Here is a 57,671-nt window from a genome sequence, read left to right on the forward strand (position 1 = left end):
ACTGAAGGGTGCTTGAATTTATGAATATTGGCTGCTGCAGCAGCTTTTTCTTATTCGACTAGTGTAAAACAATACAATTTTTTTACGGCGATGAAAATTGTTAACAACGTCTAAATTTTTTAAAGTGTTACATCCAAGGTGGATGAACAGAGAGATTTAAAATATGCAAAAATAGTGATCAAAGTTATTATGATCACTATTTTTGGTTCCAAATTTCCTATGTCTTCTATTTAATTTAAAATTAAATACCAGAGAAATGATCAATATGGGTTTCTTGAATTATGAATTATATGTTTCTCTGTTTAGATAAACAATATCTTTATGTGAAAATCCAGCTGAAAACATCTCCATTGCCTTATCCCGTAGGAATGGGGCTTTTTCATTATTTGCCTTTTTCAATGCTTCCGTTAGTTCCTCTTTTGTTAGTTCTGTACAGTATGCAGGAGTTCCTGGCTGTTGTCTCCACGAATCACATAGAGAACCACTATCTACTGCGTCGAAGCCTAGTTCGTTTACTACGTCCATGATTATTTGTTTTTGTGATAGTTCATTACCAGCAATCGCCATGGCGATGCGACCACTAGTACCTTCGGGGGTTCCTTTATTTTCTAAAGTATAAGCTAATTGATTGTTGAAAGCTTTAATGATAGGTCTACCTAATTGATTTGAAACCCAAACACTTTCAACCATCCCGTTCTCAATGTCTTCAATTTTATTGTCTCTAAAAGGATAATAATTTGAAGTGTCTACAGCGATTACTTCATCTCCAGCTTTTTCTACAATGTTACGAATGCTTGGCATTACATGAAAAGGGATAGATATTATAAGAACATCAATATTTGTTATTACATCTTCTACACTCACAGGTGTTCCAGCAATTTCTTTTCCTCCTAAACGTTTAATTCCTCGAGCATCTGCAATTTTGACATCATGTCCATTCTTAACTAATTTTTTAGAAATAATTGTCCCTATTGGTCCTGCACCTATAATTCCAAATCTCATTATTGTTCCTCCTAAATATAATTTTGTTCGATTATAATTCAATTTCAGCTATGGAATTTTCCAATTGCCTCAACACGAAATTGTCAACATTCCTTTTTTTGCAAGCATTGAGGTAAGTGAGATGTAATTGAGTGTTTTGGGTATAAATAATATAATAAATTCATTACTCTTACTTTTAAAGTAGGCAATAAAAAATGATATAGTACACTTTTTTGTACTTTATAGAAGAAAAGGAATGTAAGTATGGCTAGAATATGCAAGGATGGATTTGAAAAAGAGTTTATTAAGGAGCAAAGAGACGTTTATGGTATTGCGTATACCCAAAATATGCTATCAGGACGCTGGAAGTATCTTATTCTTTGGTTTTTAAAAACAAAAGAACGTCGTTATAGCGAAATTAAAACTTTTTTATGGGACATTTCACAAGGTTCTCTTACAAAACAGTTGAGAGAATTAGAAACAGATGGATTAATTAAACGAGAGGTTTTTCCTGAGGTACCTCCACGTGTTGAATATTCATTAACAATTAAAGGGCTTGAATTTATCCCAATACTTGATATGATGGAGAATTTCGGCAAAAAATTCGGGGAGAAACCTGAGTGAAATAATAAAATGATATTTTTTATTAATTGGGCCGATATTGTGAAGTGTTGTACTTAATTAAAAAATAGTCAAAAGGAATGGATCGCAACAGAACTTTGTAAACTCTACCTCGATAAGATGAAAGAAAGTTGCATAACAAATAAACTACCCCCTAATCACCGCGATTCAGTTATTTCGTCTCTATATCAACAGATTCAGAATAGAAAAATATGGATTCCATATGACGAAGTAGAAAAGTATGCATTCAGTAAAATCACAAAGATAGTAAAATCCTTTAAGCAGCAATTCCCTGAATTGTGTAAGGAAATTGAAACTGATTACGCTAAAGAAATAGAATGAATTTTTTAAGGTGTCCGATAATAACGTGAAACTAAATAACCTTTTTTACTTACCGATGCAAGAGGTGAAGAAATCGCTGTCTTGCTTGGCGTGGTTTTTTTTCTAAAAGGCATAATACTAAAGAAAATTATAATTGTTTTATAAACCGCACAATCATTAATTGTGTGAAAAAGGATACGTATCATGCCGATTAATTCTTTTGAAAACTCTCCGATGAGCTGGAAGCCATCGATTGATAAAACTAAAAAGCCTATTTATCAAACACTTGCTGGGCAATTGGAACAGGATATACTAAACGGAGTTTTATTACCTGGAACAAAACTTCCTCCACAGAGAGAACTGGCTGATTATTTGGATTTAAATTTGAGTACCATTTCAAAAGCTTTTAAAGTGTGTGAGTTAAAGGGCCTGCTAAGTGCATCTGTTGGAAGTGGAACATTCGTATCGTATGATGCGTTATCGAATGCGTATTTACTTGAAGATACAATGCCGAAGCATTTAATTGAAATGGGAGCAACACTACCAGATAATGCTTCTTACGAGCCATTGCTACTCCAACTAAAAAGTATGCTGCATGAGACAGATTATGAAAAATGGTTTGGTTATGGTCGGGCAGGCGAAAGCCTTTGGCAAAAGGATGCAGCTATAAAGCTAATCCGAAGAGGTGGGTTTGAAACAACCGTGGATCACATTTTATTTGCGAATGGGGGTCAAAATGCGATTGCTGCTACATTGGCAAGTCTTTGTAAGCCTGGAGATCGCATTGGTGTTGACCATCATACCTACCCTGGCTTAAAAACTGTTGCAGCAATGCTTAGTGTGCAAATAGTACCGATAAAATCAGAGAACTATGAAATGAGTCCGACGTCCTTTGAATATGCGTGTAAAAATGACAATATTAAAGGTATTTACTTAATCCCAGATTATCATAATCCGACAGCTTCCTTTATGTCTGTTGAGAATCGAAAAATGATTGCAGCAATTGCGAAAAAGTATAAACAGTTCGTTATTGAAGATGCATCGTATCATCTTCTCAACAAAAAACCACTTCCAGCAATCGCATCATTTGCACCAGAACAGGTCATCTATATTGCAAGTTTATCGAAGTCATTAGCACCAGGGTTACGACTAGCCTATGTAGCAGTGCCAAGTCAATTTAAGGAGCCAATTTCAAAGGCACTTTATAATTTAAATATAACAGTTTCTCCGCTATTAGCAGAACTCACAGCACGTACGATTGTATCGAATCAATTTGAAGTGTTAATTGAGGGTCATCGGGAACAAACCATTCGCAGAAACCAAATCGTAAATCGATATTTAGCAGATTATACCTGTTTAGGTGTAGAAACAGGCATCTTTCGTTGGTTGTTATTACCAGGCAAGATTACAGGTGCTGAATTTGAAACGTTAGCCGCACAACAGGGAGTGCAAGTGTATGCAGCTGAACGTTTTGTCGTTGGAAATAGATGCCCAGAAAGGGCTGTAAGGGTTTCTGTCTGTGCACCAAAAACGCTGGAAGAGCTTGAGCAAGGATTGATGATCCTTAAACGTTTGCTAAACGATCAGACCTAATATTGTTTGCCATACAATTATAGTATTGTATGGTTTTTTTGTGCGTGTTATGATGATTCAAATCTAGTTGGGAGTTTATTAGAAATAGAATTAGGTTTCTAGAAAGGTAGGTTAGTTTATGTTACAAAAAGATAGTGTAAAAGCGTTAGACGTCCAAACAGCTTCGTTACAAAGCTATATTCGTTCTTCAGAAAAACAAAAAACGTTATACAAGCGAACATTATCCGTTGTAAGTATTTCACAAGTTTTTGGTGGTGCAGGGTTAGCAGCAGGAGTTACTGTGGGGGCACTTCTTGCACAGCAAATGCTCGGTACTGATGCGTTTGCTGGAATTCCTTCAGCTTTATTAACTTTAGGGTCAGCAGGAGCTGCATTATTTGTTGGGAGACTTTCGCAGGCGTTTGGTCGTCGTACAGGTCTATCAGCTGGTTTTATGATTGGTGGACTTGGAGCAATAGGAGTCATAATGGCAGCAATAATAAATAGTGTATTCCTGTTATTTACTTCCCTACTTGTTTATGGTGCAGGGTCAGCAACAAATTTACAAGCTCGTTATGCAGGTACGGACTTAGCGAACAGTAAACAACGGGCGACTGCTATTAGTATTACGATGGTTTTTACAACATTTGGTGCAGTTGCAGGTCCAAATTTAGTGAATGTGATGGGGAATTTCGCTCGTTCTATTAGTGTTCCATCACTTGCTGGTCCTTTCATTTTAGCAGCAGCAGCATATATCTTAGCAGGTGTTGTCCTTTTCATAATGCTCCGTCCAGATCCGTTAGTTATAGCAAGAACGATAGAAGCGACCAACCAAGAAGTTAGTGATAAAGGACAATTGGCAACAACTGAACATACAGAAAACAAAAGAGGAATAATCGTTGGAGCAACGATTATGGTTCTAACTCAAATTGTAATGGTAGCTATTATGACAATGACACCAGTTCATATGAGACATCATGGACATGGCTTGGGTGCAGTAGGTCTTGTTATTGGTTTTCATATAGGTGCCATGTATCTCCCTTCATTGGTTACAGGTGTTCTTGTTGATAAGTTGGGGCGTACTGCGATGGCTATTGCTTCTGGAACTACGTTGCTACTGGCAGGTTTAATAGCAGCATTTGCACCAGGAGATTCTATGGTTCTTCTAATAATTGCTCTTTCCCTACTTGGATTAGGATGGAATTTTGGTTTGATAAGTGGGACTGCACTTATTGTTGATTCAACTGAATCTTCCACACGGGCTAGAACTCAAGGTACAGTGGATGTTTTGATTGCATTATCAGGAGCTGCTGGGGGAGCTTTGTCTGGTATGATTGTAGCAGGTTCAAGTTATCTAACATTATCATTAACTGGAGGGATTTTATCCTTATTATTAATTCCAGTGGTGATATGGTCTCGTGGAGGTAAAAAATAAGCCAGATTGTTCTACGAAAACAGTTTGCTTGGGGGAAATACTTTTGAAACTAAATGGGGTCGATACTTCAAGAAGAAGGTCGACTTTTTTTCTTTTTCCATAAGAAAGATTGTGAAAAGTTGTAACTAAACTATCGTGGCAGGTTAGTATATGCACGAATTTCATTAATTTTTAGAGAATTGTGTTAATATTATGTTTAAAATTAGTGGGAGAATGGGGGAAACGAACATTATGTTTGATGAATTGGAAGGAGAGAAAGTTCGAATTGTTCCAATGGAAAAGAATCATATACAGGGTTTAACTGAAATTGGAATTGATAAAATTATTTGGAGTCACTTACCAAAAGCTATTTATACATATAATGAAATGAAGTCTTTTGTAGAAGAAGCGTTATACAAGAAAGAAACGGGAATAGAATTTCCAATCGTTGTTTTACGTTGTGATAATGATAAAATTATTGGTACCACACGATTCCTCGATATTTCAAATCCAAATAAAAGTCTGGAAATCGGGTGGACTTGGTATTCTCCATCTGTATGGGGAACACATATTAACACAGAATGTAAATACTTGTTATTAAAATATTGCTTTGAAACATTGAAACTTATACGAGTGCAATTTAAAACCGATGAACGAAATGTTAGGTCGCAAAAAGCGATAGAAAAAATAGGTGGAAAAAAAGAAGGAATTTTAAGAAATCATATGATTCGTAAGGATGGAACCTTCCGTAATTCTGTATTTTACAGTGTAATTGAAAGTGATTGGGTGTCTGTCAAGAAAAATTTAGAAAATATATTAGAAATTCCTCAATAACAGATGTAATTTGAGAGAGAAACCTATTGTTTGTGAACCAATGTAATTAAACTAAAGGTACGTTAGTCGCATAACATATTAATTTACATTATGATGCTTAAAAGTCTTTTTTGTCTTAGTTAATCAGTATACTGATACGATCATCTCAAACAAGGGTAAGGAGATTCAAATGAAAAAACAGCGTAACATTATTTTATACATTGGTACTTCAATTGATGGCTATATTGCAAATAATGATGGTACATTAGAATGGTTAGAATCCACAGAAGTAGAAGGAGATTCTGGCTTTAATTCACTCCTTGAAAGAATTGACACTGTTGTTATGGGAAAAGGAACTTATGATGTCATTCGTGGATTTGATATGGACTATCCTTATAGTGCTTATAAAAATTATGTATTTTCTAAATCTGTTAGTGGATCAGATGAATACGCTTCATTTATTGATGAAGAAGTCAAAACTTTCATTAAAAATATAAAACAAAATCCTGGTAAAGATATATGGTTAATTGGTGGAGGAATTTTAGCTCGTCAATTTCTTAAAGAAAATTTAATTGATGAAATCCAACTAGCCATTGCACCGATTATTTTAGGGAAAGGAATCTCCCTTTATACCGGAAATGATATTACTCTAAAATACACATTAACGAAAGTAGAAAAATTAGGCCACCTTGCTATGCTTCATTATATAAAAAAATAATTTTCATCATCTTTCCCTTTTTTAGTAAGGGGAAATTTTCCTTTTCACAAATGCTATACATTACGGGACGAGTGTTTTAAACAAATTCCGATTGAATGGTGTCGGGAAAATGAGGTAGACTTTATTGAATAGAAAGACAGGAGGTGGTTGCTAAATAAATGGTAAACACCTTTTCTTATTGAACTAAATGGCAGGATTATTGAAGAAGATATCCTTTTAAAATAAAATTTAAAATACATAATTTCTATAATATAGGGGATGGGAGAAATGATAAAGGGGCTTTATGAAGCACATTTACCTGTGAAAAATTTAGAAGTTTCAATTGGATTTTACCAAAAATTAGGTTTGGAATTAGCTTGGCGTGATAAAGACACTGCATTCTTTTGGATAGAAGAAAGAAAAAGTTGGTTGGGGTTGTGGGAAGGAAAGGAGTACCAAACTCCTTACCATCCTTCTTTAAGGCATATTGCTTTTCGAGTCACATATCAGGATTTAAAAGAGTCATTAAAATGGCTTGAATCCATCCAAGTTGAACCTGTTCCTTTTGAAAGGAGAACATCGATTAAGCCTTTTGTGAGACCAAATCAAGAAAATGCTTCGGTTTACTTTGCTGACCCAGATGGAAATAGTTTAGAATTAATGTGCTACGTTGACGTTCCAAATGAATTAAAACATATTACGAAAAAGTTGTCATTTGAGGACTGGGAGCATTTAGTTAATAATAAATTATAATAATCAAGCCCTCTTTTCTTGAGATTGGGAAGAAATGTACTTTAAAAAGACAACATGTAGAGTCCTCCAAAACAACTTATTAGATAAATACCAAAAAGCCTATTTTCCAAGTGAAGATTGGCTTTTTCTATAATTATCTATGCGTCTATCCTTTGGTCTGATTTCTCCCTCATGCGATTTAGATCATCTCTTGGTGGACAACCAAACATGCGGGAATATTCACGACTGAATTGTGATTGGCTTTCGTAGCCTACCTGAAATGCGACATCAGCGATATCTGTTGAATCGGCTAAAAGCATGCGCCTAGCTTCTTGAAGTCTCAATTGTTTTTGGAACTGAATAGGGCTCATAGCTGTAACCTCTTTAAAGTGCCGATGAAGAGAAGCAGCACTCATATTCGCTATTTCTGCAAGCTCCTCGATTTTAAAAGAGCGGTCATAGTTTTTGATGATATGTTCAATAACATCTCTTATTCGCTGGCCGTTGCTACCCTTAATCGCCATTTGTTCCAGAGACTCACCATGAGGACCTTGTAGAATCCAATAGAGAATTTCCTTCGTGAATAAAGGAGCTAGTACCGGTATATGTTTGGGATTTTCTAGCAACCAGGCTAATCTAAATACAGCATCCAACAGAGACGCCTCTACTTTGCTAACAAACATAGCACGTTTGGCATTTTTTTTCTGTCCTACTCGAATATCTGAATCACTTAAAACCTCTAAAATTTGATTCGGTGTAAATTCAAGTTTGAGAGCTAAATACGGAATGTCTGAAGAGGCTTTAATAACATGCCCGGTAACCGGCAAGTCAACGGATGCAACAATGTATTTAGTGGGACCGTACCTAAAGCGTTCCTCTGCTAACAATACTTCCTTCTCCCCTTGGACGATAATGCAAAAGGATGTTTCGTTCACTCTTGCAATTGGTTCGGTAACAATCGACTCACGGATTAAAAATAACGAGGGGATAGCAGTAGGATGAACCCCGTCCTGCTTTGAATAACGTTCAATGAGTTTGGCAAGTTCATGCTGCTGTTTGTAGATTTCTGCTGACATATGGGATTCTCCTGCATCAATGATGGTTACATTCTATCTTATATTTGTCGATTATGTAAATGCCTTTGATAGGATTAGGCAAAAACTTGATAGGAATGAGATAACCATTGCACTTTAAATTGTTGCATAATATATATAGTCCGATGTATTGAATTTAAGCACCAATATAAAAGTTCATTTTTCAAGGAAAGCAAACGAGAAGACCATTTTAGAAATATAAAATTAATTAATTTAATTAGAAAGTTTGTGAGGGTGATTAACATGGAATATGTAAAACTTGGTAACACAGGCTTAGATGTATCTCGGCTATGTCTGGGGTGTATGGGTTTTGGGGACGCTAGCAAATGGATTCATCAATGGGTACTTAATGAAGAGGACTCTCGCCTCGTTATAAAAAAAGCACTCGAATTGGGAATTAACTTTTTTGATACAGCAAATGTGTACTCTCTGGGGACAAGTGAGGAATACCTTGGGCGAGCTCTTAAAGAATATGCGAATCGTGATGAAGTTGTAATAGCAACTAAAGTACACGGGCAAATGCATGCGGGTCCAAACGGATCTGGGCTTTCCCGAAAAGCAATTATGAGTGAAATCGATAAAAGTCTTAAGAGGTTGGAAACTGATTATGTAGACCTTTATATCATCCACCGCTGGGATTACAATACTCCTATTGAAGAAATGATGGAAGCATTGCATGATATTGTGAAGGCTGGAAAGGCAAGATACATTGGCGCTTCTGCCATGTATGCTTGGCAATTCCAAAAGGCATTACACGTAGCGGACAAAAATGGATGGACAAAGTTTGTATCAATGCAGAATCATTTAAACCTCATTTACCGTGAAGAGGAGCGAGAAATGCTGCCACTTTGTAAGGAAGAAGGAATTGGTGTAACACCGTATAGCCCACTTGCATCGGGGAGATTGACGCGTGATTGGTCGGAAACAACGTATCGTTCAGAAACGGATCAAATTCAAAAATCTAAATATGATGCGACCGCTGCTGCTGATCGATTGGTTGTAGAACGAGTTGCAGCCATCGCAGAAAAATATGGTGTTCCACGTATCCATATCGCACTTGCCTGGTTGTTACAGAAAGAACCAGTATCATCTCCCATTATTGGAGCTACAAAAATTTCTCATCTCGAAGATGCCTTAGGTGCTCTAAGCATTAAGTTAACAAATGAGGACATTGAATATCTAGAAGAGCCATATGTACCACACCCAATCGTTGGACATAATTAATGGAAGATTATTCAGTTATGAAGAAGTTAGTAGTAAAGCTATAGAAAAGGTAAAGTGAATGTTCCTCCTAAAGTTCGATAAAGGGCGATTCTTCCACATGAAGGTCGCCCATTTTTATTAATCCCAAGGAATGATTGTGATTGCATATAAACTAAAGGGTGAATTATGTGAAACAAAGGGTTGCTTCGGCAGCCCTGTTTTTATTGAAATAAGGGAGGGGAGTTGAAGGTGGATATAATCCAAGACACTCTTATGAGCCTGTTTTTTATATGAAAAAACAGGCTCTATTATATTTGGAGAATTGATGAGGTCAGTTTTAAATCTAAATTAAATTAACATTTTCTTTATCTATGTTTATTCTATTTTTTATGAAATCCATTAATTGCTTTACGTATTCTTCTGGTTGTGTCGTTTGATTTTTCATCCAATGCATCGCAGCTCCATAAAGTGCCCAGCTTAACATCACCGCAAAGGCCTCTACTTCAGTTTTATTTTGGTTAGGCCATTGCTTTTGTGCCTACTCTGAAAAAAAGTCTTGAAGTTCCTTTTTAAAAATCGTTTCTATTTGGGGTGTAAATGTCTCGTAACTTCGTCGACATTGGTTACTTATAGATTTTTGGAACTTAATAATGGATAAAAAAATAGCCTCAATGGTTCCTTCATTAATTACCTCATGTGTACTTACCTCTTGAATGACTTCTCTCATAACACTTTCACTTAACACCTTTTCAAGCAAGTCATATTTGTCAATGAAATGAGAATAAAAGGTTGCACGATTAACAGTAGCAGCAGTTGTAATATCTTTAATGGTGATGTTTTTAAATTCTTTTTTCATTGATAACTCGATAAATGCATTCATGATGAGCTTACGGGTGCGGAGTATGCGGGGGTCGATTTGTTTTTCCATAAAAATTCCTCCTATTTTTTAGACATTTTTATCAATATGTTGGGTAAACGATATATCTAATATTTTGTCGGTTGTTTAAAGTTTTTCAGCTTGTTATATTAACTCTACAACAAATGTTGGTTAAACAAAAGATGTTGGAGTAAAGAAAATGAAAATAACCATTTTGGGAGTAAATGGTCAAATGGGTCAGATTCTTGTAAACAAGCACTTCCATAAAACAGCAGAGCAATTGATGCCACAGAGAGCGGCAGGACAAATTTTAGCAGTTGGTAGTGCAGAAGAACTAGCAGAAAAGATATTGTATCAGCATGAGCTATTCGGACATTCACGCTTTATGGGACAATTTGATATGGGTGGTCAGCCATTAGGCAGAGTAGAAAAAGCAATTGATCTACTGGCAAACAAAGTAGCACCAATCGTACGCAGAGCTTTATCCTAAATTAAATAACGAAAGATTCCTTTAAGGATAAGGCTATGATTCTATTCTTAGCCATTCTATCTTTTGTTGTATTATTTCTTTATTTATTTTAAAAATTTCATTTATAACTAACTAGGTGATCTGGGGAATAAAAAAGTTTTGGAGGAAAAGAAAATGAAAATATTAGTTACAGGTGCAACAGGAAAATTAGGGTCAAAGGTTGTTGAGACGTTATTAAAAACCGTACCGGCAGAGCAGGTAGCCGTTAGTGTTCGCAATCCGGAAAAAGCAGAAGGATTGAAAGCAGGCGGAGTCGAAGTCCGTCAAGGTGATTTTGATAAACCGGAAACACTGGTTGCTGCTTTTTCAGGAATCGACAGGTTGTTAATTGTATCCTCGTCTGAAGTGCGGCTTGGAGGCGATGAAATAAGAATGAGGCAACACGCCAATGCAGTTGCTGCCGCCGAGCGCGCCAAAATTAAATTTATCGCTTTTACCAGTGCACCTAATGCAGAGAAAAGCAACTTTTTCCTTGCTCCAGTTTATAAAGCTACGGAAGAGGCTATTGTCAAAACAGGTATGCCATATTCATTTTTGAGGAATAACTGGTATCTTGAAAATGAAATCGGAAGTATACAAGCAGCAATGGCGGGTGCTCCCTGGATAACGGCTACCGGAGAGGGAAAAGTAGGTTGGGCGCTCAGGCAGGATTTTGCGGAGGCAACTGCCAACGTGCTGACTGGAAACGGACATGAGAACACGATTTACGAACTTTCCGGGAAACTTATGACACATAAAGAATTAGTCTCTATCATTGAAACTATATTAGGGAAGGAGATTCCTTTTCAACAGGTTAATGATGACACTTATGCCGAGATTATGAAAGGTGCAGGAGTTCCGGAAGCCTTCCTTCCTATGCTTAGTAACACACAAAAGGGCATTCGTGAAGGTGGATTAGAGGTTGAAAGTGACGATCTGGAAAAACTGCTGGGACGTCCTGCCGTACCGATGAAAGAGGCTTTGACCCAAATTATTAGCCAAATATCTTAACAGGCAATTAAGTTATCAAAACATAGAAATAGTATGCTTATTATTTTTCCATGTAGCTTAGAGATTATGATAATCGTAGAGTTAATTCAAAACAATAGGTTTTTATAGAAAATTTTAAATGGAGATTCCATCAAGGAGGAAGAAATAATGACAAATGAAAAATTAAACATCGGAATTATCTTAGGAAGCACTCGTCAAGGTCGAGTTAGTCCACAGGTTGGAGAATGGGTAAAAGGAATTGCTGACAAACGAGCTGATGCAAATTATGAAATTGTAGATATTGCCGATTTCCAATTGCCGTTTTTAGGAACAACCGATGGAACAGAACCTGGAATAGCGGCTTGGAATGAAAAGCTTTTCAACCTGGATGGATTCGTATTTATTGTTCAGGAATACAATCACAGTATCACTGGAGCATTGAAAAATGCACTTGACCTTGCTCGTGAAGCCTGGAATAATAAAGCCGCAGGTATCGTTAGCTATGGGGGAGCTGGTGGAGCTCGTGCAGCTGAACATTTACGAGGAATCTGTGGAGAATTACTAATTGCGGATGTGAAGGCTCACCCAACATTATCTTTATTTTCAGATTTTGAAAACTTTACAACATTTAAACCAGCTGAATTACATCTTAATAATGTCAATTTAATGCTTGAGCAAGTTAACGCTTGGAGCGGTGCATTAAAAACCTTGAGAAAATAGTGAAAATTAATAGTGGAATGTAATAATCAGAATATCAGACACTAATAAATAAAGTGTCTGATATTCTTTTTTTTCGTTCATTGGTTCCATCGTTACCATTACTGTTGCCTTAATTTGAGGCAGCAAATTCCCAAAAGCAAAGGTATGAATCATTAGAAAAAATTCTAGCAGCAAATAATTCTTTATTAAAGGTTACTTGCTTTTAGCACGATATTTACATAACTTCTTCAAGGGAGGTTAGTGAAAAAAAGAACAACAAAAACCATCCTATGAAGAATGATTTTTATCTTTATCATAATTTCGTGCTGTACTAGAGTGTGTTAATATGCGGTCTATTACTCTTTTAGTAAGTGGCATAAAGTAATTAAGTATTAGCCCCCCTAAACAAACGGTTAATAAAGTTCCAATGCCAATGGGTCCATTGAATATTATTGCCATCATCAAGAATACCAGGTAAATGAATGTTCGCGATATTAGTATATTTGTTTTAGTCAATTCTTGTAGGATTAAGGTTAAACGGTCAATAGGAATTGGGGCAAAATTTGTGTGTAGATATATTGCAGTTCCTAATCCTATAACAAGTAAGCCAATTCCAAAACAAACCACTTTGCTGTACCATAGTTCAGGTGTTATCAAATTGTGCAATAAAAAAAGCCACATATCAATTCCAATACCCGTTATAAATGCTGTTAACAACCCCAAAACTTCTGGTCGTTGTCTTTTTAATAATGAATTACAAACTATTAATATTAAAGCTATTATTATTTCCCAACTTCCCACTGTAAGCCCAACATTTACGGACAGTCCTACTAAAAGTGCGTCGAAAGGTGAAGTTCCAAGCTCTGATTGTATAGTAAAAGAAATACCAAGGGTTAAAAATAATATCCCTAAAACATAAAGTGGATATTTTGTTATACTCGATCTTTGCATCACTTAGTAGTTATTTCTTTTAGCATTAAAATATGTGGGATTCCATCTTCCATAAATATATTAGATGAAGTCCGGTAGCCAAGTTTTTGATAAAAACCCTCTGCTTGTGTTTGTCCGTGCAATTTAACCTGGGATACTCCCTGTTCTTCTGCAATTTCTTCTAACGTTTTTATAATGATTTTTCCAAGCCCAAATTTACGGTAAGGTTCAAGGATGCAGATTCTCTCCAATTTACCTACTCCATGAATAAACCTGATCCTTCCCGTACCGACTGTTTGTTCATTGTAATGGACTAATATGTGTTGGCAAAGTCCATTCAGTGTATCAAATTGATCAAATTCATCTTCTAGTGGTACACCTTGTTCCTTCACAAATACTTGTTTCCGAATAGCAAATGCTGCCTTTAATTCTTCATCCATCGTTATTCTTTTTGCATACATTTATTTCAGTCCTTTTAAATTAATGTGATCTTAATAATTTTGTTGCAAATGCAATGAAATTAGGTTAAATTTAATTTATATCACTTTTATAGTAAATGCAACAAAAAAAGTGGCTTAAGGAGATAATCATGAAAGAAATTTTACGAGAAATTGGAATGATAGCAAGGGCATTAGATTCTATAAGCAATATAGAATTTAAAGAATATGACCTTACAAAAGGGCAGTATTTGTATCTGGTACGAATATGTGAAAACCCAGGAATTATTCAAGAAAAGTTAGCTGAGATGATAAAAGTAGACCGAACAACAGCAGCTCGTGCTATCAAAAAGCTTGAAATGAACGGATTTATTGAAAAGAAAGACGATCAACATAACAAAAAAATAAAAAAGCTCTTTCCAACAGAGAAAGGGAAAAATGTTTATCCTTTTATAAAAAGAGAAAATGAGTATTCCAATAACGTTGCATTAGAGGGATTTTCCGAAAAAGAAGTAGAAACCATTTTTACTCTTCTCCAAAGAGTTAGAAAAAATATAGAAATAGACTGGGAATTTGTAAAAAAGGGAAACAAGAGAAATTATTAATTGCATAAAGGAGCGATTTATTTAAATGACTATAAATATAAAACAGTGTAACCTTGAGGATCTACGCAAACTTCAAGAGATTAGTTATGAAACATTTAATGAGACATTTAAGGATCAGAATTCACCCGAAGCTATGAACGCTTATTTGGAAAGGGCATTTAACTTAAAACAATTAGAAAAAGAATTATCCAATATATCTTCGGTATTCTTTTTTGTTTATTTTAACAATGAAGTCGCTGGATATTTAAAAGTAAATACCAATGATGCTCAGTCTGAAGAAATGGGTGAGGAATCACTTGAAATCGAGAGGATTTATATAAAGAACAAATTTCAAAAATATGGGCTTGGTAAATATCTGCTAAATAAAGCGATGGAAATTGCCATGGAACGTAATAAAAAGAAAGTCTGGCTAGGCGTATGGGAAAAAAATGAAAATGCAATTGGCTTTTATAAGAAAATGGGGTTTGTTCAAACTGGAGCTCACTCTTTTTATATGGGAGATGAAGAACAAATAGATTTTATAATGACAAAAACGCTAAACTAAACCTATTTTAAAAGGCGGGTTATAATGTATATTCCAAAATATTTTAAGGTCACAAATGTTGATGAAATTTGGGATTTTGTTCAAAAAAACTCTTTTGGCACGATTGTTACAACAGAACAAGGGAAACCGATTGCCACGCATTTGCCTTTGGGGTTAACTAAAAAAGGTGATGATTACTATATTACTGGGCATATGGCTTTTGGAAATCCTCAGTGGAGAACATTTGAAACCTGTGAAGATGTGCTTGTGTTGTTTCAGGGACCGAACGCTTACATTTCTTCTTCTTGGTATTCACACGAAAATGTTCCGACTTGGAATTATCAAGCTATCCATATGTATGGAAAAGCAAGTATTTTAGAGAAAGATGAGTTAATAGAAGAATTAACAGGCATGTTGGAAAAATATGAACATAATCGTGAAAATCCAGTTTTATGGGATAAACTTTCTCCTGAACTATTAGAAAATCAACTAAAAGGTATTGTTGGTTTTAAGATAAAAGTGGAAGAAATCCAAGCTGCATATAAATTAAGTCAGAACCGAAATGAAACGGATTATATTAGCATAATTGATAAATTACAAAATGAAGGAAATCTAAATTCCAAACAAATAGCAGAACTGATGGAAAAGAGATTAAAAAATCGCAAATAAATTTATATAACAAAGTTAGGTATAAAAACACGACAGGGGAATTCCTGTCGTGTTTATCATTTAACTTAGTTTTTAAGAGTATTTTCCCAATCAGCAGCAAATTTTTCGATTCCTTGATTAGTAAGTGGATGTTTAGAAATTTGCTCAATGACTGAAAATGGAATCGTTGCAATATGTGCACCTGCCATTGCTACACGAGTTACATGATCCGGATGACGAACAGATGCTGCAATAATTTGTGTGTCGAAATTATGAATGCGGAACAATTCAGCTATTTTTGATACTAATTGGACACCGTCTTCGGAAATATCATCTAAGCGGCCTAAAAATGGAGATACATACGTTGCACCAGCACGAGCTGCTAATAGTGCTTGGTTTACTGTAAAGATAAGTGTGACATTTGTTTTAACACCTTTATCAGCAAGATAACGGCAAGCCTCTAAGCCAGCTAAAGTCATAGGAAGCTTGATTGTAATTTTCTCATCTCCACCGTTAATTTTAATAAGCTCTTCAGCTTGGGCAATCATTTCATCAGCTGTAATGGCTTCTGGAGTTACTTCAGCGGAAACAGACTCTACTTGTGTAACTGCTTGGCAGATTTCTTCAATGCGGTCTTCGAATTTTACGCCTTCCTTAGCAACTAGGGAAGGATTGGTTGTAACACCAGATAAAACACCAATTTTATATGCCTTTTTAATATCAACAAGATTTGCAGTATCAATAAATAATTTCATCGTATATTTCCTCCATTTTAAGATTACAGTAGACTTTTTGCAGTTCGAACAACATTTTCTGTCGTAAATCCAAATAGCTCCATGACTGCAGTGCCCGTTCCTGAAGCACCGAATGTTTCAATACATAATACTTTCCCTTCTGATCCTACGTAGCGTTCCCATCCAAGAGAGATACCCATTTCTAGTGCCACACGCTTCGTAATAGAAGCAGGGAAGACAAGCTCTTTGTATTCTTTCGGTTGACGATCGAAAAGTTCCCAGCTTGGCATTGCGACAACGCGAACCGACACATTTTCCTTTTCAAGTTCAGCTTTCGCGTTAATGGCTAATGACACTTCTGAACCAGTAGAGATCAAAATAACCTCTGGTTGGTCATTTGTTTGCGTTAATACGTAAGCTCCTTTAGAAAGGTTGTCTAAATTGGCTTGTGTTGCTTGGAACACAGGCAGGTTTTGACGGCTTAGTACCAAGGCAACCGGACCGTCTATTTGTTGTAGTGCATAAGCCCAAGCACTTGCCGTTTCGTTTGCATCTGATGGGCGAATCACGGTTAGCCCTGGGATCGCACGAAGAGAAGCTAGCTGCTCAATTGGCTCATGAGTTGGACCATCTTCACCAACCGCAATCGAATCATGAGTAAATACATAAGTGACTGGAAGCTTTTGCAAGGCTGCCAGACGAATTGACGGTCTGAGATAATCATTGAAAACAAAGAATGTGCTTACAAAAGGCTTTACACCGCCATGAAGAGCCAAACCATTGCCAGCCGCTCCCATTGCGTGTTCCCGAACACCAAAGTAGATATTTCGTCCGCTAAATGATTCTACTGCGAATGCTGCGTTTTCCTTTATATCTGTCATTGTGGAGTGAGAAAGATCCGCACTTCCCCCAAAAATAGAAGGAACTGATTTTACAAAATGGTTAATGGCTTCTCCGCTGGCTACACGAGTTGAAATTGTTTTACCTGTATCAAATGTCAGGATGTCTTCCGTATTGAATAAAACTTCTCCCGTGATGGCATGTTGCAGTTCCTTAGCTAATTCAGGATATGTCTCTTGATAAGACTGGAATAATGCATTCCATTGTTGTTCTTGGCTAATTCCTCTTTGTTTTAGCTCTTCAAAATGGGCTTTAACTTCTTCTGGTACAAAGAAATCCTCTTCATAGTGCCAGCCATATGCCTGTTTTGTTGCACGAGCTTCTTCTGCTCCAAGGGGATTTCCATGTGCCTTGTTTGTTCCTGCAACTTTGGGACTTCCATAACCGATAGTGGTTCTAATTTCGATCAAAGTTGGTTGGTTTGTATTTTGTTTAGCTAATGTAATAGCTTTTGAGATTTCTGCTACATCATTGCCATCTTCTACTCGTAAATATTGCCAATGAGCAGATTCTGTTCTTTTTTGAATGTTCTCTGAAAATGAAAGGTTTAATTCACCGTCCAAAGAAATATCATTTGAGTCATATAATGCAATTAATTTTCCTAGTTTCATATGACCGGCCATAGACATGGCCTCATAAGAGATGCCTTCCATTAAGTCTCCATCGCCAACTAGCGCATATGTATAATGGTCAATTACAGGGTATCCGTCCTGATTGAACTTTGCAGCTAGATGCGCTTCAGCCATCGCCATACCTACTGCATTTGCAATTCCTTGCCCTAAAGGCCCAGTTGTCGCTTCAACACCTTCTGTGTGACCAAATTCGGGATGACCAGGTGTTTTGCTATTAAGCTTTCTAAAACTTTTTAAATCTTCTAAAGAAACATTGTACCCAGCTAAATGAAGCAAACTATACAACAAACTAGATCCGTGTCCGGCAGAAAGAATAAATCGATCTCGATTAAACCATTTTGCATTTGCAGAATTATGATTTAGATGATGTGCCCAGAGTGCATATGCCATTGGAGCAGCACCCATAGGAAGACCTGGATGACCGGAATTAGCATTGTTGATCGCGTCAATTGATAAGGTACGAATCGTATTTACAGCTAGTGTTTCAATACTGTGATTCATCTTTTGTTCCTCCTCTTTATTCATGTAATTTTAAAATTAGTACAAAATGTCAGTTATTAGGTTTCTTGCCTAGAAGAATTTCTTGTTTTTGCATCTTAAATCTAGTTTTTTCGTGTTTGAGAATATTTTATCTCTATAAACAAGAAAAAACAAGAATAATTTCGTTGAATTTTTTTAAAATTAGTGAATTCCAGAAAAAATAATATAATATATAAGAAAAAACATGCAAAAACACGGAGGCTGATCATTGTTATGCTTAGAAAAGAACGGCAAAGCAAAATTTTACAAATACTTGAAAAAGAAGGGAAAGTCGTTGCTAAAGAATTAAGCATGAAATGGGATGTTTCCGAGGACACAATTAGACGAGATTTAAGGGAAATGGATTCATTTGGTCTTCTCCAAAGAGTACACGGCGGGGCATTTCCTGCTTCAGCGAGTGCTTTAACTTTTTCTGAAAGAACGGAAGAAAATATAGATGCAAAAAAAGAATTGGCTTTAAAAGCAGTGAAAATTATTAAAGATGGACAAGTTCTTTTAATCGATGGAAGTACAACAAATCTTTTTCTGGCTCAAGAAATTCCAATGGAGTTTAAAGGGACCATTATTACGAATAGTCCCTCTATTAGTTTGGCATTATCAAAACATCCAAATACAGATATCATCCTTTTGGGCGGAACCTTCTTTAAGGAATCTTTTGTGACTGTAGGATTGGATGTAATTGAGGTGCTTAAAAATATTAGAGCCGATCTCTGTTTTTTAGGAGTGTATTCCCTGCACCCTGACTTTGGTATCAGCATCCCTCATATAGAAGAGTCTCATGCTAAACGTCAGATGATTAAAAGTTCAAATAAGATCGCAACCCTGGTAACAAGAAGTAAACTTAATACTATTTCCAATTACTTGGTTGGTCCCGTTTCAGAACTTGATTACTTAATTACGGAAGACGGTCCACTAAGTCATAATTTAAACAAGTACATGGAATTAGGTATCGAAATTATCTAACTATACTAGTTATTTTTAATTTGAGCTAAAACAGTTAATAGTTTGTCAACATTTTTCTATAAAAAGTTTAATACCCACATGTTGTATAGATATAGGTTCTATTCTATATCTTGGAAGAGGTTCTGCTTTTTAGTAAGGCGGAAATCTTCTCCAAACGGCCTTAACACCTGTTATTCGAAAGCCATATCTGATGGTTAAAAATAAGCTGGTAGTTGGCAGTGGTGATAGTGTGTTTTTAAATTGTCCTATTATGGGTCAAGGTTTTTTCAAAAACAACGATACATTAAAAAGCCAATGACCGCCATGAAGGCGGTCAATGTTCGTTAGCAGGTTAATTAGAAACTATAAAGGGAAAGAGATAGATGATGAATACAGGGAAGCTGATTTTGTGGCTTTGGAAGTAAAATCGATATCTTAATCCTTAGATTTGATAATTCATTTACCCGAATTCCAGTTCCTAAGAAAAGGGACAGGATACTAATATTTCGATCTCTATCTCGTTTAAAATACTTAATTTGAGAAGGAGAAAGGGAGCTTTCATATTCACTCCACAGCCTTTTGGGTACTTTTCTAATGATTGGGTTATTCCTTACTTTTTACAATTGAATCTGAAGAATGATTTAATTGTTCGGTAGGATTTCATTAAAATCATGATGTTTAATTAAGTGAATACCTCTTCGATTAGCAACAGAAATAATCATAGGAAGAAACCCAATTAAAAAAGACAAAAAAAAAGAGAGCTTTTTAGTTCTGCTCCGTGGTATCAGCCCCATCCTTCGCCAACACCGGCGATAACCCCACTTGTTATCCAACCATTTTTATTATAATTGAAAACGCTTACAGTATCAACTCTTTTGCATTTCTATATGCGTTACAAATAATCAATTTACCACAATAAATAAATTTTCTTGTTCACTATAGAGGGCTTTAGTTTAAGTAATGATTACTAAGCACAAAAAGATGCCAGTAACCTTTCAGAATTAGCAAGGTGCCTGGCATCTTTATTAAAGTCTGGTAAATTTGTATTTTCTCAAAGAGATAAATAAGAAAATCCCAAGAGAAACAATGGTCCACATAAGTGAAATAGCCGGATCAATATTTGTGACAACAAATAACGATGGAATGTTACCCATGGCAGAGTCATCCATCGTGATGAACCACCCCAACAGCATATTATTTGCTGCGTGCGCTCCAATCGACAATTCGGTACTGTTCGTTTTTACGGTGATATAACACCAAATGAATCCAGTTAACAAATAATCCACTCCAACCAATAGGGGGGAATACCTCATTTCAGGATTGGTGAAATGGAGCGCACCAAAAATCGAGCCTGCTATAAGAGATAAAAGAAATGGAAAGCGAAACCATTTTCCTAACAACTGCAAGAGATATCCTCTGAAAAATAATTCCTCACAGGTCGTTTGAATGGGAGTTAAAACCAGCACGATCACAAATAAAATCAAAAAATCAGAAACTCTGACATCGTTGAATGAGTAATCCCCAGGGTTTAAGAGGCAATCGATGATGGAAGTCAAACCTAAGATGACAAAGTAGGTAATAAATCCAAAGCCTATTCTCTTCCAATCTATTTTTCTATTTGGCGTAATGAGCGATGAAAATTTCCGTTTATGAATGAAACGAATCGCGACAAAAAGGCCCAAAAGCCAAAATAAAAATTGTGAATTCATCAAGACAAAATAAAGTAACGGGTTAATTCCCACATAATCCTCTTTATCAAAATCAAAATAGGTATTGGGGTTTCCATCCGTATTAACGATCCATTCACTAATGATGACATAAGGCAGCGCCCCGACAGAGATAAACAGAATAATGACAATAAATGAAGATAAATACCGCTTCCAGCTATTTTTGCCTTTTATTACTCTAATAAAATCCAATTATATTTACACCAACATTCTAGTAGTTTTGAAAAACGCATACAAATTATTACATTATTGGTTTAGGTTAGTAAAATTAGTTGAATTAATTTCATTATGTTTTGTTAATTTAGATTACTTAATAAAAATCAGCAAGGGGGTCCCTGGGAAACGCGCTAAAAAGTGTACACACTTACATATATATACCTCCGGATTTATTTAATTACCTTAATTATCCTATTATTACAAATAATTTGACGTCAAGCTCTTTTTCTAATTTTGTAAATAAACTGCTGGTTTTTTAAATAAAAAAATGGTCATTTATGGTAAAATTACTTTGCATGTGTAGGTGATTCCGAGTTTAAAACGGGATGGGTGGGTGTAAATGAATACATTTAAAGAGAAAAGAAAGGCCCGAATGGATAAGAGAAAAAAGGAAGGGAAGGAATCCAAGTGGTGGGACTTCCTTGATATTTTTTTTGATCTTGCAGAATTATTTGGACCAAGTCTTGTTAGGTCTATTCGAGCTGTTTTTAAATTCCTTGAACATCATTAATTACATGAAAAGAATCTTGATAAAGCCGTTTTACACATATAACGAAGATCCATCTGCCATTGAAGCAGCTTTTCTTTTTAACAAGCGGTGCAGATTAACAAGTAATTAATATATACTGTTAAGTTATGTTAAAACAGAAAAAATTTTGCATTTGGAATAGAGAGTAATAGGAGAAGAAATATGAAAGATCATACAAAAATAGAAATTTATTCTTGGTTAAAATCAATTGCATTTGCATTCATCATTACTAATATTTATAAACTATTTATCTTCACACCAACAACTGTATTTGGAGAATCTATGTCACCTACTTTTCAAAGACGAAGATAGAGTTGTTTTGAAAATTGAACTCTAACTCTTCCTACTTTAATTATATCATACAAAAAATGGATAATATAGACTATTTATTCTTATTTGCTACTGCTAAAATACAATAGAACTTTAACTAGATTTGCTGAGAGGGATAAATATATCAAAGAAACCAAAAGAAATGTAATGGTTAGGAGAGATTTAGATGAGTCCTTTGGTTCTCGGTTTTCAGGAAATGGAAGGAACACAGCTTTTGCTCGTTGGCGGAAAAGGGTTAAATTTAGGGGAATTATCAAAGATTCAAGGAATACAAGTACCAGAAGGATTTTGTGTTACAACAATGGGATATAAAAAAGCCATCGAACAAAATGAAACGTTTCAAGCTTTGTTGAATCAACTAACAAAACTAAAAGTAGAGGATCGAGATCAAATTGGAGAAATCAGCAGGAAGATTCGACAACTCATTATAGAAGTAGAAATTCCTTCCGATGTTGTGAAATCAGTTGCTCACTATCTCTCCCTGTTTGGTGAGGAACATGCTTATGCAGTGCGTTCTAGTGCGACTGCTGAAGATTTACCACATGCCTCTTTTGCTGGTCAACACGACACCTATTTAAATATTATCGGCCAAAAAGGAATCTTGCAGCATATCAGCAAATGCTGGGCTTCCCTATTTACGGATCGCGCGGTAATCTACCGTATGCAAAATGAATTTGACCACAGTCAAGTTTATTTATCCGTTATCGTTCAAAGGATGGTTTTCCCGCAGGCTTCAGGGATATTATTTACCGCTGATCCGATTAGTTCCAATCGAAAGTTACTATCAATCGATGCCAGTTTTGGGCTTGGAGAAGCACTGGTCTCTGGTTTGGTATCTGCCGATTGTTACAAAGTAACGGAAGGGCAAATCGTTGATAAGAGGATAGCAACCAAAAAATTGGCTATCTATGGACGGAAAGAAGGCGGAACAGAGACACACGAGATCGATCTTGATCAGCAACAGACGCAAACACTTACTGAACAACAAATTTTACAACTAGCGCGCATTGGAAGACAAATCGAAGCTTATTTTGGTTGCCCACAAGATATCGAATGGTGTTTGGTTGATGATACTTTTTATATGGTCCAGAGTCGGCCAATCACTACGCTTTTCCCCATCCCTGAAGCAAACGATCAGGAAAATCACGTGTATGTCTCTGTCGGTCATCAACAAATGATGACAGACCCCATAAAACCATTGGGATTGTCTTTTTTCCTATTAACAACTAATGCACCGATGCGTAAAGCGGGTGGAAGGTTGTTTGTTGATGTCACACATCAACTGGCTTCACCTGTCAGTAGAAACATTTTATTAAATGCTATGGGACAACACGATCCGCTCATGAAAGACGCACTTATGAGCATCATTGAGCGTGGAGATTTTATAAAATCGTTACCAAATGATATTAAAGCACCGAGTCCCACTAGAGGCAATTCAGATATGTTGGAACAAATTGAAAGCAATCCATCAATCGTTTCTGATTTGATTAATCGTAGCCAAACATCGATTGAAGAGTTAAAACAAAACATCCAAACTAAATCAGGAATAGATTTATTTGATTTTATTCTAGAAGATATTCTGGAATTAAAGAAGATTTTATTTGACCCACAAAGTTCAGCTGTATTTATGGCTGCTATAAATGCTTCAACATGGATCAATGAAAAAATGAACGAGTGGTTAGGTGAAAAAAACGCAGCAGACACGCTTTCTCAATCTGTACCAAACAATATTACTTCGGAAATGGGTCTAGCACTATTGGATGTCGGAGATGTGATTCGTCCTTATCCAGAAGTAATTGATTATTTACAACATATAAAAGATGATAACTTTTTGGATGAACTGGTTAATTTTGATGGTGGACAGGAAGCTAGAGACGCAATAATAGCTTTTCTCAACAAATACGGAATGCGATGTGCCGGAGAAATCGATATTACTAGAACACGATGGAGTGAAAAACCAATTACACTTGTTCCCATGATTCTGGGGAACATCAAAAACTTTGAGCCTAATGCAAGCATTCGGAAATTTGAGCAAGGGCGGCTGGAGGCTTTGAAAAAAGAACAAGAGTTATTAGATCGATTGAAGCAATTACAGGATGGTGAACAAAAAGCCAAAGAAACCAAACGTATGATTGACCGAATCCGGAATTTCATCGGGTTTAGGGAATATCCAAAATACGGCATGATTCATCGCTACTTCGTTTATAAGCAGGCTTTACTGAAAGAAGCCGAACAACTCGCACAAGCGGGCGTTATTCTTGAAAAAGAAGATATATACTACCTCACTTTTGAAGAACTTCTTGATGTCGTACGGACCAATAAATTGGATTACCAGATCATTAGCAAGCGAAGAGACGAGTACAAATTATATGAAAAACTGACTCCCACGCGTGTGATCACATCTGATGGTGAAACACTCTCAGGTAAGTACAAACGAGAAAATCTCCCAGCCGAAGCTCTTGTGGGTCTGCCTGTTTCTTCCGGAGTGATAGAGGGACGGGCGCGTGTAATCTTAAATATGGAAGATGCTAATCTAGAAGAGGGAGATATATTAGTCACCTCCTTTACTGACCCTAGCTGGACACCGTTGTTTGTATCGATAAAAGGCCTAGTCACCGAAGTGGGTGGGCTGATGACTCATGGAGCAGTGATCGCACGAGAATATGGCTTACCAGCAGTTGTTGGAGTGGAAAATGCGACCAAACTGATAAAAGACGGGCAACGAATTCGCGTGCATGGAACAGAAGGGTATATTGATTTATTATAATTGCTAAATACTTTACAGTAATGCGTCAAAATATTAAAGGAGGCAAAACAGAATGAAAATCATTGTTACCAGTATATTCGTACAAGATCAAGACAAGGCATTGGAGTTTTATTCAGAAAAGCTTGGGTTTGTAAAAAAGGAGGACGTTCCCGTCGGAGAATTTAGATGGATAACGCTTGTATCTCCCGATGATCAAGATGGTACCGAGCTTTTACTCGAACCGAATGCCCATCCTGCCGCAAAGGAGTATCAAAACAAGATATTTGCTGAAGGCATTCCAGCAACAATGTTTGGCGTTGCAGATGTTCACAAAGAGTACGAGCGATTAATGGAAAAAGGCGTGAGGTTCACTATGGAACCGACAAAAATGGGAGAAGTCACAATAGCTGTTTTAGACGATACATGCGGCAACCTTATTCAAATAGTGCAGAAGTAACTTCATGACGAATTATCCTAGTTCTGACGACTTTAAACGGCTAGAAGTAACCTAGCCGTTTTTTCGTACAAATTTGTTTCGTAGCACTGTAAAATAACCATCAAAGTTTTGCTTAAAAAAATAAAGTATAGAAAGCAAGTAGTTTATGATTTCTGTCTTATTGCTGCTTGTAATGGGACAGCAAATTGTTGTTGAGATACTGCTGCTGGTAAACCAACTAATGAACTTCCTACTGTAGTATAGCCAATAGGAGGGACTCGCGGGGGTTTACCAGCTCCACAACCAATTTGTAAAACTCCACCATTGACCATTCCACCAATTTTTAAAAAACGGATATCAAAAGTCTGTTGTAGATGTTTATCCATTTCAATCACCTCTTATTTATATATGCTTAAAAGTTCGGTTAAATTCTGATAATACCAGGTTGCAACTGGGGAAAAATAGCAAGGATCTATATGTCGGAATTTGTTGTTGATGGTCGATTTACATCTTATAATATAATTTTATAGATTAATATAAAATTTATCATAATCGAGGTCAACTATGGATGAAATTGTCATTACCGGTTATGGAGTTAAAGCCCCAGGTATCAGTAATATAGGTCAATTTAAAGTCGTTTTAGAACAGGGTATCTGTACACAGGAAATACTCCACGGCCGTGGTAATAACGGCTCTAATATAGTATGTGGAGTAGTTCATGAAGATTTGGAAGTTATCTCTGGTCAAAAATATAAAAGGTACCCACGAGCTGCTCAGTTGGGCATTGCAGCAGCTGAGGAGGCTTATAAGATGGCCAACTTGCCAAGTGATGATTTTGCACGTGTTGCCGTCATAATGGGTACATCCGGTGGAGGAATTCTGGAAGTTGAAAAGTTCTCTAACCATGGTAATAACCTTAGAAAAGTACCTATTCAATATGTTCCTATCGGAGATCCGCATACATTATCCTCTGGGATCACTAAGCATCTTGGAATAAATGGACAGGCTTATACCATCTCTACTGGCTGTACGGCAAGCTTAGATGCGATCCTTATGGGTAAATTATTCTTAGAAGCTGGATACGCAGATATATGTATCGTTGGAGGCACAGATGCTCTTTTAGGGGATTGGATTACCTATGGATTTTTAAAGACGGATGCGATTGCCGAAAATGTGGAGATTGAAGAAACTGGGGTACCCTTTTCCACATCTCATAAGGGTTTTGTTAAATCAGAGGGTTCTGCCGTTGTTATCCTGGAACGGAAGAAAGACGCAGACTCAAGAGGCGCTAAGATATGGGGGCAAGTCAACGGGGTGGCTTCTAACAATGAAGCTCTTTCCATGTTAATGTCCGATACAACAGGAACCTTGATGACAGCTGCCTTAAAAAGTGCAATAGGCGATTTTTCTCCCACCTATGTAAACAGTCAAGCGCTGGGATTAAAACAGAATGATATGATTGATTACATTACTCATACTAATCTATTCGGGTCCTCTGTCCCTATTACTTCCATAAAGGGAATGACCGGCCATACCTTTGGCTCAATGGGAGCGATCCAAGTCGTCTCTTCGTTATTAAGTATGGAATATGGATTTATACCACCAACAATTAAAACGAGTGGAGACGGTTTTAATGACTTGCCAATTGTCTTTAAGACGAAGTATCAAAATGTCGAAAGTGTTGCAATAACTAACCATGGGGTTAGCGGAAATAATACTTGTTTATTAATTACAAAAGGAAATTGAGGAAGAAGCAATGATTTATTTATTAATGATTTCTTTTGCATTATTTCCTTTAGCAGCTGGAATTACAACAATCTATATTTTGGGAAAAACGAAATTATCAAAGCTTTTATTTCTCTTTTTTATTTTTACCTCGTTTTGGCAAATAGATGTTTCTTTTTTATATGCTCGTGAATTTTTTTCAAATAGCGTTATAGAGTTTTTATTTAAGTTATTTCGTTTTGGCTCAATTATGTTGGGTCCAACTTTATTTTCCGTTATATATGCGGCGATAAACCAAACACAAATGGTTGCATCTAGAATGGTAAAATATGCAGTGAATAACTTTACTATAGACATTCTTTATATATGGTCAACCCTTGTCTACTTGATTGGATGGAGTCACAAAGGAATTCAAAGCTTTGAGTTAGTAAAACCGCAGGGATTAATAAAGGTAAGTTTCTTATACCCAGTCTATGGAGATTTGTCATGGATCTTTAACTTTAATTTATTAATATTCATTATTATCACCGTATTATCCCTTGCATTAAGTAAAAACCTGAAGGATTCTGAAACCAAAACGTTTGTCTATTACTTTATTATCATTGCAACAGTAGGATATTGTATTGGAATCTTAAATATGATTAAAAGCTATTTGTTATTACCAAGCAGTATCGCTGTTTTATTTTTATCGATTGGGATCCTCATCCCTGTTATTAGAATGCACCAAAAGATCATTGCTAAGATGAATAATGTACTTTTAGATCAAAAAGAATTTTTTCATAAAATCATCGATATGAATCCCAGCTATATCTATGCCAAAAGTCAGGATGGAAAATATACATTAACCAATCAAGCTTATGGTTTACTATTTGGGGTGAATTCCGAAGAACTTATCGGAAATTTTGAGATGGATTATAATCCTGATTTGGATATGGCAAAACAGAATATAAGTTTAGATCATCAGGTATTATCCACCTTAGAAGAAAAGCATATTCCGGAAAATGAAATCATTGATTCACAAGGAAATAAAAGGTGGATACAAACCGTTAAGCTGCCAATTATTTCATCTGGAGATAAGCAAGTTCTTAGTGTAGCGACTGATATTACACAACGGAAAATCAATGAAAAAAAGAGAGAGTGGGAAGCTCTTCATGATCCTCTCACCGGATTACCTAATCGGCGGGCATTTCATCAGGATTTAATCGAACGGATTAAATTAGCAAAACTCAATAAAGAAAGCATTGCCGTCATTTTTTTAGATTTAGATCGTTTTAAAATAATTAATGACACCCTCAATCATGAAAATGGAGATCTTCTATTAAAGAAAGTAGCAGAACGGTTAAGTAATGCGGATGATAAAAGGGTGACCGATTTTTCAGTTTATAGACTCGGCGGTGACGAGTTTACCTTTATTTTATCTAGTGTAACGAAGGATGAAACAACGATCTTTGTAAAAAGATTGTTAAATATATTTAAGAAATCATTTACTCTAAAAGATCATGAACTATTTGTCACTTCCAGTTTGGGAATCAGTATGTATCCAACGGATGGTGATCATCCAGATGTTTTAATTAAAAATGCTGATATTGCAATGTATTCCTCCAAAGAATCAGGAAGAAATGCTTATTCCTTCTTTACGCAGGAGATGAATGATGATTATCAGAAGAAAATGGTATTAGAAAAAGCTCTGCGAAAAGCATTACATTCTAATGAACTTAAAATTGTTTATCAACCAAAAATGGATATTGAAACGAACAGCATCATTGGTATGGAAGCATTATTAAGATGGGAGAGTTCTGAATTAGGAATGATTTCACCTGCTGAATTTATACCTTTAGCAGAAGAAACTGGAATCATATTACCACTAGGTGAATGGGTTTTGAAATCAGCATGTCTTCAAAATAAGATTTGGCAAGATATGGGGTACACTCCTATACCAGTATCCGTAAATATCTCAATGCGGCAATTTTATGACGGGAACTTTGTAGAATCTATTATAAATATCTTAATAGAAACAAAACTTGACGCTCAATATCTAGATTTAGAAATAACGGAGAGTATTTCGATGGCGAACATCGATTCTGTGATTTCCACGCTGAATGAGTTAAAGGCAATGGGGATATCGATTTCAATAGATGATTTTGGAACAGGAAATTCCTCATTAAGTTATCTGAAAAAGTTCCCAATTAATAATCTAAAAATTGACCGTTCCTTTGTAAGAGATATTACAAGCAATTCTGAAAATCGGTCAATTGTAAAAACCATTATTTCAATGGCCAATAATTTAAATCTTGATGTGATTGCGGAAGGAGTAGAGACTGAAGAGGAGTTAAAATTCCTAAAAGCAAATGGCTGTATTATTGTACAGGGATATCTGTTCAGTCCTCCGATAACGGATGAAGAATTTGAAAGAAGCTTCTTAGAGCAACACAATGAACCTGCAACAACATTAGTCTAATAAGAAAGGGCGCACAGTATTTTAAACTGTTCGCCCTTTCCATTTTCTTCATTATTTTTATTAATTGCAAAAAAATCCATATTTTCAAAGGTTAAATATTTTATTTTAGTGCAGATTTTTATGGTATTAACATGACCGATAATATACGGCCTTGCAATGTCGCTTTTGATTGAGACTTTACCAAGTGTCTAACCTCTTGGCAAAAATTTGCGAGGAGTTCTTCGCCAATGTTTGTATGCGTGATTTCCCTTCCGCGGAAACGAACGCTTACCTTTACATGATAACCTTTGGTTAAAAAGGAGATTGCGCTTTTTACTTTTGTTTGAAAGTCATTTTCGCCAATTGTGATTGACATACGTATTTCTTTTGTTTCTATTGTTTGCTGATTCTGTTTGCTCTGCTTTTCTTTTTTCTGTAAATCAAATTTGTATTTTCCACCATCCAATATCTTACATACTGGCGGATTAGATTCACTGATTTGAATAAGGTCTAATCCCATTTCAATTGCCATTTTAAGTGCTTGAATGGTAGGTATAACCTGTTGATCGTTTTCTGAAACGAGTCTTACTTCTTTTGATTGAATCGCTTCGTTCATAATAATATTTTTAATAAATAATCCCTCCAATCAGGAAAAATACGATACCTCATTATGAGGATTGATAGCCCCAAATTTAAACTCATTATTACAATATATGTTATGAAAATATGAATGGAAGGGCGCTATAACTAGAATTGATTTAAAAAATATAAAGAAAAACACCGAAATTCTAGAATAAAAATTAATCATAAAAGACTACTTTATTTTATAAAATCGTAGGAAGAGGTTTCTATTTATTACGTGTCCGCTATAAAAAAATGAGTCGAAGGGTGTTGCCGGAATGAAGCTAAAAGACATAAGCACCTCAGTGCCCAAAAAGGACCATAAAGGGAAAGTATCGGGCCAGTTGGCTTATATTAGTGACGTGAAAGTGGAAAATATGGTGTATGGCGTTTTGGTTCGGTCGCCGATTGCTTATGGAAAAATCCTATCCATTCATTTACCGAACTTGCCGGAAGGATATGAAGCCGTTGGAGCAGAGCATATTCCTGGACCTAATTATGTGAAAATAATCCAAGAAGATCAGCCCATTTTCGCCAATGAGTGGGTCAATTATATTGGGGAACCGATTCTTATGCTCGTTGGAGAAGACCTAGATACCCTATATAGTTTACTAAATGAAGTGAAGGTTGAATTTGAAAAGCATCAGGCCATTTACACATTGGAGGATGCCATCCAACAAAAATCATCATCCGGGGTGGTGATGGCAAACTATGAATTCGGGGAGAGCTTAGAGAATATTTCTGCGATCGAGCAGGGAGCCCATAAAATCATTGAAGAAAAATATGATACAGGTTATCAGGAGCATATCTACCTGGAGCCACAAGGTATGCTAGCCATATATAAGGATGATGAAATCGTCGTCCAGGGTTCCATGCAATGTCTTTATTATATAAAAAATGCATTGATAACCGCTTTAGCCTGTGGTGACGATGAAGTCAGAGTGGTTCAAAGCCCTACCGGCGGAGGTTTTGGCGGCAAAGAAGATTTTCCTTCGATGATGGCGTGTCACGTAGCGGTTGCGGCAAAAGCTGTCAAAAAATCGGTCATGCTCGTGTTCGACCGTTCTGAGGATATGGTCGTGACGACAAAAAGGCATCCGGCCAAACTCCACTATCGAACGGCCCTTGATAAGGAAGGAAATATCTTGAGCATGTGTGTGGACATTTTTCTTGATGGCGGAGCGAATGCGGGATTGAGCTCTGTCGTGTTGCAGCGTGCCTTAATAAACAGTGCCGGTGTCTATAAAATTCCACATTTTCATGCAAAAGGCTATGTTTTAAAAACGAATACCGTTCCTAACGGTGCCTTCAGAGGCTTTGGTGCTCCACAAAGCTTTGCCGGAATCGAAAGTCATATCGGACATCTTAGTAAACTAGCAAACATCGAACCACTTGACTATAAACGAAAATACCTTGTCAAACAAGGAGACCCCACCATTACCAAAGGAAAATTCCGTGATCCAATTTTAGTAGAAGATATGATTGAGGATTTACTCAACACGTCAAAATACCAAAAGAAAAAGGAGGAATTTCACCGTTATAATCAACAAAATCATCGCTACAAAAAAGGCATCGGAACTTCGCTGTTTCTCCATGGCTGTGGATTTACAGGCAGTGGCGAAAGAGATCATATCAAAGCAACAGTGAAGCTGGTTAAATCAAAAGATGACAAAGTAATGCTGAAAATCTCCAATTCTGATATGGGACAAGGCATTTATACGACTCTTAGTAAGATTGTGGCCAAAGAACTCGACCTCCCGTTTGATAGAGTTATATACCCTATTCCCGATACCAAAGAGGTTCCCGACTCTGGTCCGACGGTAGCCTCGAGGACGACGATGATTGTCGGAAAATTGCTTGAACGTGCCGCCCAAAAACTGAAGGCACATTGGCAAACAGGGGTGGAACAGGAAGTGGTAGAGAACTATGTTCACCGTGAAATGATCCCTTGGGACGAAAAAACCTTCACTGGAGATGCCTACCCGGCTTATTCATGGGGCGTGAATATCGTGGAAGTAGAAGTGGATCGTTTAACAGGAAATGTAAAGCTGGGAAAAGTATACGCCAATTATGAGGTTGGGAAGGTCATCGATGATCGGATTATGAAAGGCCAAATTGACGGTGGTTTAGCTCAAGGATTAGCGTACGGATATCTAGAAAAGATGACGACACATCAAGGCAGAATCCAACAAAAAAGCATATCGGATTATGGACCGCCGACTTCATTGGACGTTGTTCCAATTGAAAGCAAGGTCTTTGATAATCCCTATGCGGATGGTCCCTACGGAGCGAAAGGCGCAGGTGAATTGACATTAATCGGCGGCGCTCCAGCCGTTCAGGCGGCGATCGAGGATGCACTGCAGACTTCTTTTCAGCAGATTCCGATTACACCGGAAGTCATTATGGAAAGTCTTTGGATGAAAGAAGGGGAAGAAGGTTGATTACATTTACACTGAATGGAAGAACGATAGAAACGGATGCCCCGCCAACAACAAGATTACTAGATTTAATAAGAGATGAGTTTGAGTTAATCGGTACAAAGGAAGGCTGCGGTGAAGGAGAATGCGGTGCCTGCAGTGTTTTTGTGAATAACCTCCTGCAAAACAGCTGCCTGATCCCGATTGGCTCGATGGAGGGAGCCGATATTCAAACAATAGAAGGGATCATGGAAACGGAACAATTTAAGATTTTGGATGAGTGTTATTCCATTGCCGGAGGAGTGCAATGCGGTTACTGCATTCCTGGAATGGTCATGGCTAGTGCCGCTTTATTATCCCATAACCCTCATCCTTCAGAGGAGGAAATTCGTGAAGGGATCTCCGGAAATCTGTGCCGATGTACGGGCTACAATATGATTGTGGATGCGATTAACCTGGCAGCTAAAAAAGGGGACGGCATATGGCAGAGAAAATAACCGCGTACCGCTTCGATCGATTAGACCAAACGTTGAGCCAATTGAACAGAGAAGATTGCGCCATCATAGCCGGCGGCACCGATGTCATGGTTCTTCACAAAAGCAGAAGGGGAGTACCACCGAAAATCCCTAAACCGATTGTTTTTATTGATCATCTTTCCGAGCTAAAGCAGATTTATCAAGATAACAATGATCTCCACATCGGTGCCTGCTGTACTTATAGCGACTTACTGGATGATCCGTTGATTCCACTGCCATTAAAGAACGCCATCAAAACAATTGCCGCTCCGGCCATTCGAAACAGAGGGACTTTGGGAGGGAATATTTGTAACGCTTCTCCGGCTGGTGACACACTGCCATTATTATATGTCTACAACGCAAAACTTTTGCTGCGTTCCGTTAACGGTGACCGTGTCGTTGCGATTAGCGATTTTATTCAAGGGCCGCGAAGGGTCGGGCGGCATCCTAATGAAATTTTGGCTGAAATTATCTTGCCGTCCGTTTTCGAAGAAGGTGCTCATGTCGTTTTTGAGAAAGTCGGCAACCGAAACGCCGATGCCATTGCCAAAGTAGGGTTTGCCGGATATATCCGATTAAATGGTCCCCGAATCTATGATGTCCGCTTTGCCTTTGGGGCGGTCGGGCCTACGATGGTTCGTTCCATTAATATTGAAAAGAAGCTGGTAGGAAAAAGCATACCATTAGCCGATGCAGACATCGAACAGGTTGTGGCAGCCTTCGATAAAATCATTAAACCAATCGACGACCAGCGCTCCACGGCGACATACAGAAAAACAGTCGCCTTAAATCTTTTACGTTATTTTCTAACCATGAAGCAATATCAACCGATTTAGTGATTAAAAAAGGGGGGAGCTAACCATGCTGCTGATGGAAAAAGTAGCCATGCTGACACGTCAAAATGAAACCTTTGCTTTAGCCATGATTATTGAATCCAAGGGCTCGACTCCCAGGCATGTTGGAAAAATGATTGTATACCGTGATGGGACGATTGAAGGGACTGTCGGAGGAGGCTTGGCTGAACACTATATCATTGAAGACAGTGTAAAGGCGATCCAAGATGGTCAATCGAAAATCGTTGAGTATAAATTGAATAGACATGCAAAAGATGGAATTCAAATGAATTGTGGGGGAACATTGCGGGTCTTCATTGAAGTCTATACAAGTAGGCCTGAACTAGTAATAGCCGGAGCCGGTCATCTCGGTTATGCATTGGCAGGGCTTGCGGATTCCCTTGAATATCCCTATTGCATCGTCGATGATCGCGTGGGGTATTGTACGAAGGAACGCTTTCCTAATGCGACAAACCTTTTTGTGAATGAGGATATTGGCAAGGCAATGCTTGCAGCCAACCTAAATGAAAAGTCATATGTGGTGATTGTAACAAAAGATCGTGATGATATGGTCTTAAAAACAGCACTACAATTTCCAATTGCCTATGTTGGGATGGTCGCCAGCAAGCGTAAGGTCATAACCATATTTGAAAAATTAAAAAATGAAGGAGTCACACCAGAACAGTTGGAGCAGGTTCATTCTCCGATTGGAATGGAAATTGGCTCGGAAACAACAGAGGAAATTTCCATCAGTATTATCGGAGAAATCATCAAAGTAAGCAAGGAAAAAAAGTCTATGAAAGTAAAACAATTAAGTAGATAAGTAGAATAGAAGAGACGGGGGACGAGAGTAGCCGCCTGCAGCAATTGCTCTTCAAATTGGGCAAATGCTGGCTATAACAAAATCGAAGTTTTAATAAAGCCCCATTTGGTACCGGCAACAAAGCCTCTACCGGGCGGAGTTAAGCTTCAATTCGAAAACCGACGACGTGGATGTGTCGTCGGTTTTTTGCGATTCAGGCGCTTTACCATATTCTGACACCCTCTATCACCTTGGGGGCATATATTTCCATTAGCTTGTACGAAAGGGATTTGGTTGCAGGGGATAAGCTGAATTTTCATACAATAATATCTAAGTTTTCAGAAAAATATGTTAGAATGAAAATTGTACCCTGTAAATTATGGCAGCATAGAGGCAAAACAAAAAAATGCGAAAGTGAAAGAATAGAATTTCCATCGTGGTATATGATAACTTGTTCATTTGTTCGATTGAGCACAAACTAAGGGGGTGAGAAAAAAATGAGTTTTAAGCCAATGCACATAAAGAATGCTTTTGAATTACCTAAAGAAGCAGCTTTGAATGAATTTTATGAACGAATGATTACAATACCGATTGAAGCCAGAACCAATTTGAAAAATGAGCTCACTACCGTCATTGGCGAGGAACGAACAAGGGGCGTGTTTATTCGCTACGGCTGGCATTGTGGTGTGAGTGATGCGGAAAAAGCCATGTCATTGCAATGGGACGATGAGATGGATTTGGTCCATGCAGGTCTTAAATTTCACAGGCTGCATGGTTACTTAGATAAAGTGGAAATTTTGGAAATGAGTTTTGATGAGAATAAGAAGTGCAATTTTATTGAAGTCCTTTGGATTAATACGTTTGAAGCGTCTCAATATTTAAAAGCCAAAGGCCTCAGTAAAGAGCCTGTTTGTCACAATTTGTGTGGTTATGCAAGCGGTTACTTGTCAAAAGTGTTGCAACAGCCGATCCTTGTTAAGGAAGTTGAATGCCGTGCGATGGGCCACGAGCAATGCAAATGTATTTGTATGCCAATTGAAAAATGGGGAGAAGAAATTACGAGTGACCTGAGTTATTATCAAGCTAATAGCATGATCAAGGAACTCGATGAAATAACAGCGAAATTAAAAATCGAGCGGGACCATTTAAGTAAAGCGAGCGATATCCACCGGCAATTAATTGAGGAACTACTGTCGAACCAAGGCTTACAAAAAGTGGTCGATATTTTATTTGAAACGACTGGCTTAACCGTCTTTATTGAAGATGAATATCATCAAATCATCGTAAAATCAGGGAACCTTCCGAATGAGCTTACATTACATACATTTAATGATTCAAACACGGCATTTGTACGGTATTCAGAAAAGCTTTCCTTGTTACGCACCCCCATTATTAATGGAGATCAAATGAAAGGCTATTGTTCTTTTGTTTATACGGGAGAGAATCAGCCGAATGAGCTTGATTATATGATTATTGAAAAGGCAGCGATAACGTCTTCGCTTATATTAATGAATGAAAGTATAAAAGTTAATACGGAGCAAACGATTAAACGGAGCTTTTTAAATGATATCTTGGAAGGTCGATTAGCAAAGGAAGAAATGTATAAAATCGCCTATTATTTAGATTTCAATCCTTCCTCCACCTATTGGATGCTAACGTTGGAACGATTTGTAGAGGAAGCAAAAATTGAACATGAAATCGCGTTTAATGAAGAATGGATTCGTCATATTCATCTATTTTTGAAAGAGCGCAAGATCAATTCAATCGTTTCCCAAAAACTCAACAAAATTATAATCTTACTAGAGTACCCTACTTTTGAAAGTTTGCATCTATCACAGTCTACGTTTATTGATCAATTGTTAAAGCATTGTTCACGGCGATTCCCAAAATATAGGATCACTGTTGGTGTTAGCTCTGTCATCCAGGAGTTTTCACAAACGGCCACGCTCTACAAGGAAACATTGGCGGCATTACGTGCTACAAACAATCAAAAAAATGTATATTACTTCGAAGAGCTTGGGATTGAAAGCGTTTTATTTCAAATACAGGATGATGTATTGATTGAGCGCTTTGTGAATCAACATATTGGTAGGTTGTTAGAAGCAGATAGCCATGAATTTGAGTTAATAAAAACGTTATATGCCTATATAGATAATGGTAGCAGTATTAACAATACGGCGAAGGAATTATCTATGTCGATTAGCGGATTACGCTATCGACTGGCCAAAATTAGTGAGATTTTAAACCATGATCTGAATGACACACAATATGCCTTTACGCTTTATTTAGCCATCAATATTTTAAAAGCAAAAGGAAAAATTGAAATTTAACTATAAGGCCTTGTCCATTCATATGTTGATGGACAAGGCTTTTTCGTGTTCTAGGAAATTATAGATTTAGTACTTGTGGATAACTTTTTACAGGTTTAGATACGTCCAGCTCCAGCGCCTAGCCCCTCGAGGTCATAAGCCAATCCGTCCAAAAGGTTAAAGAGCAACCTTTCGGCCGGATTGGCTTATGCTTGTCGGGGCTAACCAAGGCGCTTGCGCTTTTGTTCTAGTTTACGCAATCCAATTAAATATATAAAGATAGTATTTAGTAGGAAACGTTTTAAAATAATCAAAATTCAATATCTATCGTATGTATATTTAAAATATTCTAACAATTATAATTCAAATCAGAAGCAGATGCTTTATAGAATTTGAAAACGTTTACTTTAAAGGAGGAAGGTATATGGCAGTTAATCTATTAGAAGTGAAAAAGACTCCCAACAAAGAAGAACTTCTTATGATGGCAAAGGAAGTCGGTTTATTAGCTGAGAAATACGCTTTAAAGGCAGATCAAGATTCAAAGCTTCCAGATGAAGTCATTGAAAAAATAAAAGAAGCTGGGTTTCATAAACTTTTACGGCCAAAGGAATATGGCGGCCAAGATTTAGATTACTTTACTTTTGGTGAAATCTTCCGCACAATCGCGAATCATAGTATCGCCGCTGCATGGATAAGTTATTTCTTTGTTATTCATGAAACCTGGGTTGCGTTTTTACCAAAAGAAAGCCGTGATGAATTGTATGGACATGGTGGCTTAATGGCAGATGTATTTGCCCCTGTCGGTAAAGTAACAGAGGATGGCGAAGGCTATCGCCTTTCAGGGCAATGGAACTTCTGCAGTGGAGTGCTTTGGAGTGATTGGATTGGACTAGGCGCAATCACCAAGCTAAAGGATGGGACAGAGCCGGAATATTGTTTATTTATTTTGAATAAAGAGGAAGCGGAAATTGTCCATAACTGGGATGCAATGGGCTTACGCGGCTCAGGAAGTAACGCGGTGAAAGTTGATAACGTTTTCATACCGCCGAATCGAATTTTCCATGCAACCCGCGTTATTAACGGTGCAGGCCCGGCAGATGGCAATTTCGAGCCTGACTATCAAATTTTTAATTTACCATATATCCCATGGTTCTTAATGGGCTTCCAATTTATTCAGATTGGCGGCATAGAACGATTGATTGATATTTTACAAGAAAAAACAGAAAATCGGATTCGTATTTTTAACAATAATTCAAATGAAAAAGAAGCAGCTAGTAGTCAACGCGTACTGGCGGAATTAAAGCTACAATTAAGTTCCTTAAAAGGCTTAGCAAATGATTATGTTGAAAGGCTAACGTATTATCAACATAATCGCATTCGTACATTGGATGAAGAAGAGCGTGAAAGATTGTTCGGGATTCGTGGGCATATATCAAAAACGACTTCTGAGATGGCGCTCCGTATTTTACTAACCTTAGGTGGAAACTCCGTATTTAAAGGGCAGCCTACCGAATTGTTCGTGCGTGATATTATGACAGCGGCTTCTCATCCGACACACCATTACGAAGATGCACTTGGCTCATATGGCAAGTCAATCTTTGGCTTTAAAGGAAACCCAATTTGGTAAATAAAACTTTGGAGGGAATGTGAAATGATGAAAGAACCTATTTTTGACGTGGCACATCTGGCCCATATTGAAATCTATAGTCCTAAAGTAGAAGAGTCCGTTTGGTTTTTTAAAGAGATTTTAGGGATGGAAGAATCGCACCGCCAAGGTGATTCCGTTTATATGCGTGCTTACGAGGATTTTTATCATCATACACTGATCATTACCAAAAATGAGGAGGCGGGTCTTGGGCATGTTGCATGGCGTGCTACTTCACCGCAAGCACTAGAGCGTCGTGTACGAGAGATTGAAGCGACGGGTAATGGAATGGGGTGGATTGAAGGCGATGTCGGTCATGGACCAGCGTATCAATTCACAACGCCAGATGGTCATAAAATGGAAATTCTTTGGGAGGTTGAATACTTCAAACCGAATGAAGAGCAGGCAACACCGCTTCTGAATCGACCGCAAAAACGTCCACGCCGCGGAGTACCAGTCCGTCGCTTAGACCATGTGAATGTACTGGCGAACGAAACAAATAAAAACGTTGAGTTTTTAGAAGATGCACTTGGATTTAAAGTGCGCGAACGGATTCTAAATGATGATAATACAGATGTAGCAGCATGGTTAAGTTCTAACTCATTAGTGCATGAAGTGGCCATCATGGGAGATGCGTTAGCTGAAAAGGGAAGACTGCATCATATTTGCTACTGGTACGGGTATCCTCAACATTTAATGGATGAAAGTGAATTATTGGTAGAGCACGGCTTTAAAATTGAAGCGGGTCCTGGCAAGCACGGTGTCTCTCAGGCTTACTTCCTATATGTGATCGAACCAGGGGGCAATCGTGTTGAATTATTCGGTGACACGGGGTATCAAATTTTTGACCCAGACTGGAAAACGGTTGAATGGAAAGGGAAAGATTTAGAGCATGCGATTATTTGGTACGGTTCTAATTTACCACAAGAGTTCTTTGAATATGGAACACCAGTAAGGAAAAAGGCAGTGGCTCCAATAAAATAAACGATGGTGAATCGATAAAGGTGAGCCTGTTGAAAGGGGAAACAAGGACTTTCCTCTAACGGACAAGCTCACAATGGATGGAATCTAAAAGCGAAAGGAAGCTTTCAATAGTTTCCTCTATCTCTTTTTTAATAGATGAAAGGAGCAATGCGTTATGACGATTATCTCAAAATATCTGGATGTGAATGGGATTAACACACACTATCATGAGGAAGGGAGAGGAGCCGGAAAAATTATTTTAATACATGGGTCAGGACCAGGTGTATCTGCCTTCGCTAACTGGCGCTTAATTATCCCACGCTTAAGTGAATCTTATCATGTATTTGCACCAGATATTATTGGTTTTGGTAAGACGGATAAACTCCCCGATCATCAATATACCGTTGAATTGTGGGTACAGCATTTAATTAGCTTTATTGAATCCGTGTCTAATGAGCCTGTTTACTTAGTCGGCAACTCAATGGGCGGTGCATTAGCACTCCATGTTGCCTGCCAAAGACCGGATCTTGTGAAAAAATTAATTTTAATGGGTAGTGTTGGCATCAAGCACCAAATTTCAGAGGGGTTAGAACGTGTTTGGGGTTATGAGCCAAGTTTGCAATCCATGCGAGAATTAATCGAGCTATTCTCGCATGATGAAAATGCAGCGAAAAATGAAGAATTAGTCCGTCTTCGCTATGAAGCTAGTATAGAACCTGAGGTGAAAGATGCATTTTCGGCCATGTTCCCAGAGCCTCGCCAACAAAAACTCGACGAATTGGCGTTAACGGATGAACAAATTCAAAGCATAAACGTACAAACACTATTATTCCATGGCTTAAATGACAGGGTTATTCCTATTGAAGTTACAAGCTATCGTCTAATTGAATTGCTTCCGCATGCAGAACTACACGTATTTAATGAGTGCGGTCATTGGACACAAATCGAAAAAACCGAGCCGTTCGTGGAGAATATTTTAAGATTTATTAAATGATGAATTTCATAAAAATGAGCCATTCGCGTGAGGGAGGATCCGAAAATAAAGGTGGGAAATTTCAATATTCCTACTACATAAAAATAATTTTGGGAGGTTGATAGAGATGGATGATCGTCAATTTCGAACGGCAATGGGAAAATTCGCAACAGGGGTAACCGTGATTACCACAGAACTTGATGGAGATATACATGGTATGACAGCAAATGCCTTCATGTCTGTATCCCTTGATCCAAAACTCGTTGTCATTTCAATTGGAGAAAGAGCAAAAATATTAAATAAGATTAAGGAAAGCAAGATCTTTACCGTGAATATTTTAGCTGAGGATCAACAGGAGCTATCGATGATTTTTGCGGGACAAATCAAGGAACCCTGCGAAGTTGTTTTTGATCGTTTAGATGGTAAACCTGTGTTAGAAGGAGCATGTGCACAGGTGGCTTGTGAAGTATCCGTGGTGCATGTGGAAGGAGATCATACTTTGTTTATTGGAAAAGTAACCGATATTCATCTTGAAGAGAAGGAACCGCTTGTTTTCTTCAACGGAAAATATCGTGCATTGGCAAAAGTATAAGCTGACTTTATTTTTGGAACATGAAAGGAGACTGTATGGAAACAATCTATTTAAATAAGGAGAATTTGGCTGCTTATCAAGAAGTGGCCAGCGCAAAGGTTATGGCACTTGGATGTTTTGACGGTCTCCATCATGGGCATGTAAAAGTGATTCAAACCGCATGGCAGGAAGCAAAGGAAAGACAAGTCTCTCTTTCAGTCATGAGTTTCTTTCCTCACCCGAAAACGATCATCGGGGGGAAGGCGTGTTTTCACTATTTAATGCAGCAGTCCGAAAAAGAAAAAAGGTTTTGTGAACTAGGTGTTGATACTTTTTACCTTGTAGAGTTCGATAGAGACTTTGCAGGGTTGTCATCTCAAGCATTTGTTAAGGAATACCTGGTTAATCTGGGTGTTATTCATGCAGTAGCAGGATATGACTTTTCTTATGGCAGCCGAGGTGCAGGAAATATGGATACACTAAAACAAGATTCCGGAGATCGGATTGATGTAACTGTGGTCGAAAAGGTGGAGCACAAAGGTGAAAAAATCAGTTCGACTCGTATCAGAGAACTACTGTTAGATGGGAATGTCGAGGACCTGCCCGATCTGATTGGACACTCTTACGAATCAAAATGCGAAGGCACTGGAAACTTTTTAAATCCCTATTCGCACTATACACTCCCTGCTCCTGGAAGATATGATGTGACCTTGAAAAATAAGGACAAATCTTTGCAGACAGAAGTCATGGTAAACGAGAAAAGCGTAACGCTTACTAGTTTAGAACAGATTCCGTCATGGATCGAAGGAAACTTGACCATTGTCTGGAATCGGCGGATGAAGGCTGATGAAAAGGTTCAAACGGGGAAAAAGGATCATACTATTTTTCGGCCCTTATTTGTATAGATGAGAAATAAACCTATTATAAATAGAAGAAAGGTTAATAGAATAGAAGAAACAAGATTTTCACATAACCTTAGGAAGATAAACGCCTTCACACAAAAAAGCTCTAAAATCACGCTAAATGGCAAAAAACGCTTTCAAATTTCACATATTTGATGGCGTTTTTTATAATTTTTTGGAGGATATAAATACACCTGTATTTTGTTCAATGGTATTAGACCTGCTATTTTTTCTAAAAGTTACAACAATTAATATAAAGGAAGAACCGAATAATTACAGTAGTATGTTGGATAATAAACTATAATGATACAGCAACATGGGGTTTAAACAATGAAAATTATGCATATCACAATAGAGCTTGTAGTCGGATTCTTTTTTTTATTTATAATAGTGAAGTTTGTAGGAAGAAAAATCATTAATCAAATATCACCTTTTACCTTCATTGCAGCCATTGTTCTAGGAGAACTACTCGGAAATGCTTTATACGACCATGATATAGGGGTTAGCTACATCATTTATTCGATGATGGTTTGGGCAGGATTGCTTTTAAGTGTGGAGTATTTAAGTCAAAAATTTCTTAAATTTAGAGGCGTGGTTGAAGGGAAACCATCAGCATTAATTAAAAATGGAATTGTGAATCGAGAGGAATTACGAAAAAATAGAATGAATATTAATCAATTGCAAAGTTTACTCCGTCAAAGTGAAACCTTTTCAATCCGTGAAGTGGCCTTTTGCTATTTAGAAGCAAATGGTTCAATTAGTATATTAAAAAAATCTAAGTACCAAAAAACTACCCAAGAAGATTTTAAGTTACCATCTAAAGGTGTTTATGTCCCAGTAACAATCATTAGGGACGGAGAGGTACTTTGGGATGAAATTAAAGATTTGGGTTTTGATGAATCCTGGTTAAAATCACAATTGATTGCCCAAAATATTACAAGCTACAAAGATATTTTTATTGCCGAGTGGCTTCAAGATGATGGTCTATTTATACAAGAGTTTACTAAAATCACTTAAATAATTTGTTGTTTTTCTAGTAAACTAACGGTGAATAATGTTCCTTTTGAGTAAAAAAAAGGCAGATGATTCATTTTTCTGCCTCTTTCCCATTCCTAAATACAACCATTAACTAAAATTTTTCAAAATACATATTTGTTATGAAGGAGAATTCTACAACAGGAGAGGAATAAAGAACGAATCAAAATTAATTTATAGTAGATTATATTTTTTTTACCAAAAAAAGAAAGGGAAAAAATTAAAATTTACAAATGAGAAGAAAATGGGTGGTCTAAAAAATGGTCGTGGTCCCCAAAAACCATAACCGTAGCCATTACTTGGACTAGAGGAACTTAATTCCTCAATTTCTAGACCTTTTTTCGTCACCTTTACAACTCTACCAACCGACCATTTATTGTTTTCATTTTTATACTTAATCATTTTGCCTTCTAATCTCAATGCTTCGTTATAATCTAATTGCACTTGTATGTCCTCCTTTCAATTAAACTTGTTATAGATTATGAAAATAATCTTTACACGTAAAGGCTGGTATACCGTCTTGTCTAAAAATTATTGATAACCGTATCTAAAATTTAAAAACGAAAGAATGCTATATTGAATTAATTATTTTGTCGAGGCTTTTTTATTAAGAAGCTTCTTGCTTCCCTAAAATGGGTTTCTAATTATACAAATAAAAGGAAGTGTTGTTGACCAAGGTAGTAACTTATTCAAGGCACTTTTATCTGTCAGATTAATGTTGGATAACTTTTCAAATAGATAGCCATGATAATAATATGGATTTACACCATTTTCTTTAACCAATACCTGAATTGATGAATTTTCAGATCGTGAGCTTTACACCATTATGTTTGGGATTAGCCACTTGCTCTAAATTCTGTTGGATTTTTCAATAACCTAAGAAAAAAAACACCTTCACACTAAAAAAGCTCAAAATTCGCGCTAAATCGCAAAAAACGCCTTCAAATTCGATATTTGAAGGCGTTTTTTTGCTATTAAGTGCTAAAAGTGCCCTCAAATTCGAAAAAGTGAAATTCGCTTTGGCCCGCAATCCTCGATATGGTAGAAGTGCTAAAAGACATAGGCTTTTACATTAGGTCTTCGCTAAGGAAAAGGTAAGGAAGGAGTGTCATAAACTATTCATATTCTAATGAATAACCTATGACCATTTACCTCATTTATCTATATATCAAATATGAAGAAATTTTATTAGAAGAAAGGCAGTGGTGGAAGATGGCAAGGTTTAGAATGGTACGTACTGATTTTTGGACGAATCCAATTGTTTCAGAAGAGATGACCCCGGAGGACAAATCAAGACTAAAAAAATTTTAATATAGAAAAAACAAGGCGCTTACGTTGTTTATATGTACACAGCGTAAGGGTCTTGTTTGAATTTTCGTGTAAAGGATAGTCTTCTAAAAATTTTCGTAAAGCTTTCCATTAACCCTTTTAATTTCTTCTTTTAATTGCTTGTTTTCCTTTTCTAATTCTCGGATACGATCCCGGAAGACCTGAATTAAACTCTCTTTATTCTCATCACTCATATTCTTTTTTACATTCTTTGGAGTTGTCATTTCTCGTTGTTGTTGACGAAGGGTTTCAATCCTTTCTCTTATCTCAGGTTGGTTGTAAAGATATGATTTTGAAACTCCAGCTGCGGATGTTACAGTATTAAAATTAATTTTTTCATTCTGTTTGATTAATTGCTTTATCGCTTGCTCAACTTTTTCAACCGTTTCTTCCTTTTTCTTTTTTGCATATGCAACAACTGCCTCTGTATTTCTTTTGTGTTTCATTATTTCACCACACTTTCTTTTCTTTCTTGAAATTGAAATAATATTCTTTTGGCACCAGTGCCACGATGCGCTTTACCTTCGGAAAGTTGATCCCTAACTCTTATTAGATTGGTCAATTGTTCTTGTGTTTTTTCATTGTATATTGGGAAACCCCTCGTCATTTCTATATGCTCTTCAACCTTTTTTATTTCACGTTCAAAATCGGTAAGATTATCGGGTGTTGTACAAAAATTCGGACATGTTAAACAAGGCGTAATTACATAGGGACAACCTTCTTTTTTAGAGGCTAAACAATAGCCTAATGGAACACGTACTGCCTCAATGTTACTTTGAATGTATTCCCAATGTATAAGGTCTTCTTCCATATTCATTTCTGATACTTGCGCCTGATTAAGGTCAACTCGTAAGAGTGCACCCTTTTTTTCTTGTGCCTTTTCCCATTCTTTCCTAAGAGTATCATCTGCAATTTTGGCATACGTCAATGTCATTTCAGGAGAAACGTGAGCGAACCATTTCATGATATGTGTTAAATTCATCCCAAGATTGATTAACTCCACACCCTTTGTATGTCGGAAGGCATGGTTCCCAAAGTGATAGACCTTTCCACTTTGGTCAACGATTCTATACCTCTCAGCCCAACGGTTTAATGCATTTTGTATACTTGATCCTGAGAAGGGTTTCCCTCGCCGTTTACCTCTTGTGCGAACAAATAAATACCCTTCGGGGTTGTTTTCTTGCGTCGAATTTACCTTTGCTTGATCTATGACTGTTTGTAAAATTCCTGCTAGCTCCTTATCAATAGGTACACGATGTCGTTTTGTATCCGTTTTTGGGATATCTCCCTGTAAATAATAGCCTTTGTCAGTGGATATCAAACAATTTTGGATTCGTAGGTTTAATATGTCACTAATTCGCCAACCAGTAGCCATGAGTAATATCACAATTGGGATATAGTCCATTTCATTTACTTTCATAGGTGGAGTGATTTCCTTTTGATCTTGGTATAAAAGATGCTCCAATTGTTTCATGACGGTTTCAGGAATATATTTAATTTGATTTTCATTTTGTTTTGGTATCTTCGGAAAGTCTTCCTTAAAAAACAGTGTACTTATTGGCCTTAATGGGGATTCAGAACGTTCAAAACGTTGAAGATATTCTAAAAAGTATTTAATTGACGATAGTAAGTTGTACCTATAAGCCGGGCTATAGGACCCGTTTTCTTGATTAAAGTAAGTAAAATACTTCTCTAAATCTGCTCTTTTTAATTGACTAAAATCTGTCCAGTCCGGATGATTTTTTTGAACAAAGTTCAGATAAAAATCAAGCCCTCTTATATACTCCGATAACTTATTTTGACTCACATATGTTAATGCAAATGTACAATATTCTTTTACTAATTTACGAAATATTGATGGGATTTTTTCAAAGGAAATTAGATATTGGCTTCTATTAATTGTATACCTCGCATTGGGTATTCTTCTCATATCCCATATATCTTTCTCCATCTCATCTCTTGTATCATAGAAGTGATAAAAAAATTTCATGATTGAATTGAAAAGAGTAATTGGGTTAGTATTATTCCCACTTTTTGTTTTTGTCTTTAATCCTAGGTTTGTCAAAAAGGTTCTGTACTTCAATAAACCATGGTTATAAGGTATGTCTACTAAACTAGTGATCTTTTGATAATACTTTTGCACAAAATTCCTTAAGTGCACAAATGATGTAGAATACGCCGCAATTGTCTTAAGAGTTATTTCTTCATTCACTAATTGAGTCGCGAAGAAAAATTTAAATTCATGCTTAATATTAGTGGGAAGGTGTTCAAAATGAATTTTTTTCTGCTTATACGTCCAAGAACTACCTCCACCATATTCTTCAAGAAAATGATCAGTTAAATTCCATACATCATTTCCAAAACGTCCGTTTAATTGCTTTAGAATAACTGCCGTTTTCTCTGTAGTGGCCTTGGGTTGAAAGGCAGTGCTATTCATCATTTTCCCCCTTACTCATTTTTTGTTTCATTGCTTTTTCCCAATCATCTCGTATATCCTCTTCCGAGGGGTGAACGTACATTTGAAGGGTTGTCTGTATATGGGCATGTCCTGCACGTTTTTGAAGGGCCTCAGGACGCATAACTCCTGTTTGCCATAACTCCGTTATATTTGTATGACGGAACATATGTGGTGTCGCATTTATTCCAGTTTTAGTCTTTAGTCGAACAAAAAGAGCTTGAACACTTGGATAATCAAGAGGGCTTCCTTTTTGTCCACCTCTAATTTTTATAAAAACAAAATTACTATCAATCTCATCTGTGTGCATATCTAAAATGTAAGACCGATAAAGGTTTGCTATTTCAATAGAAATATCAAGCGTTCGTGGACTACATACAGTCTTTATTTCTGCATCGTTAATAAGTTCACCGCGATCTCTTATTGTAATCTTTTTAGCTGCAGGAGCAATGTCAGAAAGGTGTAGTGATAGAGCTTCCCCGATTCTCATACCAGTTTCATATAGCAGAGCCAATAAGAATTTATCTCTGGTATTCTGGCATGCATTGACTAGTTTTTGTACCTGATCTGATGTCAAAATCTTCAATTTTTCCTTTGGCTCCTTGAGTTTCAAACTCTTAATATTTTTTGACTTATTTTTAAGAGTATGGTGAAGAAAGCCTTTGAAACTATTTCGAGAGGCGAGAACTTGCCTTTTAAGACGAGTAGATAAATCCAATGTATATTCTTCATGCTTCATAAGATAATCATAGAATGAAAAGACTTTGTCCAAATAGATGTTAATAGTACGTGCTTTTCTCATTTTCATATCTGTTTGTTTTATGTTAATTACCTTTAAATCCCGATAGGGATTTTGAAGCCACCTAACAAACTCCGCCATATCATCAATTCCAATGTCGCTATAGTCTGCCTGCTTTTGATCCAAGAACTCGAAAAACAATTTTAAAGCATAGCTAAATGAACGTAAGGTATTTCTGGAAGAACCTGAATTGTCCATATACTTGAGGAATCTTACAACTGGCTTTACGAATTCTCCATTCTTATCAATAAGTAAATATCTCTTTTTATTATCTGAGATAATGATCTCTTGAACTCTAATTACAAATCAACTCCTCTTACAAGTTATTAACTATTGTTGATTTCTTCCTTTCACATAGTGCGAATGTACCTTCGTAGTATACTTTGAATACTATATTTTCGAAATAGGGTTTTACTGTCAATAAAGTAAAATAAAAAGGGTTAAACCCTACGTAGAATACGTTAAGTTCTATCCCTAATTATAGTTGTGTTTTGAGGATAAATATTTTTACGTTTATCTTCTAACGAATCCACATACAACTCAAATTGGAATCTACAAAATTACGAAAAAACAAATGGCGTTTGATCTCGGCTATTCGATTGAGAGTGTTCATTCATTAATGGAACGATTTATTACGCATCACAAGTTGATTCGTTACAATCCTGAAACAAGAGAACTCGCGATTAAAAACTGGGGGAAAGATAATCTTCAAAAAGGCGGAAAACCGGTGATGGATTGTATTTTTTCCGAGTTAAAGGAGGTAGAGGATTTATCCCTGATTCTTTATGTTTTGGAACCTATTCAAAAACAGGAAATTCGCAGCCTTTATGAATCTTTTTGTGACCAAGGAGAGATGATGATCGGCAACGAAGCAAGCGGCCAAGATGAAAATGATACATATCTGGAACCTCCATATGGAGTGCGTGACGAAACGTTGACGCATCGTTATACGATAGGTGGACAAAAAGAAAAAGAAGAAGAAAAAGAAAAACAACAACAAGAATCTTTTCATCCAAATCTAGAGAAAAATCCAGACATCGAGAATTCATTACAGAATAACCAAAAAGATGTGAAAGAAATCGTTGAGTTTTGGGACTACAATGGATTTGGTTTTTCAAACATCAATGCGAAACAGCAGCTGTTAGCTTGGTTAGAGGATTCCAACTTCCTGCAGCCGAAAGAGGTCATTTTAAAAGCGATGAATATTGCCTGTGCCAATAACAAGCGAAGGCTGAGTTATGTGGTTGGAATTCTGAAAAACTGGGAAAATGAATCTCTTCTGACGGTAGAAGAAATAGATTCGTATCATGAGAAACAAAAGCCTCTACCCAAGCATAAGCAACCCGCCTTATCTACCGGAAGACAAATTCCAAGTGGTTTTAGACTCGATCTAACGGCGGGTGAAGAGTGATGAGTGTAGCGGAAAAAGCGTTCTTAGGAAGCCTAATGAAAGCAGAGTATTTACTCAAGGATACGGTGGTACAGTCTGAACAGCTAGAAAGTTCACGGCATAAAGAATTAATGCGAAGAATGGTCGAGTTAAACCGAGCCGGTAAGAATATTGATTTGATCACATTGACTACCTTACCCGATCTCGATTCATTCGGTGGTATGTCTTACCTTTCGGAACTGTTATCGTTTGCGGATCTTGAAAAATTTGAAAGCACGGAGAAGCTCATTCTTGACCTGTGGAAGGAACGGGAAAAGAGAAATATCTTGACGATTGCAGCCCTGAATGATTGGGAGATTGCGAAAGTCATTGCCGAATTGGACAAGATTAATCAAATGAAGATGGTGGATCACACGTCTTTACAACATGCCTTGTCCCATATCTATGAGGCACCTTGGGAAGATCAAACAACGCTGAAAAGTGCCACAACCGGCATCATCAAGCTCGACGAGGTGACAGGTGGCTTCCAGGATGGGGAAGTAACGATTCTAGCCGCAAGACCCTCCATGGGAAAAACAGATGTGATGCTCCATTTTGCCAAAATGACGGGTTGGGCAGGTTACTTGCCACTCGTATTTTCCTTGGAAATGCCGGAAAGACTGATTACCACTCGATTAATGGCTTCAACAGGGGGCTTTAACCGCGCAAAAATGCGGGATCCGAAAAGAATGCTCAGTCAAAGTCAAAAGGATAAATGGTCGGATGTAATTGGGGCTCTCAATGAAACCCATATGCAAATTTTTGATGGGGCAGGACAATCCATTGCCGGAATAAGAGCGAAAACACGAAAAATGATGAATCAATTTCCATCCAAGAAACCCATCCTTTTGATTGATTACTTAACCTTGATCCAATCTGGTCAAATGTACGGAGGGAATTCCCATTTACAGGTCACGGAAATATCTAAATCACTGAAAACGATGGCGAAGGATTTTAATTGCCCCGTCATTTGTTTGGCGCAGCTAAATCGCTCAGTGGAATCAAGAGCGGATAAACGACCGATGATGTCTGATATTCGGGAATCGGGCAGTGTGGAACAAGACGCCGATGTGATTTTGTTCCTATATCGTGAGTCGTATTATGACAAGGAGATCCACGATCAATCCCTTGAGATCATCGTCTCGAAAAACCGAAATGGTCCAGTTGGAAGCATCACGGTGAATTATAACGAGCATACAGGAAGGATTGAGGACCAAAGGGAAACGAGTCTTACTGTTGCCTAACTTTTATATACTCCTTTAAGTACGAAAAACACGGATACCAAAAAATCGAATAACGAGGTGCTATCACATGTTGGTGAAAGAACTTTACTTAGATAGTATACGTTTTGAACAATCATCATTGGCTCATTACATACACCATTTACTAGCGGAGAAGAAGATTTCATTAGAAGAAAACATAACCGAATTAGACTTTGAACAAGCAAATCATAAGAAAGTAGCAGAAATGATTGAAAACAATGTTTTAGGCTTTCATAAAATTTGCATTTATTCACTGAAGATGAAGCCGAAGGAATTTGTGTTTATCTTTGCTAAAAACGAGCAAGAGGCCATCCAGTTCTATAAGAAAACATTTCATCAACAGCCCATGAACTGTCATGAATCTTTACTAGATTTCGAGTTTACTAGAGGAAATGGAGGGATTTCGTTTTGAGAGATGAGGAAGGAATTCGAGAGTTTTCCAGCTATCGCGGGGTATTTTAAGAGGCTTTAACAAGCTATATGGACAGTTTGTAAACTAGGAAGCTTGAAATTAGGGAGGTATTTATTTTGCGAAAAAGAATAACAGGAGTCGCATTAGTAACAGCCACAACTCTTTTAGCCTTACATCCGCCATCTTTTCAGCAAGAAGAAATAAAACCAAGCGTAAGTCTACAGTTGGATGAGATTCCAGCGAGTACCTCCCTTAAGGATGAAGTGTTTGTCATCCCGACAGGACAAGTGCCCGTCACATTCGTCGATACCGTTGATGGAGATACCATAAAGGTAAGAGTGAAGGGGAAAATTGAAACGGTTCGTTATTTATTGATCGACACACCGGAGTCAAAAAAGCCAGACATGTGTGTTCAGCCTTACGCAAAGGAAGCTTTCTACAGGAATGACGAGCTGGTGAAGAGCGGCACTTTAACAATAGAATACGAGCAGGGGGACATAAGGGATGCCTATGGTCGACTGTTGGCCTATGTTTATGTTGAGGGCCAATCTGTTCAAGAAACCTTGTTAAAAGATGGATTCGCACGAGTGGCATATATTATGAATCCACCCTATAGATATCTAGATTTATATAGGGACGATGAGAGTTTGGCAAGAAGAGAAAAATTAAACATCTGGAGCCGGCCGAACTTTGTGACAAAGTGGGGATTTAGTGGGTGTGTGTCATAATAACTCAATTATGCTGCTTTGTCTATATGCTATATGTCTAGTAGACATGTTTCAAAGTAAAGTAGGAAAGACAACGGAAGAATCATTAGAACATCTAGAATGGGAAATTCATTTTCCTGAAACGCAAATTTGTTGGTAAAAATTTTTTTACAAAAAATAAAAAATATTTTACAGAATCTCAAGTTATTTGGTATATTTGTTCTTTTAATTTATTAAATCTTCAGGAAATTAGTGATTAATATTGCCGAGAATAAAAGATTTTAAGGTTGTAAGAAGAACATTCACAAAATCTACAAATAAAGTTTAAAAAGTTGGCACAATTATTGCAATATCTAAAAGTGAGGAAGAAAATGATGAATTCATCCCTCTGATGTAAACGATTTCAGTAATAACAAAATGAGAGGAGAAGAAAACATGAGTCAAAGCAGCAATGAATTAACATTTATTAATGGAAAAATTTTTACATCCAATCCAGAACAGCCTTATGCCAGTGCTATGGTCGTCCGTAATGGCAGGATTGCCTGGATCGGTGAAGAGGAGGATTTGAAAAAAATAGAAGGAACGTGTGTCGACCTTAATGGTAAAAGAGTTCTGCCTGGTTTGATTGACGCACATTTACATCCGTTGTATTTGGCTGGAGCTGCCAAGCAAATAGCCTGTACCCAGCCTCTAATTCATTCCATATCGGATTTACAAGAACAAATTCGTTTGGTGCGTGCATCACAAAGTCAAGATTCCTGGATTCAAGGCTGGGGCTATGATGAAGGTAAGTTATTAGAAGGAAGAGCCCCAACGCGCCGGGATTTGGATCAGGCAGCAGCCGATGTTCCGGTTGTCATTACTCGAACTTGTGCCCATATCATTTCAGTCAACAGTAAAGCATTGGAATTGGCAGGAATAACGAAGGATACTCCCGACCCGCAGGGCGGCAAAATTGACCGTGATGAAAACGGTGAGCCAACAGGTATTTTACGTGAGAATGCAAAAGATCTTGTTAATCAAGTCATGCCTGAAACGACATTAGAAGATGATGCGGCATTACTTGCAGAACTCAGCCCTGTTTTACTTTCACACGGGATTACAGCCATTACGGAATTAATGGGGCGGACAAAGCCAAATGATTACTTAGAAATGTATCAATTGGCTACTAAAAAAGGACTAAAGCAGCGTTCCGTTCTTTATTATCTTTGGGAAGATTTAAAAGAACATCCTGTCATTGAACAGCAAAAAATGGCAAGAGAAAATCAAATCCACATTGGCGGAATTAAATTGTTTTCTGACGGAAGTGTCTCCGGCCAAACAGCCTGGGTCAACCCGCCATTTTTAGGAGAAGAAGAAAATTATGGTATCCAAATGACTACCAGGGAAGAATTATCGGCTGCCGCAGAAGCAGCAAAAAAACATAACATCCAGCTAGTTATCCATGCCATGGGTGAACAGGCAATCGATTTAATTGTTGATACCTTCTATGGGCAAAAAGGCTGGCTTACAGACGCACCATCGATCAGAATGGAGCATGCAGCCATGCCGGCACCTGGTACACTGAAGCGGGCAGCAGAAACGGGAATTGCATTTGTTTCGCAGCCCATCTTCCTATTCGCAGAAATTGAAACTTATCTTCATAATTTAGGTGCGGAACGAACTAAGCAAACCTATCCATTTAAAGCGATGTTAGAGGCTGGAATAAAAGTAGCATTTTCATCCGATGCTCCCGCCACCGCATGGGCTGACCCCGTAAATCCTTTCGTCGGAATCAAATCGGCCGTTACCCGTCTTGCTCACGACGGAACAGATACCGGTAAAACACAAAGGGTAGATGTCGAAACAGCGATTAAGCTGTATACCCGAGCGGCACAGGAAATCACCCGGATTCCAAATGTTGGCCAGCTGAAACCAGGATTCCACGCCGACTTCATTGTCTTGGATTTAGATATATTGGTCATAAATCCGGAGCAAATTGATCAGATACAAGTAGTGGAAACCTATATGGCTGGTAATTTGGTTTATAAATTCGATTCGATCGAAAAATTAGTAGTAGAATCATAAAATTTCAACTAAAAAGGATGGGATGGTATGAAAGAAAAGGGGAAGGCTTTTTATGGTTGGTGGATTGTTGTAGCAACCTTTTTGATTATGACTTTAATTTATGCTCCGATTGCCAACTTGGTTTCATTATTTATTCTGCCTGTTACGAAAGAACTAGGATTTGGTCCATCTCAGTTTATGCTATATTTTACCATCATGGCTTTAGCTGCCATGGCTGTAGGTCCAATAGCAGGTAGATTAATGAGAAAGATGGATTTAAGAGTATATCTAACATTATTTATTTTAATTGCTTCTGCTGCCTTTGTTGGTTTTTCATTTTCAACTAAACTGATTCATTTCTATCTATTTGCCATCCTAATGGGGGCCGGTATGGCAGGAGGTGCAATGATTCCTGCATCCGTTCTCATCACCAATTGGTTTAATAAAAAACGTGGTTTATGTTTAGGGATTGCTTTGTCAGGTAGTGGATTTGGGGGTGTAATCCTTAGTCCTTTAGTTAATTGGCTTATCACAGCCTACGGGTGGAGATCAGCCTATCTAGTCTTAGGAATTTTAATAGTTGCTGTATTAGTTCCGTTGGCTGTATTTGTAATAAGATTAAATCCAGCTGACAAAGGTCTATCACCACTTAGTGAAGAAACGAATTTAATAAGTACACAAAAGAAAGAATTAACAGGTACAACTCAGGGCGAAGCATTAAAGTCCTTATCATTTTGGACTCTTTGTTTAGCGATCTTAGTAGGCGGGCTCGTTGTTAACGCAATGCTAATCAATCTTGCCCCCTATCTGGCTAGCATAGGTACAACTGCCAAAACAGCTGCATTGCTATTATCTTTAGGCTCGGGAATGGTAATTGTCGGAAAACTGGTAGTAGGTCGGTTATTTGACAAGCTGAGATTAGTCACAACATTATTTATTATATCTGCAGGAAGTCTGGTAAGTTTTTTATTTTTGATGAAAGCAAACATAGTCTTACCAGCTATTCTTTATACTGTTTTTTCAGGAATAGGCTCAACAGCTGTTACCGTTACACCTGCCTACATGACAGGAGCTCTTTTTGGTGAGAAGGAATTTGGTGCAAAATATGGAGTTGTAGCCATTTTTATTTCATTAGGTGCAGCCATAACGCCAATCGTGTCAGGTGCTATTTACCAAATAAGCCATTCATATGGTTCACTTCTAACTGTTTTAATGGTTCTTTCTATTGTCCAATTTGGGTTATTTTTCATGGCAGCTAAAATAAAACCAAAGTTTGATTTAAATACTTTTAATGATGATCGAGCAAAAAGTGAAGGAGCGTTACTATGAGTAGAACCCTAGGAAAAGATTATATTTTAGCACGTGCTGAGGAAATAAAAGAGGAACTAATCAAATATCGTAGATATCTTCATCAAAATCCCGAAATCGGCTTTGATTTACCAAAAACGGTTGCCTACGTGGAAGAAATTTTAAAAAACATGGGTCTTGAACCTATAAAGGTAGGGACCTCCGGGTTAGTTGTAACGATTGGTAAGAGAAAGGGTAAAACTCTTTTGTTAAGAGGAGACATGGATGCGTTACCTCTAAAGGAAAATACAGATCTGCATTTTAAATCCACTAATGAATTTATGCATGCATGCGGTCATGATATCCATACGACATTCATGCTCGGTGCGGCAAAGTTATTAAAGGAAAAAGAAAATGCGATTAACGGAACGGTCAAGATCATGTTCCAACCAGCCGAGGAAATTGGCGCAGGTGCTAAGGATATGGTGGCGAATGGGCTATTGGAAAATCCAAAAGTAGATGCGGCACTGGCTCTGCATGTTGATCCAAGCTTAGAGGTCGGAAAATTCGGATATAAGCCGGGGATTGCAGCATCGTCATTGGATGGCTTTTTCCTAAAAGTACAGGGAAAAGGCGGGCACAGTTCTGAACCACAAAAAGCCATCGATCCATTGATGATTATTAATGCGGTCTACTCGCAATTAAATAGTTTAGTTGGGAAAGAAGTAGACCCAAGAGAAAAGGCCGTTCTTGTTATCGGGAAGATGGGTGGAGGAACTGTCGCAAATATTATTCCTGATTCTGCCCACCTTGATGCCACTTTACGTACATTTAATCCGAAAGTAAGGGATTATTTATTTAAAAGAGTTCCAGAGATTGTTGATGCAACCGTTAAAATGTTACGCGGTACCTACAGCCTTCAAACAGTCTCAACCCCTTCTTTATTTAATAATGAGGAATTGTGTGAGCAAATGGCACATTATGTAAAAGAAGTCATTGGAGAGAACAATTTGGAGGTCAACAAGGAGCCGTTGGCGGGCACAGAAGATTTTTCCTATATCAGCAATATTGTGCCAACGATGTTTATGTGGGCTGGTGCCAACGGTTTAGGAGAGAACCATTATCCGCTTCATAATCCAAACGTTGTATTGGATGAAGGAGTTATTCCTTTGGGAGTAGCAGTCGTTGTTGAGACAGCCATCAATTGGTTAAACCATAATTCCAATCAATAAATAATAACTAAAAATATATTTTCCTTAAACGGGAAAGATACCTTATTACTAAAGAAATTAAAGTGAAAAGGTATCTTTTTCTATTCTTTAAAAAGGGCTGTTCTTTGAATTTAAATTTACCCTATAATAATGATAAAGTGTTTTGGTATAACTTTTATTTAAAATACAAATTGAAATAAGGATAGTGTTCTTCCTTTTACAATAGAGGAATGGAGGTTAAATCTTGAATATAGATATCAGAAATATCGAAAAATTAGTGGATTATGATAATATTTTAGTTGCCGATAAAGAAGGAATCATCATTTTTTTTGATTTAGCCGATTTAAATGTTCTTAGAGAAATTGGTCTTAGACCTGAGGAATTTATGGGAAAACATATAACCTCATTTTATAAAAACCTTACAAATGAAAACAGCACCATTATGAGAGTTATAAAAAGTGGAAAAGCCGAAAGTAATGTTAGACAACAGTTAGTTACAAAAAGTGGAAATCATTTCGAATCGATAAATTCCACATATCCGATTATTGACAACCATAAAGTGATTGGAGTAATTGAGTTCTCAAAACACATTTATTCCAAGGAAAATATCCAGTCTTTGGATAAAATGGCGAGCCATAAAGTTTATCGGAAAAATAATACCATTTATACAATTGAAAATATTATTACTGCCAATCCAAATATGAGAGCCATTAAGAATAGGATAAAGAAAATTGCGAAAACCAATTCTACTGTCTTAATAAATGGTAAAACAGGCACAGGGAAAGAGGTTGTTGCCCAGTCGATACACAATTTAAGTGATCGATATGGATCTCCATTTCTTTCACTAAACTGCGGTGCGATTCCACCTAACCTGCTGGAGAGTACTTTGTTTGGTACGGTTAGAGGAAGTTTTACAGGTTCCACAGATATGCCAGGATTAATGGAACAAGCTGAAGGTGGAACATTATTTTTGGATGAAATTAATTCTTTAGATTTTTATCTTCAGGCAAAACTGCTCAAAGCGATTGAAGAAAAAATGATAAGAAGAATTGGCGGAAACAAAAATATTTATGTTGACATAAGGATCATTTCGGCAACAAATGAAGATCCGGAAATTTTAGTTTCTGAAAAAAGATTGCGAGAGGATCTTTTTTACAGATTGGGAGTTGTTCAAATTGATTTACCTGCTTTAGCTGAAAGAGAAGAAGATATTGAAACATTGCTTGAGTATTATATTCATTTTTACAATAACCACATGAATATGTCTATTGACGGTGTAAAACCGGAAGTGCTGGAATGTTTTAAAAGGTATCCATGGCCAGGGAATATTAGAGAATTAAAAAATGCAATCGAAACAGCTTATATTAATGCTACTTCTAATCAAATTTCTATTGAGGATATACCTAAGAGAATTAGAAAATACAATGAGGTAGAAATAAGTAATCAAAAGGATACTAAGGAATGGACTTTAAAAAATGCGATTGAGGAGTTTGAGAAATCCATCATTATTAGTGAAGTAAAAAATACAAACGGGAAATTAACTGAACTGGCAACACGATTAGGAATTTCCAAACAATTATTAAATTATA

The 57,671-nt window shown here is 37.1% G+C and carries 54 protein-coding genes (1 of these 54 running past the window's edge); 38 read left to right on the forward strand and 16 right to left on the reverse strand.

The window, feature by feature from the left end; genetic code table 11:
- Positions 1-279: 279 nt before the first annotated feature.
- A complete protein-coding gene (locus AAHB15_RS23925; protein WP_342043498.1) occupies positions 280-1,002 on the reverse strand; it encodes an NADPH-dependent F420 reductase in 723 nt (240 codons plus the stop codon).
- Between the two features lie 243 nt (positions 1,003-1,245).
- On the opposite strand from AAHB15_RS23925, the gene AAHB15_RS23930 reads away from it, so the two are divergent.
- The 6 genes from AAHB15_RS23930 to AAHB15_RS23955 all read left to right on the forward strand — a co-directional run bounded on the left by AAHB15_RS23930 (position 1,246) and on the right by AAHB15_RS23955 (position 7,172).
- Positions 1,246-1,605: a winged helix-turn-helix transcriptional regulator gene (locus tag AAHB15_RS23930; RefSeq protein WP_335573844.1), complete on the forward strand. Its 360-nt coding sequence runs from the start codon at positions 1,246-1,248 to the stop codon at positions 1,603-1,605.
- A 522-nt stretch (positions 1,606-2,127) separates the two neighbouring features.
- A complete protein-coding gene (locus tag AAHB15_RS23935; protein ID WP_342043499.1) occupies positions 2,128-3,516 on the forward strand; it encodes an aminotransferase-like domain-containing protein in 1,389 nt (462 codons plus the stop codon).
- A 118-nt stretch (positions 3,517-3,634) separates the two neighbouring features.
- Positions 3,635-4,930 (forward strand): MFS transporter, encoded by a 1,296-nt coding sequence (locus AAHB15_RS23940; protein ID WP_335573842.1) that lies wholly within the window; start codon positions 3,635-3,637, stop codon positions 4,928-4,930.
- 231 nt (positions 4,931-5,161) lie between these two features.
- A complete protein-coding gene (locus tag AAHB15_RS23945; RefSeq protein WP_342043500.1) occupies positions 5,162-5,743 on the forward strand; it encodes a GNAT family N-acetyltransferase in 582 nt (193 codons plus the stop codon).
- Positions 5,744-5,912: 169 nt separating this feature from the next.
- Complete coding sequence (locus tag AAHB15_RS23950; protein WP_342043501.1) at positions 5,913-6,440, forward strand: dihydrofolate reductase family protein; 528 nt, start codon at positions 5,913-5,915, stop codon at positions 6,438-6,440.
- Positions 6,441-6,707: 267 nt separating this feature from the next.
- Positions 6,708-7,172, forward strand: a complete 465-nt coding sequence (locus AAHB15_RS23955) for a VOC family protein (protein WP_342043533.1) — start codon at positions 6,708-6,710, stop codon at positions 7,170-7,172.
- 137 nt (positions 7,173-7,309) lie between these two features.
- Here AAHB15_RS23955 and AAHB15_RS23960 read toward each other — a convergent pair whose 3' ends face one another.
- The gene (locus AAHB15_RS23960) at positions 7,310-8,227 is read right to left on the reverse strand and encodes an AraC family transcriptional regulator (RefSeq protein ID WP_335573838.1); all 918 of its coding nucleotides are present in this window, start codon (positions 8,225-8,227) and stop codon (positions 7,310-7,312) included.
- Between the two features lie 261 nt (positions 8,228-8,488).
- On the opposite strand from AAHB15_RS23960, the gene AAHB15_RS23965 reads away from it, so the two are divergent.
- Positions 8,489-9,469, forward strand: coding sequence for an aldo/keto reductase (locus AAHB15_RS23965; protein WP_335573837.1), 981 nt, complete (start codon positions 8,489-8,491; stop codon positions 9,467-9,469).
- Between the two features lie 322 nt (positions 9,470-9,791).
- On the opposite strand, the gene AAHB15_RS23970 is transcribed toward AAHB15_RS23965, so the two are convergent.
- Both AAHB15_RS23970 and AAHB15_RS23975 read right to left on the reverse strand, forming a co-directional pair.
- Positions 9,792-9,935, reverse strand: a complete 144-nt coding sequence (locus tag AAHB15_RS23970) for a hypothetical protein (protein ID WP_342043502.1) — start codon at positions 9,933-9,935, stop codon at positions 9,792-9,794.
- Positions 9,936-9,986: 51 nt separating this feature from the next.
- Entirely contained in the window at positions 9,987-10,376 is a 390-nt protein-coding gene (locus AAHB15_RS23975) for a TetR/AcrR family transcriptional regulator (RefSeq protein ID WP_342043503.1), read from the reverse strand.
- Between the two features lie 148 nt (positions 10,377-10,524).
- Here AAHB15_RS23975 and AAHB15_RS23980 point away from each other — a divergent pair, with 148 nt between their 5' ends.
- The 3 genes from AAHB15_RS23980 to AAHB15_RS23990 all read left to right on the forward strand — a co-directional run bounded on the left by AAHB15_RS23980 (position 10,525) and on the right by AAHB15_RS23990 (position 12,543).
- On the forward strand, positions 10,525-10,815 hold the full coding sequence (locus AAHB15_RS23980) for a hypothetical protein (protein WP_335573835.1): 291 nt from the start codon (positions 10,525-10,527) through the stop codon (positions 10,813-10,815).
- Positions 10,816-10,968: 153 nt separating this feature from the next.
- Positions 10,969-11,844, forward strand: a complete 876-nt coding sequence (locus tag AAHB15_RS23985; protein ID WP_342043504.1) for an SDR family oxidoreductase — start codon at positions 10,969-10,971, stop codon at positions 11,842-11,844.
- Positions 11,845-11,991: 147 nt separating this feature from the next.
- Complete coding sequence (locus AAHB15_RS23990; protein ID WP_342043505.1) at positions 11,992-12,543, forward strand: NADPH-dependent FMN reductase; 552 nt, start codon at positions 11,992-11,994, stop codon at positions 12,541-12,543.
- A 6-nt stretch (positions 12,544-12,549) separates the two neighbouring features.
- Here the strand turns inward: AAHB15_RS23990 and AAHB15_RS23995 are convergent, their stop codons facing one another.
- The 3 genes from AAHB15_RS23995 to AAHB15_RS24005 form a co-directional block, all read right to left on the reverse strand.
- Positions 12,550-12,696 carry a hypothetical protein gene (locus AAHB15_RS23995; RefSeq protein WP_342043506.1) on the reverse strand — a complete coding sequence of 49 codons (147 nt, stop codon included), beginning with the start codon at positions 12,694-12,696 and terminating at the stop codon, positions 12,550-12,552.
- 114 nt (positions 12,697-12,810) lie between these two features.
- The gene (locus tag AAHB15_RS24000) at positions 12,811-13,473 is read right to left on the reverse strand and encodes a YczE/YyaS/YitT family protein (RefSeq protein ID WP_342043534.1); all 663 of its coding nucleotides are present in this window, start codon (positions 13,471-13,473) and stop codon (positions 12,811-12,813) included.
- On the reverse strand, positions 13,473-13,913 hold the full coding sequence (locus AAHB15_RS24005; RefSeq protein ID WP_335573831.1) for a GNAT family N-acetyltransferase: 441 nt from the start codon (positions 13,911-13,913) through the stop codon (positions 13,473-13,475). The genes AAHB15_RS24000 and AAHB15_RS24005 overlap by 1 nt, the downstream gene beginning before the upstream one ends.
- Before the next feature lie 128 nt (positions 13,914-14,041).
- On the opposite strand from AAHB15_RS24005, the gene AAHB15_RS24010 reads away from it, so the two are divergent.
- From AAHB15_RS24010 to AAHB15_RS24020, 3 genes are read left to right on the forward strand one after another with little or no spacing between them, the layout of a single operon-like run.
- Positions 14,042-14,494 (forward strand): MarR family winged helix-turn-helix transcriptional regulator, encoded by a 453-nt coding sequence (locus AAHB15_RS24010; protein WP_335573830.1) that lies wholly within the window; start codon positions 14,042-14,044, stop codon positions 14,492-14,494.
- A 25-nt stretch (positions 14,495-14,519) separates the two neighbouring features.
- Complete coding sequence (locus tag AAHB15_RS24015) at positions 14,520-15,038, forward strand: GNAT family N-acetyltransferase (protein WP_335573829.1); 519 nt, start codon at positions 14,520-14,522, stop codon at positions 15,036-15,038.
- A 24-nt stretch (positions 15,039-15,062) separates the two neighbouring features.
- Positions 15,063-15,686 (forward strand): FMN-binding negative transcriptional regulator, encoded by a 624-nt coding sequence (locus AAHB15_RS24020; protein WP_335573828.1) that lies wholly within the window; start codon positions 15,063-15,065, stop codon positions 15,684-15,686.
- A 65-nt stretch (positions 15,687-15,751) separates the two neighbouring features.
- On the opposite strand, the gene fsa is transcribed toward AAHB15_RS24020, so the two are convergent.
- Positions 15,752-16,420, reverse strand: coding sequence for a fructose-6-phosphate aldolase (gene fsa / locus AAHB15_RS24025; RefSeq protein ID WP_335573827.1), 669 nt, complete (start codon positions 16,418-16,420; stop codon positions 15,752-15,754).
- Between the two features lie 23 nt (positions 16,421-16,443).
- Positions 16,444-18,432: a transketolase gene (tkt, locus tag AAHB15_RS24030; RefSeq protein ID WP_342043507.1), complete on the reverse strand. Its 1,989-nt coding sequence runs from the start codon at positions 18,430-18,432 to the stop codon at positions 16,444-16,446.
- Between the two features lie 252 nt (positions 18,433-18,684).
- Here tkt and AAHB15_RS24035 point away from each other — a divergent pair, with 252 nt between their 5' ends.
- Complete coding sequence (locus tag AAHB15_RS24035) at positions 18,685-19,434, forward strand: DeoR/GlpR family DNA-binding transcription regulator (protein WP_342043508.1); 750 nt, start codon at positions 18,685-18,687, stop codon at positions 19,432-19,434.
- Between the two features lie 1,004 nt (positions 19,435-20,438).
- Here AAHB15_RS24035 and AAHB15_RS24040 read toward each other — a convergent pair.
- Positions 20,439-21,332 carry a CPBP family intramembrane glutamic endopeptidase gene (locus tag AAHB15_RS24040; RefSeq protein ID WP_335573824.1) on the reverse strand — a complete coding sequence of 298 codons (894 nt, stop codon included), beginning with the start codon at positions 21,330-21,332 and terminating at the stop codon, positions 20,439-20,441.
- A 364-nt stretch (positions 21,333-21,696) separates the two neighbouring features.
- Between AAHB15_RS24040 and AAHB15_RS24045 the strand changes: the two genes are divergently transcribed.
- From AAHB15_RS24045 to AAHB15_RS24055, 3 genes are all read left to right on the forward strand, one after another.
- Positions 21,697-21,867, forward strand: coding sequence for a hypothetical protein (locus AAHB15_RS24045; RefSeq protein WP_342043509.1), 171 nt, complete (start codon positions 21,697-21,699; stop codon positions 21,865-21,867).
- Between the two features lie 514 nt (positions 21,868-22,381).
- A complete protein-coding gene (gene ppsA / locus AAHB15_RS24050) occupies positions 22,382-24,982 on the forward strand; it encodes a phosphoenolpyruvate synthase (protein WP_342043510.1) in 2,601 nt (866 codons plus the stop codon).
- Positions 24,983-25,034: 52 nt separating this feature from the next.
- Positions 25,035-25,418, forward strand: a complete 384-nt coding sequence (locus AAHB15_RS24055) for a VOC family protein (protein ID WP_335574976.1) — start codon at positions 25,035-25,037, stop codon at positions 25,416-25,418.
- A 143-nt stretch (positions 25,419-25,561) separates the two neighbouring features.
- On the opposite strand, the gene AAHB15_RS24060 is transcribed toward AAHB15_RS24055, so the two are convergent.
- Complete coding sequence (locus AAHB15_RS24060) at positions 25,562-25,783, reverse strand: hypothetical protein (protein ID WP_335574975.1); 222 nt, start codon at positions 25,781-25,783, stop codon at positions 25,562-25,564.
- A gap of 178 nt (positions 25,784-25,961) precedes the next feature.
- Here AAHB15_RS24060 and AAHB15_RS24065 point away from each other — a divergent pair, with 178 nt between their 5' ends.
- Positions 25,962-27,143: a beta-ketoacyl synthase N-terminal-like domain-containing protein gene (locus tag AAHB15_RS24065; protein ID WP_335574974.1), complete on the forward strand. Its 1,182-nt coding sequence runs from the start codon at positions 25,962-25,964 to the stop codon at positions 27,141-27,143.
- A gap of 10 nt (positions 27,144-27,153) precedes the next feature.
- Positions 27,154-29,580, forward strand: a complete 2,427-nt coding sequence (locus AAHB15_RS24070) for a putative bifunctional diguanylate cyclase/phosphodiesterase (RefSeq protein ID WP_342043511.1) — start codon at positions 27,154-27,156, stop codon at positions 29,578-29,580.
- A 118-nt stretch (positions 29,581-29,698) separates the two neighbouring features.
- On the opposite strand, the gene infC is transcribed toward AAHB15_RS24070, so the two are convergent.
- Complete coding sequence (gene infC, locus AAHB15_RS24075) at positions 29,699-30,205, reverse strand: translation initiation factor IF-3 (protein ID WP_342043512.1); 507 nt, start codon at positions 30,203-30,205, stop codon at positions 29,699-29,701.
- Positions 30,206-30,458: 253 nt separating this feature from the next.
- On the opposite strand from infC, the gene AAHB15_RS24080 reads away from it, so the two are divergent.
- The 11 genes from AAHB15_RS24080 (at position 30,459) to AAHB15_RS24130 (ending at position 43,127) form a co-directional block, all read left to right on the forward strand.
- Positions 30,459-32,621 (forward strand): xanthine dehydrogenase family protein molybdopterin-binding subunit, encoded by a 2,163-nt coding sequence (locus AAHB15_RS24080; protein WP_342043513.1) that lies wholly within the window; start codon positions 30,459-30,461, stop codon positions 32,619-32,621.
- On the forward strand, positions 32,618-33,094 hold the full coding sequence (locus tag AAHB15_RS24085; protein WP_335574970.1) for a (2Fe-2S)-binding protein: 477 nt from the start codon (positions 32,618-32,620) through the stop codon (positions 33,092-33,094). The genes AAHB15_RS24080 and AAHB15_RS24085 overlap by 4 nt, the downstream gene beginning before the upstream one ends.
- Positions 33,079-33,948, forward strand: a complete 870-nt coding sequence (locus AAHB15_RS24090) for an FAD binding domain-containing protein (protein WP_335574969.1) — start codon at positions 33,079-33,081, stop codon at positions 33,946-33,948. The genes AAHB15_RS24085 and AAHB15_RS24090 overlap by 16 nt, the downstream gene beginning before the upstream one ends.
- 25 nt (positions 33,949-33,973) lie before the next feature.
- Positions 33,974-34,768 (forward strand): XdhC family protein, encoded by a 795-nt coding sequence (locus AAHB15_RS24095; protein WP_335574968.1) that lies wholly within the window; start codon positions 33,974-33,976, stop codon positions 34,766-34,768.
- 476 nt (positions 34,769-35,244) lie between these two features.
- Positions 35,245-37,077 (forward strand): helix-turn-helix domain-containing protein, encoded by a 1,833-nt coding sequence (locus AAHB15_RS24100; protein ID WP_342043514.1) that lies wholly within the window; start codon positions 35,245-35,247, stop codon positions 37,075-37,077.
- 403 nt (positions 37,078-37,480) lie between these two features.
- A complete protein-coding gene (locus AAHB15_RS24105; protein WP_342043515.1) occupies positions 37,481-38,683 on the forward strand; it encodes an acyl-CoA dehydrogenase family protein in 1,203 nt (400 codons plus the stop codon).
- A gap of 24 nt (positions 38,684-38,707) precedes the next feature.
- Complete coding sequence (locus AAHB15_RS24110; RefSeq protein ID WP_342043516.1) at positions 38,708-39,685, forward strand: catechol 2,3-dioxygenase; 978 nt, start codon at positions 38,708-38,710, stop codon at positions 39,683-39,685.
- 154 nt (positions 39,686-39,839) lie between these two features.
- Positions 39,840-40,658, forward strand: a complete 819-nt coding sequence (locus AAHB15_RS24115; protein ID WP_342043517.1) for an alpha/beta fold hydrolase — start codon at positions 39,840-39,842, stop codon at positions 40,656-40,658.
- A gap of 106 nt (positions 40,659-40,764) precedes the next feature.
- Complete coding sequence (locus AAHB15_RS24120; RefSeq protein ID WP_342043518.1) at positions 40,765-41,229, forward strand: flavin reductase family protein; 465 nt, start codon at positions 40,765-40,767, stop codon at positions 41,227-41,229.
- 35 nt (positions 41,230-41,264) lie between these two features.
- Complete coding sequence (locus tag AAHB15_RS24125; protein WP_342043519.1) at positions 41,265-42,113, forward strand: FAD synthetase family protein; 849 nt, start codon at positions 41,265-41,267, stop codon at positions 42,111-42,113.
- 327 nt (positions 42,114-42,440) lie between these two features.
- On the forward strand, positions 42,441-43,127 hold the full coding sequence (locus AAHB15_RS24130) for a DUF421 domain-containing protein (protein ID WP_335574374.1): 687 nt from the start codon (positions 42,441-42,443) through the stop codon (positions 43,125-43,127).
- 213 nt (positions 43,128-43,340) lie between these two features.
- Here the strand turns inward: AAHB15_RS24130 and AAHB15_RS24135 are convergent, their stop codons facing one another.
- The 4 genes from AAHB15_RS24135 to AAHB15_RS24155 all read right to left on the reverse strand — a co-directional run bounded on the left by AAHB15_RS24135 (position 43,341) and on the right by AAHB15_RS24155 (position 48,028).
- A complete protein-coding gene (locus AAHB15_RS24135; RefSeq protein WP_335574373.1) occupies positions 43,341-43,589 on the reverse strand; it encodes a hypothetical protein in 249 nt (82 codons plus the stop codon).
- A 950-nt stretch (positions 43,590-44,539) separates the two neighbouring features.
- Positions 44,540-44,920 carry a DUF6262 family protein gene (locus tag AAHB15_RS24145; protein WP_335574371.1) on the reverse strand — a complete coding sequence of 127 codons (381 nt, stop codon included), beginning with the start codon at positions 44,918-44,920 and terminating at the stop codon, positions 44,540-44,542.
- On the reverse strand, positions 44,920-46,914 hold the full coding sequence (locus AAHB15_RS24150; protein ID WP_342043520.1) for a tyrosine-type recombinase/integrase: 1,995 nt from the start codon (positions 46,912-46,914) through the stop codon (positions 44,920-44,922). Before AAHB15_RS24150 ends, AAHB15_RS24145 begins: the two co-directional genes overlap by 1 nt.
- A complete protein-coding gene (locus AAHB15_RS24155) occupies positions 46,904-48,028 on the reverse strand; it encodes a tyrosine-type recombinase/integrase (RefSeq protein WP_342043535.1) in 1,125 nt (374 codons plus the stop codon). The genes AAHB15_RS24150 and AAHB15_RS24155 overlap by 11 nt, the downstream gene beginning before the upstream one ends.
- Positions 48,029-48,212: 184 nt before the next feature.
- On the opposite strand from AAHB15_RS24155, the gene AAHB15_RS24160 reads away from it, so the two are divergent.
- The 8 genes from AAHB15_RS24160 to AAHB15_RS24195 form a co-directional block, all read left to right on the forward strand.
- A complete protein-coding gene (locus tag AAHB15_RS24160) occupies positions 48,213-49,139 on the forward strand; it encodes a DnaD domain protein (protein ID WP_420491201.1) in 927 nt (308 codons plus the stop codon).
- Complete coding sequence (locus AAHB15_RS24165; protein WP_342043521.1) at positions 49,139-50,401, forward strand: DnaB-like helicase C-terminal domain-containing protein; 1,263 nt, start codon at positions 49,139-49,141, stop codon at positions 50,399-50,401. The genes AAHB15_RS24160 and AAHB15_RS24165 overlap by 1 nt, the downstream gene beginning before the upstream one ends.
- Before the next feature lie 67 nt (positions 50,402-50,468).
- A complete protein-coding gene (locus AAHB15_RS24170; RefSeq protein ID WP_342043522.1) occupies positions 50,469-50,831 on the forward strand; it encodes a hypothetical protein in 363 nt (120 codons plus the stop codon).
- Between the two features lie 116 nt (positions 50,832-50,947).
- Positions 50,948-51,559: a thermonuclease family protein gene (locus AAHB15_RS24175; RefSeq protein ID WP_342043523.1), complete on the forward strand. Its 612-nt coding sequence runs from the start codon at positions 50,948-50,950 to the stop codon at positions 51,557-51,559.
- A gap of 414 nt (positions 51,560-51,973) precedes the next feature.
- Positions 51,974-53,605, forward strand: a complete 1,632-nt coding sequence (locus AAHB15_RS24180) for an amidohydrolase (RefSeq protein WP_342043524.1) — start codon at positions 51,974-51,976, stop codon at positions 53,603-53,605.
- A gap of 27 nt (positions 53,606-53,632) precedes the next feature.
- Positions 53,633-54,913: an MFS transporter gene (locus tag AAHB15_RS24185; RefSeq protein WP_342043525.1), complete on the forward strand. Its 1,281-nt coding sequence runs from the start codon at positions 53,633-53,635 to the stop codon at positions 54,911-54,913.
- Positions 54,910-56,103, forward strand: coding sequence for a M20 metallopeptidase family protein (locus AAHB15_RS24190; RefSeq protein ID WP_342043526.1), 1,194 nt, complete (start codon positions 54,910-54,912; stop codon positions 56,101-56,103). The genes AAHB15_RS24185 and AAHB15_RS24190 overlap by 4 nt, the downstream gene beginning before the upstream one ends.
- Positions 56,104-56,326: 223 nt before the next feature.
- Positions 56,327-57,671, forward strand: the 5' portion of a protein-coding gene (locus AAHB15_RS24195; protein WP_342043527.1) for a sigma-54 interaction domain-containing protein. It continues 26 nt past the right edge of the window; only the first 1,345 of its 1,371 coding nucleotides appear in the window; it begins with the start codon at positions 56,327-56,329; its stop codon lies off the right edge, out of view.

The organism is Bacillus sp. OTU2372 (assembly GCF_038440275.1).
GTDB classification, from domain to species: Bacteria; Bacillota; Bacilli; order Bacillales; family Cytobacillaceae; genus Neobacillus; species Neobacillus bataviensis_B.

Excerpts from the sequence above, each read along its gene's own strand:
- AAHB15_RS23950 (WP_342043501.1), top strand. The coding sequence starts at position 5,913 with ATGAAAAAACAGCGTAACATTATTTTATACATTGGTACTTCAATTGAT.
- AAHB15_RS24005 (WP_335573831.1), bottom strand. The coding sequence starts at position 13,913 with ATGTATGCAAAAAGAATAACGATGGATGAAGAATTAAAGGCAGCATTT.
- AAHB15_RS24115 (WP_342043517.1), top strand. The coding sequence starts at position 39,840 with ATGACGATTATCTCAAAATATCTGGATGTGAATGGGATTAACACACAC.
- AAHB15_RS24165 (WP_342043521.1), top strand. The coding sequence starts at position 49,139 with ATGAGTGTAGCGGAAAAAGCGTTCTTAGGAAGCCTAATGAAAGCAGAG.
- AAHB15_RS24185 (WP_342043525.1), top strand. The coding sequence starts at position 53,633 with ATGAAAGAAAAGGGGAAGGCTTTTTATGGTTGGTGGATTGTTGTAGCA.
- AAHB15_RS24110 (WP_342043516.1), top strand. The coding sequence starts at position 38,708 with ATGATGAAAGAACCTATTTTTGACGTGGCACATCTGGCCCATATTGAA.
- AAHB15_RS24095 (WP_335574968.1), top strand. The coding sequence starts at position 33,974 with ATGCTGCTGATGGAAAAAGTAGCCATGCTGACACGTCAAAATGAAACC.
- AAHB15_RS24100 (WP_342043514.1), top strand. The coding sequence starts at position 35,245 with ATGAGTTTTAAGCCAATGCACATAAAGAATGCTTTTGAATTACCTAAA.
- AAHB15_RS24150 (WP_342043520.1), bottom strand. The coding sequence starts at position 46,914 with ATGATGAATAGCACTGCCTTTCAACCCAAGGCCACTACAGAGAAAACG.
- AAHB15_RS24180 (WP_342043524.1), top strand. The coding sequence starts at position 51,974 with ATGAGTCAAAGCAGCAATGAATTAACATTTATTAATGGAAAAATTTTT.
- AAHB15_RS24055 (WP_335574976.1), top strand. The coding sequence starts at position 25,035 with ATGAAAATCATTGTTACCAGTATATTCGTACAAGATCAAGACAAGGCA.
- AAHB15_RS23935 (WP_342043499.1), top strand. The coding sequence starts at position 2,128 with ATGCCGATTAATTCTTTTGAAAACTCTCCGATGAGCTGGAAGCCATCG.
- ppsA (WP_342043510.1), top strand. The coding sequence starts at position 22,382 with ATGAGTCCTTTGGTTCTCGGTTTTCAGGAAATGGAAGGAACACAGCTT.
- AAHB15_RS24060 (WP_335574975.1), bottom strand. The coding sequence starts at position 25,783 with ATGGATAAACATCTACAACAGACTTTTGATATCCGTTTTTTAAAAATT.
- AAHB15_RS23965 (WP_335573837.1), top strand. The coding sequence starts at position 8,489 with ATGGAATATGTAAAACTTGGTAACACAGGCTTAGATGTATCTCGGCTA.
- AAHB15_RS23960 (WP_335573838.1), bottom strand. The coding sequence starts at position 8,227 with ATGTCAGCAGAAATCTACAAACAGCAGCATGAACTTGCCAAACTCATT.
- AAHB15_RS24020 (WP_335573828.1), top strand. The coding sequence starts at position 15,063 with ATGTATATTCCAAAATATTTTAAGGTCACAAATGTTGATGAAATTTGG.
- AAHB15_RS23975 (WP_342043503.1), bottom strand. The coding sequence starts at position 10,376 with ATGGAAAAACAAATCGACCCCCGCATACTCCGCACCCGTAAGCTCATC.
- AAHB15_RS24000 (WP_342043534.1), bottom strand. The coding sequence starts at position 13,473 with ATGCAAAGATCGAGTATAACAAAATATCCACTTTATGTTTTAGGGATA.
- AAHB15_RS24090 (WP_335574969.1), top strand. The coding sequence starts at position 33,079 with ATGGCAGAGAAAATAACCGCGTACCGCTTCGATCGATTAGACCAAACG.
- tkt (WP_342043507.1), bottom strand. The coding sequence starts at position 18,432 with ATGAATCACAGTATTGAAACACTAGCTGTAAATACGATTCGTACCTTA.
- AAHB15_RS24080 (WP_342043513.1), top strand. The coding sequence starts at position 30,459 with ATGAAGCTAAAAGACATAAGCACCTCAGTGCCCAAAAAGGACCATAAA.
- AAHB15_RS24065 (WP_335574974.1), top strand. The coding sequence starts at position 25,962 with ATGGATGAAATTGTCATTACCGGTTATGGAGTTAAAGCCCCAGGTATC.
- AAHB15_RS23995 (WP_342043506.1), bottom strand. The coding sequence starts at position 12,696 with ATGATTCATACCTTTGCTTTTGGGAATTTGCTGCCTCAAATTAAGGCA.
- AAHB15_RS23990 (WP_342043505.1), top strand. The coding sequence starts at position 11,992 with ATGACAAATGAAAAATTAAACATCGGAATTATCTTAGGAAGCACTCGT.
- AAHB15_RS24045 (WP_342043509.1), top strand. The coding sequence starts at position 21,697 with ATGAATACATTTAAAGAGAAAAGAAAGGCCCGAATGGATAAGAGAAAA.
- AAHB15_RS23930 (WP_335573844.1), top strand. The coding sequence starts at position 1,246 with ATGGCTAGAATATGCAAGGATGGATTTGAAAAAGAGTTTATTAAGGAG.
- AAHB15_RS24035 (WP_342043508.1), top strand. The coding sequence starts at position 18,685 with ATGCTTAGAAAAGAACGGCAAAGCAAAATTTTACAAATACTTGAAAAA.
- AAHB15_RS24015 (WP_335573829.1), top strand. The coding sequence starts at position 14,520 with ATGACTATAAATATAAAACAGTGTAACCTTGAGGATCTACGCAAACTT.
- AAHB15_RS24010 (WP_335573830.1), top strand. The coding sequence starts at position 14,042 with ATGAAAGAAATTTTACGAGAAATTGGAATGATAGCAAGGGCATTAGAT.
- AAHB15_RS23985 (WP_342043504.1), top strand. The coding sequence starts at position 10,969 with ATGAAAATATTAGTTACAGGTGCAACAGGAAAATTAGGGTCAAAGGTT.
- AAHB15_RS23955 (WP_342043533.1), top strand. The coding sequence starts at position 6,708 with ATGATAAAGGGGCTTTATGAAGCACATTTACCTGTGAAAAATTTAGAA.
- AAHB15_RS24105 (WP_342043515.1), top strand. The coding sequence starts at position 37,481 with ATGGCAGTTAATCTATTAGAAGTGAAAAAGACTCCCAACAAAGAAGAA.
- AAHB15_RS24120 (WP_342043518.1), top strand. The coding sequence starts at position 40,765 with ATGGATGATCGTCAATTTCGAACGGCAATGGGAAAATTCGCAACAGGG.
- AAHB15_RS23940 (WP_335573842.1), top strand. The coding sequence starts at position 3,635 with ATGTTACAAAAAGATAGTGTAAAAGCGTTAGACGTCCAAACAGCTTCG.
- AAHB15_RS24170 (WP_342043522.1), top strand. The coding sequence starts at position 50,469 with ATGTTGGTGAAAGAACTTTACTTAGATAGTATACGTTTTGAACAATCA.
- AAHB15_RS24070 (WP_342043511.1), top strand. The coding sequence starts at position 27,154 with ATGATTTATTTATTAATGATTTCTTTTGCATTATTTCCTTTAGCAGCT.
- AAHB15_RS24130 (WP_335574374.1), top strand. The coding sequence starts at position 42,441 with ATGAAAATTATGCATATCACAATAGAGCTTGTAGTCGGATTCTTTTTT.
- AAHB15_RS23980 (WP_335573835.1), top strand. The coding sequence starts at position 10,525 with ATGAAAATAACCATTTTGGGAGTAAATGGTCAAATGGGTCAGATTCTT.
- AAHB15_RS24125 (WP_342043519.1), top strand. The coding sequence starts at position 41,265 with ATGGAAACAATCTATTTAAATAAGGAGAATTTGGCTGCTTATCAAGAA.
- AAHB15_RS24145 (WP_335574371.1), bottom strand. The coding sequence starts at position 44,920 with ATGAAACACAAAAGAAATACAGAGGCAGTTGTTGCATATGCAAAAAAG.
- fsa (WP_335573827.1), bottom strand. The coding sequence starts at position 16,420 with ATGAAATTATTTATTGATACTGCAAATCTTGTTGATATTAAAAAGGCA.
- AAHB15_RS23925 (WP_342043498.1), bottom strand. The coding sequence starts at position 1,002 with ATGAGATTTGGAATTATAGGTGCAGGACCAATAGGGACAATTATTTCT.
- AAHB15_RS23945 (WP_342043500.1), top strand. The coding sequence starts at position 5,162 with ATGTTTGATGAATTGGAAGGAGAGAAAGTTCGAATTGTTCCAATGGAA.
- AAHB15_RS24190 (WP_342043526.1), top strand. The coding sequence starts at position 54,910 with ATGAGTAGAACCCTAGGAAAAGATTATATTTTAGCACGTGCTGAGGAA.